The organism is Bacillus sp. L_1B0_5 (assembly GCF_000836715.1).
GTDB lineage: Bacteria > Bacillota > Bacilli > Bacillales > Bacillaceae_G > Bacillus_A > Bacillus_A thuringiensis_S.
The window spans coordinates 1-42825 of the sequence record NZ_JXIS01000097.1 but is presented as its reverse complement, the minus strand read 5'-3'; the positions used below and the strand labels follow the sequence as shown (position 1 = coordinate 42825).

The window sequence follows — 42825 nt, the reverse complement described above, 5'->3', positions numbered from 1 at the left end:
TACCACTATTCGGGTTCACTTCAATTTCAGAGAGGTTTTTTCTTTATCCATCTTTTCTAAATATGTTAATGCATCATCCAGCGTATCCACTGGTACAATTTTCATTTTTGTTTTAATATCCTTTGCAGTCTCAAGCGCATCTTTATAGTTCGATTTCTCCGCACCTTTTTCATTTGGCGCAAAGAACACTTCAGCCCCGGCATCGCTAGCAGCCACCACTTTTTGATTTATACCACCAATCGGACCAACTTCTCCTTTTTCATTTATCGTACCTGTTCCAGCTATTTCATGTCCTTTTGTTAAGTCTTCTTCCACAAGTTGATTATATATTTCTAATGTGAACATTAAACCTGCGGATGGTCCACCAATTTCATGAGAATTAATTTTCACTTTCGGATCGACTACTAATTCTCTCTCCGTAACGATAGAAACACCTATACCCACACGTCCATTTCCATTAGGAATCGTCTTTACATTTAAATTTTCTTTCAATTGTTTTCCATTTCTCATGTACTCAATATTTACAGCATCACTTTCTTTTTTCCCAGTCATATATTCAATAAATTGCTCCGTTTTTTCAAATGTTTTTCCGTCAACAGCTATAATAACATCACCAAGCTTAAGCTTTCCTTCTGACGGCATTCCCTTTGCCACACCAGCAACTAATACACCTTTATTTTCAAAAGAAACGGAGCGATTCGCACGTTTATATGCATTATAAATTGCTGCATTTTGTGAATCTTTCATCGCATAATTTTGGCGAAATTGATATTCTTCATCACTCTCACCTTTTTGCAATATTTCTTCCGCTTTTGAAATATGTGTATATTTATTAAACTGTGCCGCTATTAAATTCACCACATTTGCTGGTCCCATTGAAACCGTAACAAGCATAAAATCACCAGATTCTTTCGTTCCACCCTCAACTTGAACGTAAGGCTCTAATTTGGCAGCCATTCCTGGTTTTGTTACATAATACGGTAAACGCACATAAACAAGTAACATCGCCAATATAACCCCTATTAAGATTGCATATATAAACCGAAAACGCTTAAACATTATGTTTCTCCTTCCACTGCTCAATTAATAAATAAATATTTGAAATATGTTTTTCCGCTTCTACTTCTCCAACTCGAATAATGTCTTCAATGTTTGTAAAAGCACGTGAACTAAATTGCTCTACAGCTGGTCGCATCATTAAATCCGATGCAATTTGCCGATTCATTACAAGCTCATGCTGCATAATTTCAATACTTTGCATGATTACGTCATAAATGGACGTAACATCGCCATTCACCTTAATTGGAGACACATCAACAGCGATAACAATATCGGCCCCTAATTCTTTCACAACCGATACCGGGATGCGATCAATAACTCCACCATCCACTAATAATCGTCCATCTATTTTTTCTGGTACAAACACTCCAGGAACAGATATACTAGCCCTCACCGCATCTGCAACTGGCCCACTTGTAAAGACCACTTTTTCCCCCTTCAATATGTCAGTAGCCACAACAGCCGTCGGGATATCTAACTCTTCTAAATTTTTATTATATGTAAACATTTTAATCATATCTTTGACACGTTTTCCAGCAATAAATCCCATTTTTGGTACGGTGAAATCTAAATAATACTTCCGCTTAAAAACAGATGCCAATTTATACAATCTTTCAACGTTACTACTTGCCGCATAAAACGTACCTATTAGCGCCCCCATACTACTTCCTGCAATCATATGAATGGGGATACCCGCTTCCCTTAAAACCTTTATTACACCGATATGAGCAAACCCTTTCGCTCCCCCAGACCCAAGTGCTAAACCAATCTTTGGTTCTTTCATTTTTCTCACCCTTTAATTTTTTTCATTCCTTTTTCATACTTATGGTCTAAATTCACTACGTATCCACGTATACTGAAATGAACGTTTTTTGGGACAAAGGGGGATTTACTTACATGTATGAAAAATGGAAAACCGCTTTCCTTACCATATCAACGCTATTTTTAACCTTTTCTCTTGTACTCCACCCCCAAGCCGCTTTGCAAGCTTCTATTCGCGGGTTAAATATATGGTGGGAAGTTGTATTCCCTTCACTACTACCGTTTTTCATCATTGCAGAACTTCTAATTAGTATCGGTGTTGTAAAATTTATTGGCGTTATATTAGAACCACTCATGCGCCCACTTTTTCGCGTTCCAGGGATAGGTGGATTCGTTTGGGCGATGGGAATGGCTTCAGGTTTCCCTGCAGGCGCCAAATTAAGCGCTAGGCTACGAAAAAGCAATCTTTTAACTCAGATTGAAGCGGAACGCCTCGTTTCTTTCACAAATTCTTCTAATCCACTTTTTATTTTCGGTGCTGTGTCTATCGGTTTTTTTAATAATCCGAAATTAGGGATTATATTAGCGGCTGCCCATTATTTAAGTAACTTTGCTGTCGGATTAATTATGCGTTTTTACGGCCATAATACCGCTTACAAAAATAATAAACACACTACAAAAAAACGACCCTTTCAAAACCCTTTTTTAATTCTTCACGAGACACGCTTACAAGAAAAAAGACCAATCGGAAAATTACTTGGGGATGCTATTGTTTCTTCTATTCAAACATTACTTATGATTGGCGGATTTATTATTTTATTCTCTGTGTTAAATAAAATGATTACTGTATTCCACATTACAGCAACTCTTTCTTTTATTATGCAACATATTTTATCATTCTTCCAACTAAGTACAGATTTTAGTATGCCTATATTATCAGGTATTTTCGAAATGACACTCGGAAGCCAAATGATTAGTCAAATAAATGAAACACCCCTCTTACAACAAGCTATGGTAACAAGCTTCATTTTAGCATTTAGCGGTCTTTCTATTCAGGCACAGGTTGCTAGCATATTAGCTGAAACAGACATCCGATTTAAACCCTATTTTTTCGCACGAATTATTCAAAGTATTCTTGCCCCTATTTTTACATTTATATTTTGGACACCATTTTATGAGAAAGTGAGTTCTTTCTCACCTATGCAAAAAGATATTCCTGTATTTTTATCCAAGCATCCTTCTATACTACATGAAATTTGGACATCTTTTATACATTACGGACCAATTTTTACATTATTTTGTCTATATTTATATGTTATTTTATTATTTTTTCGCACGTATAAAGAAAAACCCCGTTCACTTTAACGGGGTTTGAAACTTTTCTTTTAAAGCACGCTCTACAATAGGAGGCACAAGATCTACTACACTTCCTCCATATCTCGCAACTTCTTTCACAATACTCGAGCTTAAAAATGAATATTGGTTGTTCGTCATAATAAAGAAGGTTTCAATGTTTTCATCTAATTTTCGATTCATAGAAGTGATTTGCATCTCGTATTCAAAATCAGATACCGCTCGTAAACCACGTAATATCGCGTTTGCATTACGCATTTTTGCATACTCCACCAATAATCCACTATGTGAATCTACTTTCACATTCGGGATATCCTTTGTTGCTTCACGAATTAATTCTAAGCGCTCTTCGACTGAAAAGAACGGTTTTTTTGATGAATTGTTTAAAACAACTACATATACCTCATCAAATACTTTTGCTCCCCTTTTAATAATATCCAGATGCCCTAGGGTAATTGGATCAAAACTTCCTGAAGAAATAGCTATACTTGTCATTCCGTCCCCTCACCTTCATACTTATAAATCGATATCGCTGTAATACCATAATTCTCAGCCCGCACTTTGGCAAGCCCCCCTATGGAATCAGGTAAAACTACATCATTACCATGCTCTGCCATAATTAATCCATCACTATGTAGCAATCCATGTTGATCCATTACACTAATTAAAGATACAATTTTTTGCTCTTTATATGGTGGATCTATTAATATAAGATCGAATGACATTTCACGTTTTATAAGCGCCTTTACTGCACGTTCCGCATCATTTCGATATACTTCAGCTTGCTCCTGTATTCTACAACTTTCTAAATTTTGATGAATTACTTTTATCGCTTTACTATCCCGATCAACAAAAATTGCTTTATCGATCCCTCTGCTCAAAGCCTCAATTCCCAGACCACCACTACCCCCAAATAAATCAAGGGCGATACCACCATCAAAATAAGGACCTATCATATTAAAAATAGATTCTTTTACTTTATCTGTCGTTGGACGTGTTGTATTACCAGGAACTGCTTTAAGTGGGTGTCCTTTACATTTTCCTGAAACTACTCTCATCTGTTGTCACTACCTTTATTTCAATCTATCGAGCGATTATAGAAAGCCATTCTCACTTCGGTAACCGTTAACAAACCACATTCACTTAACTATAGGAAAACTCGGCATCAAATAACCACTCATTATTTTTATGTATTCATCTCATCATTCACTAATATGAATCCAATATGTATATTAGTTCCACTTTATCTTTTTTATCCTATCATAAAATAAAAAAAAGAAAAATAAGAAGCCCTACATAAAATTTAATTTCATTATGTATATCTTCATTTAGATTGGACATAAATAATTATAACAACATCACCTTCGATGTTGTTGCCAACCGCGGAGAAGACTTACGTTTCCCCATAAGTTCTTCCTCCGGTTTCTCCTCTCCCTTTGCCTTCTTACTAGTACATGCTAGTATAAGAAGGGCCCTGCTATGCAGGGTTTTTTTTTCTTTGTGTGCTTTTCATTTAAAAAGTGAAATGGTACAGTAAAAGAAAGAGGAGGAAAAAATATGATTCAACGCTTTATAGAACTCGGAGAAGGCTACTCTGATTTATATGAATTACTTGAAATTGCCAAAACAAATCAAGAACGTATAGCACATATGTTACAATTTGAAACGATAAAAAACGATAAAAAAGTGTGTTCGCTTGTTGTAATATTAAAACCAACTACTACTGGTGATTTCCAACCATTATACATATGTCGTGAAGGCATTCCTGTATTTGAAAATAAAAAAAGTAAACGTGTCGTTTTATTTGAAGAAACGGCAGCGCAACTCGGGAAAAAAGTGGCTACCTTTACTGTAAAGCCATCTACAACTTTCCCAGAAAAAGAACTATTTTTTAATCATTTAATTGGTATTTTACGAATGAACAATTTCATTCCTCCGATGAAATAACACTTTATTTCAAATGAAAAATCCCCCACTAAATTTAGCAGGGGATTTTTTCTATTAGCTATAATCGTATTCTTTTGCTCGATCAGGACGGGAATTTTCAAATTCCGTTTTTAAATACGGGCGATACGACTGTTCTATCTTTTTCACAAAAGGAAGTTTGTTCAACTTATGCATCATATGCTCAATTTGTTCCATGTCACAATATACTACAGCATATTTTAATCGTTTTGATATGTAATGTATGTTACCATATTTCCTTAAAATCTTGGCATGTTTCAATGAATGTAAATAAACAATCATACTTTGTCGTTGCCCGAACATAATCTTCTCCATCTTCTCCTTTTAAAAACATATATTTTATATTCTATGAAAACCAATCAGAAATTTATAACATTACAGGACAAACTCTGTATACGTTTTCTTCCAACTTCTAAAAAACGGGGTACATCACCCCGTTTTTTTACAACCACAACCTCCGCCAGTACCACAACCTCCACCACAGCCACCAGCATCAAAGAATGGATTTCCTGTTGGCACCTTAATGGAAGAAGACACTTCCGAACCGATTGCTACACTAACTTCGTCTAATAACTTCTGCAAAGCAGTTTCTGCTCTTTTAAAAGCTGCAACCTTATCATGTAAGTCCACAGAACGCTTTAATTCTCTCATTTTCATCGACACGGTAGTATAGTCAGGATGGTATTTTCCAAAACGCTGTACTTCCTCATACCGTTCTTTCATCGCTGTAAATTGCTGAATTAACGTCTGAAGTTCCATATCTTCATGTAATTCTCTATAATACTTACGATAATCTTCTGCTATATCTGAACAGATAATCGCTTTTGCAAGCTGCTCTGCCTTATCTAATATTAATACGCTTTCTAGCGTCGCTACAATCATGAGAGACACCTCCGAGTATCCATCATACCACATTTAGATTAGAACTACTAATTGAAGTGACTTACTCAAAAGAAAGATATAATGAAACTATTTTCACACTATATCCGTACACACTTATACATTAATATGTTCCGCTATATTATATTTAAGAACATCCCATTTCCCACTATTTTGTTTCACATAACTAATACACGCATTTTTTAATGGTGTCTTAAATGTAATTTCATCTGGTTCAATGGCATGTAAAATCGCTTTTATCGCGTGTGAGTGAGCAACAATAATAATACGTTTGCCAAAATGAGTTGTTGCAACATCTTCTAAAGCAGCAAAACAACGAGCTACAATCTCTTCATCTTGCTCCATACCTTCTACTTTACCCTCAGCAATCAACTCTCTAACAGCCGCAACTGGCTTCCCTGAAGCTTCTCCAAAATTCCGTTCAACAAATCGCTCATCTAATAAAATCGATTGTAATCCAGCTGCCTTTGCGATTTCATTAGCCGTTTCTTGCGCTCTAATTAACGGGCTACTTATAATAATATCCCACGTTTCTTCTTGTAAAGCAGCTGCACTTTGACTCGCTTGCTTCTTACCAACTTCATTAAGCGGAATATCTTCTCGCCCCTGAATAATTTCTTGAAAGTTCCAATCAGTTTGTCCATGTCGTACTAAACAAATTTCCGTCATGCTGCAACTCCTTTTTAAATAATCAACCTCTATTGTAACAAAAGTTCTGCATGACGGACATATTTTTCACTTCCAATTAGGTTGCATTTTGTTGCTTCATATACTGAAACATATCAATCATGATCGAAGCAACGGCCAATTGATTTTGAAATTTTTCCACTTTATCTGGTATTGTTTTTTTGAAATGTTGCATCGCCGCTAACTCAAAAGCCTCTTTTTCTTCAGGATTTCGCGTTAATTTTCTATACCAGTACGGTTGCTCTCTAATATAGCGAGATAAATCCTCATCAGCCTTTATAAACTCCATAATTTCTGCTCTCATCATCTTTCCCCCTAATCCTTTTGAAAGAAAAACGGGTTATTTTCTGAAGTACTTTGTTCTTGCTGCGTACGGTTACCTTGAAATTGCTGAATAACTTGTTGCACGCTCCCAATAGCACTCGTCACATTGGCTAAATGGTTCTGCATTTGTTCCACGTCCAACTTTTTAAAAAAAGAAAGCATTTGCCCCATCACATCAGCAGTTTTTTCCTCTTCAGTTCGATTATCTTTTTCTTTCTTATTTTCTTTTACCGAAGAAAACGCAGGCGCTCCATCGGGTCTATAAGTTGCCCATATTGGATCTTCTTCACCAAGTAAGTACCATTCTTCATAAAATTGTTGCCAAGTTTTGTGACCACTTCTAACCTCATGAACCATTTTAGGGTGATGGTTTACAAATTCTTTAAACTGTTGAACCGATGGATGTAACGGTCCTTTTGTTGTTGGCATAATCCTCACCTCTCCATGTATATCTACTATATAGTAAGAAAAAAAAGGCGCATGGTTCGCCTATTTTTAGACGATTCATGCACCTTTTTTTCTGCTATTTGCATACGGTCAGATTCCCACCTACAATTCAGTGAATACGAAGTAACTAATTAGGTGATGTAACACCCCACCGCTTACAGTTTCGCTTTATTTTCGAATAAAATTTTGTGTATAAAATTTATCGTATACACCAACACCTAATCCTGTAAATTGTTCATTTAATAAATTCTTTCTATGCCCCTCACTATTTAACCAGCCTTGCACTGCCGCAATTCCATCACTATGTTGCGCCGCTATGTTCTCACCAGCAAGTTGAAATCCTACTTTCCCGCGCTGTAAACGATCTCCTAGCGTACCTAATGTAGGTGAGTCATGAGAAAAATAATTATTGTCTTTCATATCTTTACTGTGACCAACAGCAACATCTGCTGTTTCCTGATCCCATGTTAATAATGGTAATTTATGACGACTTCGAATGATATTTGTTAAATCAAAAATTTGTTGCATATTCCCATTTTCTACTTGTTTTATCTTTTCTGGAGTCAATGGTTGTTCCGCTATTAATTCACCTGAATAAACGAGCTGATACGGTCTTTGATGTAATAAAGTTTCATCATCCATATAACGAACACCAACAAGCTCATGTGTAAATTGATCAAAATACAATTGCGCCCATCCATCTTCTACAGGTATTAACGGTTGTTCCATGACTTCAGTATCAGATAGTTCAAATTGATAACTATTTTTCCCTCTTTTTAATGAAATTTCATGCGAAAGCGGACTTTTTTTATATACTTCTTCATATTTTTCATTTATATAATAAGGCGGAACCTTAACTTGTTCACCAGCAGCATACGCCGTTACAACTTTACGTTCAGAAACTCCAAATTGAACATACTGAGTTAAATCCTGATTGTATACCCACCATTCATATCCGTATGCAGATGGCTCAATTCGAGAGGGTTCTCCCCACTTCGCTAATAAATTTTCAGAGTCTTCACCAATCATATTTAAAACAGTGTCTGAGGAGTCTTCCTTAATTTGCTTTTTCTTTTTCACAATTTTATTTTCTTGCTTTGATTGAGATGGCGTTAATATATATTGTGAAACGAGTAATTTCCCGTATAAATCAACAGCTAAAATTAAAATTGTAATCATTACGATACGCAATAATTTCTTCAAACGATATACCTCCTGAACAAAACATAAAATTGAGATATACACAAATCATTTTCTTTCTTTTTGTGTGTACCGTACTCTTTTCACTATATCATATTTTTGTGAAAAAAGTCTGGATTATCCCTTTTCTCTCAATATGAATTGCACTTTCTTATTATTCATACTATTATAAAAATAATGGTGTAACATTAAAAAAGGAGGTATTATATGCAATTTACAAATACGAAATTTAATGGATCCGTCGTTGAATTAACTCTTTTAACTGAAATCATGGAAAACAACCACTTCGTACTTGCTGGACAGTGGGATTATGAACGGGTTACATACGATTATAAATTTGAAATATTAAAAGATGTTTATTATTTACGAGTGCAAGGAGTTGCTGTTGAAGGTGATATCGGCAGCAGACACGCTGAAGTAAAACTACTCCCTCCCTTATTAGGAAAACATTATTATCCTCATGGCGTTGAATATGGTGATGATGAGACTTTCCCAACGAACGTACTTCAAAAAAGCGAACAACTCCTACAAAATGTCGAAAAAGAGTTAAAAGAATTTCAAATTATTGATTAACAAAAACAAGCGCATCAATATGATGCGCTTGTTTTATTTCTCTTCCCTAAGAATGAATCGTTTTTTTTACTGGATATCCATAAATAGATCCATCTTTTACTTTAATCTCATCCTCCCAAGGAACCTTATATTTACCTTCAGCTAAATCTTTTACAAACGTATATGGATTTTCTTTCACCCCACCAGGAGTTGCTACATATCCCCTTGACCCTAGATTATATATATTATTTTCTAATCCCCATCCTAATCTAGCCTGATCTGCTAGTTCCGGATATACTTCAGCAGTCACAATCTCCCAAGGATTTCGATGCCCCTGTACTAAAGTAGTCCCATCAAAATTACATACTTGTCCTTCACCAAAGTAATAAAATACACCATCATAACCCGCTAAGTTTACCGACAATGTATACATTAAATTTTGCCATGCATTTGAACGATTGGTTAGCATCCATTGTTCACTAACTTGTGTGCTATATCCAGAAATACGGATCAAGACATTTGCTCCTTTATAGGCCGCTTCACGAGCTACTTCAGGGAACATGCCATCATGACAAATACAAACAGCTAATTTACTTCCTCCAGGTCCATCACAAACAGGTAAGCCTAAATCTCCAGCTTTCCAAGGCTCGACTGGCACCCAAGGATTTAGCTTACGATACTTCAAAATCATTTCACCTTGTGGATCAATAATAACTGCTGTATTATACGGTTCTCCACCATCAGGATTTTTTTCCATTATTGAAAAAACACCATATACTTTAGATTCTTTGCATGCCTCAGCAAATAAGTCGGTTTCTGGCCCAGGCACTGTACATAAAAATTCTTCTGTAGTCCATTTTTTTGTATTGAGCCCTTGTGTGCTATATTCAGGAAATACTATCAATTCTAATCCAGGGTAACCTGATTTAGTCGAATGAATTGTTTTTATGATTTGTTGAATTTGTTTATCAATGTCTGCACGTGACTCTACTACTGGTACTGGATATTGAATTAACGCTGTCAAAAAACCACTAATCGGCTTTACCATACTTCCACTACTACCCATTTAAATTCCCCCTTAAAATAGTCTATGTTTATTAAAGAAAACACTATAAAGTGAAACTTTAATCAGCGGGGTGTCCATCCCTCACTGATTATTAACCTTCACCAATCAGGCTTTTACGGACAGCCCGACTCCCGCAAATAGCAGGAGAAAGTTGTAAATCTCTAAAAAACTTGCACTACATATGGAAATATTACGTCTTAAAGCTAGTAGTAAATTTTATATCCACTTTTAGTACATGCCTACACTAAGTTAACATAAAAGGTCAGAAAATTCAATCTTTTATACTCATTATAATTTAAAAGAAAAAAGTGCATGAGATCTCCCATACACTTCTTCTACTTAGTCTGCAAATAAGGTGGTAATTGCTGCAACTGCTCCTTATCCTTTTCACGCTCTCTACGTGCCCATCTAAAGAATACATAGCCTATAATTGTACCGTACACTATTTCCTGGACAATTTTCATTATGATACCACCAGTTTGTTGGTCTTGTACTACTGGCATCCAGTGTAAAAATTCTGGTCCAGTTATATTTAAATCTGATAAAGTGCCCGCCGGTACACATAGTTCCATTGCTTTCATCCAAGCGGCTGGATCCGTATACGTTGCGAATAACGGAGCCGTCGCAAAAATTATTAACGCACAAGCTGGCGTTAATAATATACCGTTAGCAAACATGTAACCAAGTTTCTTTATATCACTTAACGTTTGATATTCTGGTAACGGATTTAGCATCGGCCACCACATCATGATTGCTGTAAAAAACAATATAGTGAGACAAATAGGATGAGCAATTTGACTTTGTTTTACCGTATCAAAAACAACTGGTAAATGATAAAAAGAAAACAGGCCGTTAAATACAAACAATGCAATAAGTGGTTTAGCAAATACCTTTAATATAATTTGAACGAACTTAAAAGAAGTAATGTAACGATATAACCAAATTGGTATACCAAGCAACAGTAACGGTGGAACTGCAATATACATGACTGCCATTTCAAACATATGAGCACTAAATATAATATGGCCAATTAAATCAATAGGCCCTCCCTTTACAAAATACAAAAGAACAATACCAGTCGTAAAATAAATAATTTGCTTCTTACTTACCTTCGTCGCATTTTCAAATCTCATTCTATAAGGCCCAATAATTAAGAAGTACCCAATAAGAATCGAAAGCATAAATAATAAAAAAATTGGACTCCATAAAGCCTGAAAACCAAATATCCATAAGTTACTCATTGTCACACCTACCTTCTTAAGGTTATTCCATAATATGAAGAGGGAGCTGTGACAACACAAGCTCCCTTATTTTTCACTTTTCAAACCCACACGATTGTCATAAAAGCTAAAATTGTAATTAACCCTATTAGCAGACCAGAGTAAAGAAAGAAACTTGCCGCTTCATGTCCTTTATGACTCATATGCATAAAATAATACAATTGAAAAATCACTTGTACCACTGCTAATAGTAAAATAAATGGCACCGAGAAAGTCGGACTAAAAGTTTTTGGATACGCCACTGCTACAAATGCAACTAATGTTAAAAAAATCATTAATGCAAACGTAATAACTTGATGCTTCATTTCCTCCGCACTTTTTCTCTTCCGATAAACAAGATCAACTTTAGGATTATTCGTTTGCTTTATCGCCATTGTTTATCCCACCATTCCCATTAAATATACTACAGTGAAAATAAACACCCAAACTACGTCAATAAAGTGCCAATAAATCGATGCAACATAAAACTTCGGTGCATTGTATAAATTTAGACCTCTCTTCGCATTTCTAAAGATTAATGTTAAAATCCAACACAATCCAAACAATACGTGGAGTCCATGTGTACCAACAAGAGCATAAAACGCAGAGCCAAACGCACTACTTCTCATAGTATGCTTAAATTCATGTGTATAATGATAAAACTCATATATCTCAAACCCTAAAAAACCTAAACCTAGCAATACAGTTACTAGTAACCAAAGTTGCATTTTCTTAAAGTTAAAGTTTTTCATATGGTACATCGCATATACACTCGTTAAGCTACTCGTTAATAAAAGCATCGTCATAATGAAAACGAGCGGCATTTGGAACATCTCTTGAGATGTTGGTCCACCATTTGTAGAATTCTTTAGCGCTAAATATGTGCCAAACAAGGAAGCGAACAACACTGTTTCGCCTCCAAGAAATAACCAAAAGCCGACAAACTTATTTTTCCCCTCAAGGGTTGCTTTTTCAGGCTCTGCTGGAAATGTTTCATTCGTTAATTTTTCATCTACATGCATTATGCCTTGCCCCCCTTATCCTCTAAATCTTCCTTATGAATATGATATCCATGATCATCGATTACTGAACGTAGGAACATTGTGCCAAATGTAATGATTAAACCAATAATTGCTACTAATAACCAGAACTTATCTTTTCCGCCCTGCATATACATTGCACCAAATGCCGCTATAAACAATCCGAAAGAAATGACAAATGGTGAAAACGAAGGATTTGGCATATGAATATCACCAACTGGTTCCGCTGCTGTCATCTCTTTATTACCTTCACGTTTTTCAATCCAAAACGGATCTAATCCGCGAACAAATGGTAGTTGTTTAAAGTTATATTCTGGTGTCGGTGCTGGCATCGTCCATTCTAATGTACGTGCATCCCACGGATCACGACCAGCTTTTTCTTTTGATACTGTCGTTTTAATTACATTGAATAGAAGAACAATCGTCCCAAGAGCCATAAACACCGCTCCGATAGAACTAATCATATTCCCCATTTCCAACCCTTGCCCTTCAAGATATGTGTAGTAACGGCGTGGCATACCAATCAAGCCAAGGAAATGCTGAATAAAGAACGTTAAATGGAAACCGATAAAGAATAGCCAAAACGTTATCTTTCCTAATGTTTCATTTAATACTTTATTAAACATCAGTGGCCAATAATAATGAGCTCCTGCAAGTAAACCAAATACAACACCGCCAACGATTACATAATGAAAATGTGCTACTACGAAATAGTTATCATGAAATTGATAATCAGCTGGTGCAGATGCTAGCATAACCCCTGTAACTCCACCCATGACGAATGATGGAATGAAAGCTACTGCCCACATCATCGATGTTGTAAAACGAATATTTCCGCCCCACATTGTAAAGAGCCAGTTGAATATTTTGATACCAGTCGGAACCGCAATCGCCATTGTTGCAACTGAGAAAATAGCATTAGCAACTGGACCAAGTCCAACAGTAAACATATGATGCGCCCATACCATAAATCCTAAAAATCCAATTAATACAGTCGCAAACACCATCGATGAATAACCAAACAATCGTTTTTTCGAAAATGTCGCGAAGATTTCTGAGAATATTCCGAAAGCTGGGAGTATAAGAATGTATACTTCTGGATGACCGAAAATCCAGAATAAATGCTCCCATATAATTGTATTCCCGCCCAATGCTGGATTAAAGAAACTTGTTCCAAATAAACGATCTAACATTAAAAGTCCTAATCCTACAGTTAACGGTGGAAAAGCGAATAATATAAGCGAAGATGTTACAAATGTCGTCCATGTAAACATCGGCATACGCATATACGTCATTCCTGGCGCACGCATATTAATAATGGTTACAAGGAAGTTAATACCTCCAATTAATGTACCAATACCTGAGATTTGCAAACCGAGTACATAGAAATCAACACCATGACCTTTAGAGGCTAAAGCTAAAGATGCATAAGATGTCCATCCTGCATCAGGTGCTCCACCTAAAAACCAACTTAAATTTAAAAATACTCCACCAAAGAAAAATAACCAAAATCCGAGTGAATTCAAAAACGGGAACGCTACATCACGTGCACCAATTTGAAGTGGTACAGCGGCGTTCATAAATGCAAACACGAGTGGCATAGCTGCGAGGAAAATCATTGTTGTACCGTGCATCGTCAATACTTGATTATAAGCATCCCCAACAAGAAAAGCGTTGTTAGGAATCGCTAATTGAAGGCGAATAAATAGAGCTTCTATTCCGCCTATTACAAAAAACAATCCACCTGCAATTAAATAGAGAATGGCAATCTTTTTATGGTCTACTGTCGTTAAATAATCCCATATGACAGCACCCATCCCCTGTTTTTTTGCTACAGAACTCACGTTTTCAACCTCCCCTTCGCGAATAATCCCTCTTTACTTTTCAACTTTTAACGTTTGTAAGTATGCATTTAATGCATCAATTTGATCATCCGTTAAGTTGCCATATTTGCCAGTCATTTTGTTTCCTGGCTTCATATTTTCAGGATCTTTCAGCCATTTTTTTAAGTTTTCTTCATTGTTTTCGGCAATACCGGCAACCATATCGCGATCCGCAAAGTTTGCTAAGTTTGGTGCGATACGAGCGGAAGGTGGTCTACTATCATTAGATCCAACTGCGTGACAACCAATACAGCTTTTATTAAATATTTCTTGGCCCTCTTGCGCCTTTGTTGAAGCTACTTCTTTCTTCCCATCAATCTTCTTCATATCAGCAAGCCAATTTTTGTACTCGCTTTCATCTAAAGCTTTCACTTTAAATTGCATTAAAGAATGTGATGGGCCGCAAAATTCTGTACAAAAACCATTATAAGTGCCCGATTTATCTGCCTTTAACCACATTTTGTTCACATTGTCTGTATTTGTATCCATTTTCCCAGCTAAAGATGGAACCCAAAATGAGTGTTTAATATCGGCACCCTTCAAATTTAAATACACTTTCTTACCTGTGGGGATGACTAAATCTTGCGAAGTTACTATCTTTTCTGATTTATAAGAAAATTCCCACCAATAAAGATTCGCTGTTACATCAACAACGATAGTATCTTTATCAATATTCTTTTTCTCCATCGCACTTACATCAGCAAGTTTGAATGTATATGTAACCGTTGGAACAGCTAAGATTAGTAAAAGAATAATCGGAATAACTGTCCATATAATTTCTAGCTTGTGATTTCCTTCAACTTGCTCTGGAATATAATCTTCCTGACCTTTCTTTTGTCGGAAACGCACAATTACATACAAGAAAATAATAGTAACTACTAGTACTACTCCTACCATGATTGCACTCGCCAGTAGAAGTAAATCATATTGCATTTTTGCTACTTCTCCTTGCGGAATTAAAGTAGATTGAAAGGCTTTACCGCATCCCCCTAACAGTAAAGCCAGCAGTGAAACGAACGAAAGCAGTCGCCACTGTTTCTTCATACAAACAACCCCCACTTTCCTTGTGAATTAGATTGTACTTTATAGTTAAGTAAAGTAAATCTCAACGTAAAGAAATCCAATTATGTCGTTGTCTTAGAAGAATGTAACTACAATCATTGATACAAATAAGATTGTTAAATAATTTAGGGAATAAACAAACATTTGCACGGACCATTTTATGTCATCTTTCTTACGGAAGCCATAAAATCCTAAAGCGATCCATCCGATGTTAAGCAGTGTTGCAATTACCATAAATGTTATCCCTAGTCCACTCATATAAAATGGTAGTGGTAATAAACATACTGTCCAAATCATAATTTGGCGTTTCGTAATTTCAAATCCATGAACTACAGGAAGCATTGGAATTCCTGCATTTCGATATTCATCAACACGTTTCATCGCTAATGCAAGGAAATGTGGGATTTGCCAAATAAACATAATTAAAAATAACATCCAAGCAATTGGATGACCTAAAGATGGATCGATTGCTGCCCATCCAATTAAAGGTGGAACTGCTCCAGATATACTACCTACAACAGTATTTAGTGTATACTTTCTCTTTGTCCATAAAGTATATAGGACAACATATGTGAAAGCACCAATAAATCCCATTAAAACTGCCATTGGTGTTGTTAATAATAAGAATACAAATCCAAGAAGTAATATAACTAGTCCAAATGTAAGTGCAAATCCTGGTTTATACTTTCCAGTAACCGTTGGACGAGTCTTTGTTCTTTCCATTAACGGATCGATGTCTCTATCGATGTAGTTATTTAAACAACATACCCCCGCCATAATTAATCCAGAACCAACGATTGTAAAAAATAGCTTATCCAGATTGTCCATCACACTTAATCCATTAAAGTGTAACGCCAACCAAAATCCTGTAAATACAGTAAGTGTATTTGAGTTTACAATCCCCATTTTAACGAGTGCTGATAAATCTTGTAACCGAGTTGTTTCCGGTACACTTGTAACAGCGGACTCATCATGCAGCTCACTTGTTGCATGGTTCATCACTCTAACCCCCTCTTAAAACTTTCATCTTTCTTTTTGCGCCTATTTCAAATGAAATAATTCGCTTCTATATAGCAATATTATTACAGTAGAAACATTGTTAACCCATTCTACTACTAATCTACGCCCATACTCCAATATATTAAATCATATTTCCCGAACATTTTGTGAAGAAAACATGAACTTTTTGTGTCGAATATAAAAAACTTCATTCTGACTTGTCCTTATCATAACATGATGTTACATTCTATAATAAACTATTTTCTCCTATTTAACACGTATTCTCCCCATTTCTTTTCAAAATAGCCTATTTTTCACCTAATTTTTTCCTTACGAACCCTGTTTTCACACCTATTTTCTCTCCCTTGTCTTCCCCCTCCATTTCTTTGCTATTTTATTATTTTTTATATATCATAGGAACTAGCGCGTTTTATTCTATACATAATGGAATGAAAATATTTCGCAATAACTTCATAGCAGAAAGATGGTGAAAGAGATTGCAACGCTTTATTAAATGGTTAGCAGTCATTACAAGCCTTGATTTATTAATAGTTTTATTAGGAGGCGCTTTAGTTACAAAAACAGGTTCTGGTCAAGGGTGTGGTAAATCATGGCCACTTTGTAACGGTGAATTTGTTCCATCTAATTTATCAATGGAAACTATTATTGAACTTAGCCACCGATTAACATCAGGATCAGCTGGAATTCTTGTCACTCTCCTTTGTATTTTATCCTGGAAATATTATAAACATGTGCGTGAAACAAAAACGTTAGCAATTTTATCCTTCGTATTTTTAGTTGCACAAGCATTAATGGGAGCAGCAGCAGTTGTTTGGGGACAAATGCCAGCTGTACTTGCTATCCATTTCGGTATTTCCTTAATTTCATTCGCTTCTGTCATTTTATTAACGTGTCTTATCTTTGAAATTGACCAAAAATTTGATGCACGTTCACTTATTATGGACAAAAAAATGAAATTTCATATTTATGGTGTAACAATTTACAGTTATATCGTCGTCTACACAGGCGCTTTAGTACGTCACGAACGAGCTAGCTTAGCCTGTCCAGACTTTCCTTTATGTAGCAAAAACAGACCTATGCCAACTCAACTACATGAGTGGGTTCAAATGGGCCATAGAGTTGCAGCAATGTTAATTTTCGCTTGGATACTTTACGCGATGATTCTCGCTATTCGTCATTACAAACAGCAACCTGTAGTATATTGGGGATGGATCATTTCATTTATCCTTGTTACACTTCAAGCTGTAGTAGGAATTTTAGTTGTATTTACAAACGCTAGTTTAGCAATGGCATTGTTACATTCTCTATTCATTTCTTGCTTGTTTGCCGTACTATGCTATTTAGTTATGTTAGGAACAAGAAGTAAAGTGAATGCAAAAGAAGCCGAATCAACTTCTAAACAAACAAAATAATTTAAAACTAAAATCCCTTGCCAATTCGGCAAGGGATTTTTTGCAATAAAGAAAAGAGCTGTATTTACACAGCTCTTTTTTTATTTTAGTGATCTAATTCAATAAGTAAATCACCCGTTTGAATTGCATCACCATCGTTAACATATACTTTCTTCACTTTACCATTGAACGGCGCTTGAACTGTCGTTTCCATTTTCATCGCTTCTGTAATTGCCATAGAATCGCCTTTTTTCACTTCATCGCCTTCTTTTACAACTACTTTAATTACCGTTCCTGGCATTGTTGCACTAATGTGATTTGGATTTTCACGGTTTCCTTTCACACGTTGTGCAACTGTTGCTTTCACACTCTCGTCTTTCACGATAATTTCACGTGGTTGACCATTAAATTCCAAGTAAAGGACACGATTTCCATCCGGCTGTGGTTCTCCAATTGATACAAGTTTAACCATCAATGTCTTACCTTGTTCAATTTCCACATCAATTTCTTCACCTAGTCTCATACCATAGAAGAATGTCGGTGTATCAAGTACAGATACATTTCCATAAAGCTCAGCAACTTTTTCATAGTCCATAAATACTTTTGGATATAATGCATATGCAACTACATCAAAAATTGTTACTTCGCGTCCAAGTTTATGGAATAATTCTTCTTTTAACGCGTCGAAATCTACTGGCTCTAGTAGTTCACCTGGTCTTACTGTTAACGGCTCTTTCCCTTTTAAAATAATCTTTTGCAATTCTTTCGGGAAACCACCGTACGGTTGACCTAAATCACCAGCGAACATTTCAACAACAGATCCAGGGAAGTCCAAAGCATGTCCACGCTCTAAAACATCTTGTTCTGTCAGATGGTTTTGAACCATAAATAATGCCATATCGCCAACAACTTTTGATGACGGTGTTACTTTTACAATATCTCCAAACATGTCATTCACACGACGGTACATTACTTTCACTTCATCAAAGCGATCTCCTAAACCAACCGCCTTCGCTTGTTGCTGAAGATTACTATACTGTCCACCTGGCATTTCATGCATATATACCTCTGTGTGAGGTGCATTCATACCACTTTCAAACGGTGCATAGTATTTGCGTACATCTTCCCAATAATGAGATAGCTTTTCTAAAGAATCGATATTAACATCTGGTTGTCTTTCATTTCCACCTAGTGCATAGAATAATGTGTTCGCACTCGGTTGTGACGTTTGACCAGCCATAGAACTCACTGCTACATCGACAATATCAACACCTGCTTCAATTGCCTTCGTATACGTTAATATACCATTTCCACTCGTATCGTGCGTATGCAGGTGAATCGGAATCGATACCGTCTCTTTTAATGCTGAAACTAAATCATATGCTGCGTTTGGTTTTAGTAAGCCAGCCATATCTTTAATACCTAAAATGTGAGCTCCCGATGCTTCCAACTCTTTTGCTAAGTTTTTATAATAATTCAAATCATATTTACTACGTAATGGATCATGAATATCTCCTGTGTAGCACATTGTTGCTTCTGCAATTTTACCAGTATCTCGTACAGCATCAATTGCAACTCTCATACCTTCTACCCAGTTTAAACTATCAAAAATACGGAACACATCAATGCCTGCTTGAGCAGAACACTCCACAAATTTTTGAATTAAATTATCTGGATAGTTTTTGTAGCCAACTGCGTTTGACGAACGTAGTAACATTTGGAATAAAACGTTCGGCATTTTTTCACGAAGATCTAGTAATCGTTCCCATGGATCTTCTTTTAAGAAACGATACGCGACATCAAACGTTGCACCGCCCCACATTTCAGCTGAGAATAGGTTTGGTAACATTCTCGCTGTTGGCTCTGCAATTTGATGTAAATCTTTTGTACGAATACGAGTTGCAAGTAATGACTGATGTGCATCACGGAATGTTGTATCCGTTAAAAGTACACGGTTTTGATCCTGTACCCATTTTACTAATCCATCTGCTCCACGCTCGTCCAAAATTTGTTTCGTTCCATTTTGGATTGGCTCTGAATGTTTTAAACATGGAATACGAGCATCTGGGAATATTGGCTTTTCTTTTTTCCCTACTCCTGGGAAGCCATTTACTGTTACTGAACCAATATAATTTAACATTTTCGTTCCGCGGTCTTTACGTTTCGGGAACAAGAATAGTTCAGGTGACACATCAATAAACGAAGTATCATATTCTCCTGATAAGAAGTTTTTATGTTTTACTACATTCTCTAGGAATGGAATATTTGTTTTAATACCACGAATACGGAATTCTTTTAAGTTACGTTCCATTTTTGCAGCAGCTTGCTCAAAAGTAAGTGCCCAAGTTGTAACTTTTACAAGTAAAGAATCGTAGTATGGTGTAATAACTGCACCTTGGAAGCTATTTCCTGTATCAAGACGCACACCAAAACCACCGCCTGATCGATACGCCATAATTTTTCCTGTATCCGGCATAAAATTATTTAGTGGGTCTTCAGTTGTTACACGAGATTGGATTGCAAATCCATGCACAACTACTTCCTCTTGCTTCGGAACACCTACTATTTTACTATGTAATGCATGTCCATCAGCTATTAAAATTTGTGATTGAACGATATCGACTCCTGTAATCATCTCTGTAATCGTATGTTCTACTTGAACACGTGGATTTACTTCAATAAAGTAAAACTCATCATCTTTTACAAGGAATTCTACTGTTCCTGCATTTAAATAGTTTACATTTTTCGTTAACTTCACAGCAGCATCACAAATACGCTGACGCAGATCATCTGAAAGTGATACACTCGGTGCTATTTCTACAACTTTTTGATGACGACGTTGTACAGAACAGTCACGCTCGTATAAATGGACAACATTGCCTTCTTCATCTGCTAAAATTTGTACTTCTATATGTTTAGGTTTTTCAACGAATTTTTCGACGTAAACTTCATCATTACCAAAGGCTGCTTTCGCTTCTGATTTCGCTCGATTATATGATTCTCCTAATTCCTCACTAGTACGCACAATACGCATACCACGACCGCCACCACCAAGAGATGCTTTAATAATAATCGGGTAATCATACTTTTCAGCAAATTTTTCGACTTCTTCTAATGAATTTACTGGACCGTCACTACCAGGTATAACTGGAATTTGTGCTAGCTGCGCTTGTGTTCTTGCTTTCACTTTATCTCCAAACATATCTAAATGCTTGCTTTTCGGACCGATAAAGATAATCCCTTCTTCTTCACAACGTTTCGCGAATTGAATATTTTCTGACAAGAAACCATATCCAGGGTGGATTGCATCTACATGATTACTTTTTGCAATCTCAATAATGCCTTCAATATCTAGATAAGCATCAATTGGTTTTTTTCCTTCCCCAACTAAATAGGACTCATCGGCTTTATAGCGATGATAAGAACCACTATCCTCTTTAGAATAGATTGCAACTGTTTTTAATCCAAGTTCCGAACAAGCTCGAAACACACGAATTGCAATCTCTCCACGGTTAGCTACCAATACTTTTTGAATACGTTGCAGCTTTGTCATGATTTTCCCCCTCTACTTTCCTACCACTCTAGAGATAAAATATATACACACCTTAAAAAGCGTGAAGTTCTTCACTTTCCACATTATATTATACCTAGAAAGCTTCACTTTATTTTTATCCATCATACCTTATTTTTTAACAAATGATAAGTTTTCTGTACAATTTGTTTCACAAAAATAGTATAGCATACCTCTTCCTTTTCTAACAACTTAATTGTATATCACATTTAACCAAATGTGATATATCTTTTAACTGAAAAAGAAATTAATACATCATATTTAAAACTACTTGAAAATAAAAAACACATCATGCTCTAAAGCACGATGTGTTTTTTATTTTACAACTACAAGATGTGGTCCATTTTGTTCTCTTTCTTTTATTACACCATTCTGTTGTTTTTCTTCTCGTTTTACATGACTAGCAATATTAAGTAGTATTCCCATCGCAAGTAGATTAGCTATTAAGGAACTCCCGCCATAACTAATAAACGGTAAAGGTACTCCCGTAAGCGGTATTAATCCAGACATACCACCAACATTAACAAAAGTTTGCACTCCCATTAAACTTGCAATTCCGATTGCAATTAAACTTCCAAACGGATCTTTACATTTTTGAGCAATCCTGAATGAACGAATAATAATAAGTAGCAAGCAAATTAAAATAATAGCTACACCAATAAAACCTAACTCTTCAGATATAATAGCCATAATAAAATCTGTTTGCGGTTCTGGTAAATATCCATATTTTTGCACACTATTTCCTAATCCCCGACCATTTAACCCTCCTGAAGCAATTCCAATAAAAGAATTTACCAATTGGAATCCATCATTCTGAGGATCATTGAATGGATCAAGGAAAACTGAAAAACGTGCCTTTTGGTAACCACTTAATTTATAATTAGCCAGAAAATATAGCGCCGGAATCCATACTATAGAAGTTAAAACAATTCGTTTAATCCATAAGTTAATCCGTACCCCTGAACAAAGAAACATAATCCCGACTGTTCCTGCAATTAACAAATCGGTACCTAAATCATTTTGCTTTAAAATTAAAAACATTGCCATTCCAACAAAACCAAGTGTAAGTCCCGATCCTTTAAAAACAGGTGTATTTGTCTCTTGTCTTCTTGCAAAAAAGCGAGCTAATATAATAATAATTGATAATTTAACAAATTCAGCCGGCTGTATACCTAATATCCAACCTTTTGCACCATTTATTTCCTTACCAAAAATCAAGGCTGCTGCTAGTAAAGCAATACTTCCTAGCCCCATTGCCGATAAAATTATTCGTTTCCTCCAAAACTTATAAGGTAATGAAGCCACAATTGCTAACAATACCGTTCCAATAGCTAAAGTTATTAATTGTTTTTTAAAAAAGTAATTTGCTGGCCAGTTATGCCTCGAAATCGCAACAATGGAACTCGAACTATATACCATTATAACTCCCAGCACACATAAGATAACAAGAGGAAGTAACAATGAATAATCCATTGATTTCCATACTTTTTTCATTTCATTTCCTCTTTCTGTTTCAATTTAATTATTGTTGTATTCCATATGTACATTGATTCTTCCTGCTTTATTATACAAATAAAAAGCTCAAACTAATTTAGTTTGAGCCCCCTTATTTGAACCCGTTATTGTTGTTTGTTTGTAAACGCTTCATGAAGTGCAGATAACTCACGTTCGAGCTCACCTAACATTGCTTTCCCTTGTTCTTCTGCAATAAGACCAAGGCGAACTGCAAAATCGACCTCGCGGGATAGTCCAAACATTTGTGTGTCTAACACTTCTTCATATAATGGACATTGCGGCATTGTAAGATGGTCCATTTGCACCTTAATAAGTCTTAAAATCTTCTCTGCATCCGCTTGTAGAAGGGCTAGTGCCTTTTCCTGATGATTTGCTACTGTCTCAGACGCCAAATTGATTCCCTCCGTTTCCGTCCTACTCTCCTCTATCCTATCTATTAATATTAGCGATAGTTTTAATAAATTGCAATAGAAACATTTTTTGTGACAATAGTGTCTAATGCTATTATACTGAAAAGTGGGAGTATAACACAAATGGGGGAACAACAATGAGCGAAATTTTATTTATTAACGGAAAAGTACGTTTTCCAATCACTATTGATCCAACTGTTTGGATCTTTGATGATCGAAAAGTAGATTTGACAACTTACTTTGATGAAACTAGAGAAAACACGTCTGAACTAGAAACTTATTTAAAAAACACTTCAGAGCATTGGGATCGTGAAATTCGTGATGGTGCTGCCTTCCCGCCAATACAACAAAGTGTAAAGAAATATAAAAAAGAACAGCTGATTACTGGAACATTTGGTATACCATTTCATCCATTCCTTGCTAACGCTGAAATTTTAGAAGACGCTACGCAAGTTGAAATTGAAACGGTAGATCATACAATGACACTTCCATTAGAAACTGTCAAAAATGCTATACTAGGCTTTTCAAAAGAAGGAAAACCATTAAAAGAAGATGGGCCTGTTCATCTCTATTTCAATGATGGATCTAATCAACAAAATCCAATCCGTAACATCCGTCAATTTACAATTATTTAAAGAAAAGGAGTGAGCTTAAGCTCACTCCTTTTTACAATAAATCTGCTGCTAGTTGAGCTAAATTAGATCGCTCCCCTTTAACAAACTTCACATGACCACTAATACGCTGTTCTTTAAACTTCTCTACAACATACGTTAAGCCATTATTATATTCATCTAAATATGGGTGATCAATTTGCTGAGGATCTCCCATCAATACAATCTTACTCTTTTCCCCTACCCTAGTTAGTATCGTTTTTACTTCATGCTTTGTTAAATTTTGTGCTTCGTCAATGATAATGAACTGATCTGGAATACTTCTCCCGCGTATATAAGTAAGGGCTTCTACTTCAATCGAACCCATTCCAGCTAAAATAGCATCTAACTCTCCTGGCTTTTTTGTATTAAATAAATACTCTAGGTTATCAAAAATTGGCTGCATCCATGGTCTTAACTTTTCTTCTTTTTCTCCTGGTAAATAACCGATATCTTTTCCGACTGGAACAATTGGCCTTGCAACGAGTAATTTTTTATATAACCCTAAGTCTTCCGTTTGCATGAGTCCCGAAGCTAACGCAAGTAACGTTTTTCCTGTGCCGGCTTTCCCCGTTAACGTTACAAGCGGAATATCTTCACGAAGCAACAATTCTAACCCCATAATTTGCTGCACGTTTCGCGGTCGTATCCCCCACACTTGTTCATTGTGAAAAATAAGTTTCTTTACCTTCTTACCTAAGTGATCCACAATGCCAAGCGCAGAACTAGAGCCCCCTAATGCATCTTTCATTACTACAAATTGATTTGGGTAAAAAGGGTGATTCGCAATTTCAGATAGAGGCAATTCACCTTTCTCATAAAAATAATCCAATTGTTCTTTTGATATATATCCTTCTAAAAAGCCAGAATATATATTTTCTACTTCAATTACGCGATCACTTAAATAATCTTCAGCCTTCAAACCAATTGCATCAGCTTTTACCCTTACGAGTACATCTTTACTTACTAAAATAACAGACTTCCCGTCCTCTTTTTCCTGTTCTTCTAAAGATAGATTTTTTGCTACAGCTAAAATTCGATTATCATTTGTTTTTTCTACAAAAATATCTTGTAGTTGCACAAATGAACGATGGTTTAATTCAATACGAAATGTTCCGCCATTTTCTAGCGGGATACTTTCATGCAGCTTTCCTATTTCACGAAATTTATCTATTAACTTAGATACATAACGAGCATTTCGTCCTACTTCATCCATATAACGTTTTTTCGAATCAACCTCTTCTAATACAACTGCTGGAATCACTACTTCATTGGTTTCAAATGAAAAAATAGATAAAGGATCCTGCAAAAGTACATTCGTATCTAACACATAAATTTTATCCAACCTGTTACCCCCTGACTCCACTTTTAAATTTGTAGAACAAGGGTTTCATCCATAAAATATGGACGAACCATTGTTATAATTATATGTACCGTGTAAACGAGGTAGAATCGAAAATCATAGTCATTAAACCTTTTATTTATTCTTTATTCATTTCTGTTCAATATATTACTTTTTATTATAATTATTAACGTTAAATCACAATAACCGATTACAAAAGTGAATAAACGAATTTCTTATTTAGCACATTTATAATTCTCTTATTCCTACTAGCACTTCGTTATCCAACTTTTTCGCCGCCCGAAGATCGTATGTTTTTTCATATGTTGGTTCAATTGCAAGTTTCGCTCCATAAAACATAACATCACGTACTTCTTGCACATTAACTTCTATTACAGTTAATTTCAAAGAAATACCTTCCATTCTATCTGTCAAAATTTCACCTGCACCACTTATGGAAAATACGGATTCATTCGCCATTATAGTCAATACTACCCCTGTATTATGCCTTATATTTTCCACAATACGTGACCGTTGATCTACTGCAAATCGAATACTAGTTTTGCTCACTGCATACACCCAAGAAATAGCACTTACGTTAGGAACTTGTTTTTCAAAATCTGTCGTTGCTATCATCACAATACACTCTTTACGCAACGTTTGTACTAAACCCTCTGTTAAAGTAGGCTCTACTACATTCGCCATATTTTCACCTCCAAACATACTTGGTATATCCTTATCATAACTTATTTTTCGAATTGCGAAAATATTATTTTTTCCCACTATTATTCAAAAACATTATACTTCCATGATATACTTATACTGATAGAATTCGTATTGAGGTGACGAAATGAGAGTCAAATGTATGATTTGTGATAAAAAAGATATGTTAGATGATGAAAATCCTATGGCAAAAAAACTGCGTAATCGCCCTATTCATACATATATGTGCATGGAATGTTCGGAACGAATTGCAGAGCGTACAATGGAACGTCATGCAAGTGGTAATTTCCGATTATATCGTGATAAAAAAGTCGAAGACGATTGGTAAAATGTAAATAAGTCCTTACTCATATAGATAAGGACTTATTTATATTTTTCTGGCTCACGGTTCATCTGATCCAAGAAACAATCAATGGCTTCTAGCGGAAACCTTGCAGATTTCCTTTCCCCATTCATTTCATATGTAATTAAATACATTTCCTCGTTCTTTTTAACTTCCACATCTTTTAATTTATGTTCTTCATATATCATATTTTGAAATAACAAATATGTTTCTTTTGCAGCACTATCATCCGGACGTGCTTCCGCAACTGTTTTAATTGTTAACCAATTATATAGTACATCTTGTACTGAACGCATAAAACTTCGCCCCCTCACCCTGCTTTTTGTTGTTTCGCTTGACGTAATCGTAACCTATAAATTCCAAGTACAATTGCCGCTACAACAAGTCCCTCTCCAACAGGTAAAAAAACTGCAAAGAAAGTTAACACTGTACATCCAATCGCTAACGATATATATATCACTATATTTTTTATTATTGATAGTTTTCTTGCAAAACCTAAATTATACACAAGTGCACTTAATATAATAATGATGCCATACAGTAACCACATCCCTAATTCTGGATTTTCATCAACTTTACATAATTTCGCAAAAAAAGACATTCTTTCTAACACTATTTATCCCCCCTTCTCATAAAAAAACAAAATTTCTTTATGTACTTAATACAAGAGTAACCCGCGAAAAAAATACTGTCCACTAAAAAGAGTAAATATTCTAAAAATAAACATAAAAAAAACAGCTACCTTAATTTAAGGTAGCTGTTTTTTTTTACGCTTCTACAGATTTCTTTTTCTTAGCAGCTCTTTCACGTTCGCTCTTATCAAGAATCTTTTTACGTAAACGAATTGATTCTGGAGTTACTTCACAGAACTCGTCATCGTTTAAGTACTCTAATGACTCTTCTAGAGTCATTAAGCGTGGTTTTTTCATTGTTGAAGTTTGATCTTTCGTTGCAGAACGAATGTTAGTTTGTTGTTTCATTTTCACAACGTTAACTGTTAAGTCGTTCTCACGAGTATGTTCTCCTACAATCATACCAGCATATACTTCTGTACCTGGTTCAACGAAGATTACACCACGGTCTTCAACTTGCATAATACCGTATTGTGATGCTTTTCCTGTTTCAAGTGAAACTAGAACACCTTGGCGACGTCCACCCACTTGTCCAGCATGTACTGGTTGGTAGCAATCGAATGTATGATTTAAAATACCGTAACCACGAGTTAATGTTAGGAATTCTGTTGTGTAACCAATTAAACCACGTGCCGGAACCATGAAAGTAAGGCGAACTTGACCGTTTCCGTTATTCACCATGTCTAACATTTCACCTTTACGTGCACCCATTGATTCCATAATAGAACCAGTGTATTCTTCAGGAACATCAATTTGTACGCGCTCTACAGGTTCACATCTTACGCCATCGACATCTTTAATAATTACTTCAGGCTTAGATACTTGTAGTTCATAACCTTCACGACGCATGTTTTCAATTAAGATAGATAAATGCAGTTCCCCGCGTCCAGATACGATCCATGCATCAGGAGAATCTGTATTATCTACACGTAAACTTACATCTGTTTCTAATTGTGAACGAAGACGCTCTTCAATTTTACGAGATGTAATGAATTTACCTTCACGACCTGCAAATGGGCTGTTATTTACAAGGAATGTCATTTGTAGCGTTGGCTCATCAATACGTAATAATGGTAAAGCCTCTTCATGCTCAACCGGACATACCGTTTCACCTACGTTAATGTCTTCCATACCTGAAACAGCTACTAAATCTCCAGCTTTTGCTTCTTCAATTTCTTGACGTTTTAATCCAATGTAACCGAATAATTTCGTTACGCGGAATTGTTTTACACTTCCGTCAACTTTCATTAAAGCAACTTGTTGTCCAACCTTCATTGTACCGCGGAATACGCGTCCAACTCCAATACGTCCAACGTAGTCGTTGTAATCCAGAAGTGCTACTTGGAATTGAAGTGGCTCTTCGCTGTTATCAACTGGTGCTGGAATATGTTCGATAATTGTATCGAATAATGATTTCATATTCTCTTCTTGATTTGCTGGATTTGAATCTAAGCTTGCTGTTCCGTTCATTGCTGATGCAAATACAACTGGGAACTCTAATTGATCTTCGTTTGCACCAAGTTCGATGAATAAGTCAACTACTTCATCAACTACTTCATCAGGGCGAGCGAAGTCACGGTCAATTTTGTTTACAACAACGATTGGAGTTAAGTTTTGCTCAAGAGCTTTCTTTAAAACGAATCGTGTTTGTGGCATACAACCTTCATATGCATCAACAACAAGTAGAACACCATCAACCATTTTCATGATACGTTCTACTTCTCCACCGAAGTCAGCGTGACCTGGTGTATCTAAAATGTTAATTCTTTTATCTTCATAGTGAATCGCTGTATTCTTCGCTAAAATTGTAATACCGCGTTCTCTTTCTAGATCATTTGAATCCATTGCGCGTTCTTCAATATGTTCATTCGCACGGAATGTCCCCGCTTGACGTAATAACTGGTCAACAAGTGTTGTTTTACCATGGTCAACGTGGGCAATAATTGCTATATTACGTAAATCTTGTCGTTTTTTCAACATGTCCAACTCCTAATGTCTTTTTAATCCTTCTCTATTATAAGAGCGAAGGGGATACAATAGCAATTAAAATAAAAGCAAGAATGAAAATATAGTTGTATTCTTACTTTTGTGAAAGTAAAATGAGATTGGAGGGTGAAGAAATGGAACACATTCAATATCGCTTTTTATTAACCGCAATTATCGGTGTTATTTTCTTAATCGGTATCGGCATTATGATTGCTGAAAATAGTCCAATCGGTATTATTATTTGCATTATCGGTACATTTGTTGCAGTTGGATACGGTTTTGTAACAAAAAGAAAAATGCGCAAATCACAATAACGCTAAAAAGTAAGAAGCTTATACACAGCCTCTTACTTTTTTTGTTGCTCTCATATAAATGATAACACTTCTTCATACACTCCTGGTTTTGCAACTAACACACTGCTCTTCTCTATGATAGAAAGTGGCGCTCCAGCGAATGTCGTTACCTTACCTCCAACTTCTTCTACAATTATCTGTCCTCCGCCAAAATCCCATGGTGATAATCTGGGCGTTACATATGCATCTATTCTTCCTGTTGCAACATATACCATCTCTAACGCTGCACAGCCATATGATCTCGTGCCCCTTGCTTTCTTAACAAGTGCCATCATACTTTCCATATTAAGCAATGGATTATCTGTAAGCCATATCGCATTTAAAGCTACAATACTTTGCTCTACAGTCCCTTTTTCCAATGGAGGAATTGATATATCATTACAAAAAGCTCCAGACCCCTTGACTGCATGATATAGTTCATCATGTACTGGATCATAAATAAGTCCAATCTTTCCGATACCGTTCTCATAAATCCCAATTGAAATTGCAAAATTTCTTTTTTGATGAACAAAGTTCATCGTGCCGTCAATTGGATCAATTAACCAAACAACCCCGTCAGAAGACGTTATCTCGTCTCCATAACCCTCTTCTCCTAAAATATTATGATTCGGGAATGTTTCTTTAATTTTCCCAATTAAAAACTGTTCTATCTCTCGGTCCATATTTGTAACTAAGTCAGCTGCATTGGATTTTGTTTCTATAATAAGTGCTTTTTTCATGGATGCCATTAAATGCTCTCCTGCATCCCGAATCCACCGTTTGGCGTGTGCATCGATGTCTTTCCATACTTCTTGCATGTTTAAACACTCCGATCTATACTGTTCACAGAAAAAACGAACCCTTTATAAGGTTCGCACCAACTAATTTTTTATACATATACTATTATTACGCTTCTAAACGAATCATTTCAAGTCTTAACACTTCTAACTTTTGTACACACTCTTCTTTTTTCTGTTTATCATCTTCCATCATCGCATCATATAAAGTTGCTAATTCATAATCTAGCTCCAAACGTAGCACCGGTATTCTCTTTTCGGCATCTGTTCTCTTTAACGCATTAATCACCTGTCTCATATTATTTGCCTCCTCCCAATATTCGTCTGCCCTCGGACTAGAATTAATTCAATTTTCTGATTTTTTGTTTTATACTATACTATGTTGGATAAATCATCTATGCAACAAAATTATATTTTTTTATTTAAATTTTTTTGTGCTGTTTTTTTTATGAATAGTACAAGCTATGCTAAAATAAAAGCAAAATAGGAGTTGGAGGAACAATCATGACAATACAAACATTCAAGTCAACTGATTTTGATGTCTTTACAGTTGATGGTCTCGAAGAACGAATGAGTGCAATTAAAACGAACATTCATCCTAAGCTAGAAGCTTTAGGGGAACAATTTGCAGAATACTTATCCCAACACACTGATGAGAACTTTTTTTATCATGTTGCAAAACACGCACGCCGCAAAGTCAATCCACCAAACGATACTTGGGTTGCTTTTTCAACAAATAAACGAGGATATAAAATGCTACCGCATTTCCAAATCGGCTTATGGGGTACTCATGCCTTCATATACTTTGGTTTAATCTATGAGTGTCCACAAAAAGTTGAGACGGCTCATGCCTTCTTAGAACATTTAAATGATTTAAAAACAAATATTCCAAATGACTTCGTTTGGTCCATTGACCATACTAAACCAAGTGTGAAATTACATAAGACACTTGAAACTGAAGACTTACAAAAGATGATTGAACGACTAGCTACTGTAAAAAAAGCAGAATTATTAGTTGGTATTCATATATCACCAGAGGAGTTTTCAGCAATGACCAACGAACAATTCCTTGCTAAGATTGAATCTACGATGCAATCACTCCTTCCTTTATATGCACTTTGTAATCGATAGTAGAAAACGGACAATTTATATTGTCCGTTTTTAGTTGTTATCACATTATATCACTTCAGTTTTTATTTTTCAAAATATTTTTTACATTTTTACAAGCTTTTGTTCTTCGACTTCCTTTGCCCTTTGAATAGCACGATATATAGAGTATCCACTTACTTCTTGAAACTCTTTATCAATTTTCTTTTCTTCTGCTTTCGATGGAACAATCTCTTTAAAACGACGATATAAACCCATTAATTCTTCTCTTATAATTCCTTTTTCATAAGCTTTCTCAATCGCTTCATAAAACTTCACAATTATAACCATTTCCTCATTTGACCAATCATAATCTAACGGATATTGATATTCCATTTCGCACCTCATTTATCATTTCTTCTTGTTTCAATATAGCCACTCTGCATTATACACTATTTATTCATTTTAATGGAATTGTCTTCCTCTATTCATTAGTTGAGGCTAACTATTAAACATACTCACCTTAAAAATATTTTTTTCTATACATCTATAATTATTGGTGATATAATGCTTTTGTTTTATAGAAAATAAAGTGAAGCTACCATCTCAAAAACGATTTTTTGAATGGCAGAAAAACAAGCCTTATTCTAAAAAAGGACTTACTTTTTTAGAGCAGGATTATATAAAACAAATTATACTAAATATTACGAAGAAGAAGGGGTGTATAGATTGTCCCAATACGAAACACCATTGTTTACCGCTTTAGTTGAGCACAGTAAGCGAAATCCAATTCAATTCCATATTCCTGGTCATAAAAAAGGACAGGGCATGGATCCTACATTTCGCGAATTTATTGGGCATAATGCATTAGCAATTGATTTAATTAATATTGCGCCACTCGATGATTTACATCATCCAAAAGGTATGATTAAAGAAGCACAGGATTTAGCAGCCGCTGCATTCGGTGCAGATCATACTTTCTTTTCTATTCAAGGTACAAGTGGCGCTATTATGACAATGGTGATGAGCGTTTGCGGTCCTGGTGACAAAATCCTAGTACCACGAAACGTGCATAAATCAGTAATGTCAGCTATTATTTTCTCAGGTGCAAAACCGATTTTCATGCATCCTGAAATCGATCCGAAACTCGGTATTTCTCATGGAATCACAATTCAATCTGTCAAAAAAGCACTTGAAGAGCACTCAGATGCAAAGGGCTTACTTGTTATTAACCCAACGTACTTTGGATTTGCTGCAGACTTAGAACAGATTGTACAATTAGCACATTCTTATGACATCCCTGTACTAGTCGACGAGGCTCATGGTGTTCATATTCATTTTCACGATGAATTGCCGATGTCAGCGATGCAAGCTGGTGCAGACATGGCAGCAACAAGTGTTCACAAATTAGGAGGCTCTTTAACTCAAAGTTCTATTCTTAATGTGAAAGAAGGCTTGGTGAATGTAAAACATGTCCAATCTATTATTAGCATGCTTACAACTACATCAACTTCTTACATCTTGTTAGCATCACTTGATGTTGCGAGAAAACGTCTTGCTACAGAAGGAACAGCACTCATAGAACAAACAATACAATTAGCTGAACATGTTCGTGATGCTATAAATTCTATTGAGCATCTTTACTGTCCTGGAAAAGAAATGTTAGGTACAGATGCTACCTTTAACTATGATCCTACAAAGATAATTGTATCTGTAAAAGATTTAGGTATTACCGGCCACCAAGCTGAAGTATGGCTTAGAGAGCAATATAACATTGAAGTAGAACTCTCAGATTTATACAACATACTATGTCTTATCACTTTGGGAGACACAGAAAGTGATACAAATACACTTATTGCAGCATTACAAGATTTAGCAGCAACATTTAGAAATAGGGCAGATAAAGGTGTTCAAGTACAAGTAGAGATTCCAGAAATTCCAGTGCTAGCACTTTCTCCTCGAGATGCTTTTTATTCGGAAACAGAAGTCATTCCATTTGAAAATGCATCGGGTCGTATTATAGCTGATTTTGTTATGGTTTATCCGCCAGGGATTCCAATCTTTACTCCGGGGGAAATTATTACACAAGAAAACTTAGAGTATATTCGTAAAAACTTAGAAGCAGGTTTACCTGTACAAGGTCCTGAAGATATGACATTACAAACATTACGTGTTATTAAAGAGTACAAGCCTATCAGTTGATAGGCTTTTTTTTCACCTTTTTTCCTTTTCTTCATACGATACTAAAGAATGTAACGTATAGGTGGGGATACTATTATGATTGTAATAGGCCGTTCTATTGTACATCCTTATATTACAAATGAATATGAGCCATTTGCAGCAGAGAAACAACAAATTTTATCAATAATGGCAGGAAATCAAGAAGTTTATTCCTTCCGAACAGCTGATGAACTCAGCTTTGATCTCAATTTACGAGTTAATATTATTATCTCTGCACTAGAACTTTTTCAAAGTGGATTTCAGTTTCGCACATTTCAACAATCCTTTTGCAACCCCCAGTATTGGAAAAGAACATCCCTTGGAGGATTCGAGCTTCTTCCAAACATACCACCTTCCATTGCCATACAAGATATTTTCAAAAACGGAAAACTATATGGAACTGAATGTGCAACCGCTATGATCATTATTTTTTATAAAGCTTTATTATCATTGTATGAGGAAGAAACTTTCAATCGTCTATTTGCAAACCTTTTACTTTATACATGGGACTATGATCAAGATCTAAGGCTCATAACAAAAAACGGTGGCGATCTTGTTCCAGGTGACCTCGTTTACTTTAAAAACCCACAAGTGAATCCAGCTACGATTGAGTGGCAAGGAGAAAACACAATCTATTTAGGAAATTTCTTTTTTTACGGACATGGCGTAGGTGTAAAAACAAAAGAAGAAATTATTTATTCATTAAATGAACGACGTGTCCCTTACGCTTTTATTTCAGCTTTCTTGACCGATACTATTACCCGTATAGATAGCCGTATAATGAGCCAATACGCTTCTTCTAGTACACCACAGACATCCATAAGCTTTATTCCAATTAGAGATGATGCAATCGTTGCAACAGTTGGCCATACAACTACAATTTATTAAAAAAGCGCCTACACATGTAGGCGCTTTTTCTTATTATTAAGCTTTTGTATGTTCTTTATGGTCACATTCGCAATGAGATCCACATTTCCCGTATAGTACTGTTGATTTTTCATCTTCAAAATGTCCAATTGTTCCTTCACATACTTGGCATACGATTGTTCCCATTTTCATTTCCCCCTGAGTTTTAATAGTAATCTATTTATTTATCATTAAGCTTTCGCATTATCTTTTCTAGCACAGTCACAATTTGTTCCACATTTTCCGTAAAGTACTGTCGTTTTCTCATCTTCAAAATGTCCGATTGTTCCTTCACATACTTGGCATACGATTGTTCCCATTTTTCATTTCCCCCTAAGTTTATGGTCCTAAAAACTTTTAGCTGTCCATTTCCTATCAATTATTGGGCTTTTGTATGCTCTGTGTGATCACATCCGCAAGATCCACATTTCCCGTAAAGTACCGTTACTTTCTCATCTTCGAAGTGTGCAATTGTACCTTCACAATCTTGACATACGATTGTTCCCATTTTTCATTTCCCCCTAAGTTTATAATCCCAAAAACTTTTTTGTAACCGCTTAACTTTCTGTCTTTATTTTAATATGTTATACTTTTTACGTCAATAGGTTTTTAGTATAACACATTAAATATTTTAAATTTTAATTAGTATGCGATATTCAAATAAAAAACAGCCATATTTATAAGTACGACTGTTTCACATTAATTATTCTTCATATTCCGCATGTAAAGAAGTTGAAGGAACTAGAAATTTGAAAAACTGAGCTAACTCCTTCGCTTCCTCTTCTGATCCTAATTTAAAAATCTCCTGTATATATTGAACATTCTCTACATCATCTCGTCCGAGTAAAGTAGACCTTCCTGTTTGCATACAAACAATGAGCGGTTTTCCAAAAAACATATTTGTATAAATAACACCAAAATCATAACGTGTATCATGTGTCATAAATCCTAAAAATCGTACCTTCACACTTTCATGCTCATCATACAATTTTTCAAACATTGGTTTCCACCTTTCTACATCACGTTTCATTACTAGTATATTAAACAAAACATGTAATACTCCTTTTAATTGTCAAAAAATTCAGTAGGATGTAGAATGATAGTATTCTACTAAGTTAGGGGGAACTTATATGCAACACGCCTTTATTACGCTTGTACCTAAATCCAATCAACAATCTGTTTCAATAGATGATATAAAACAACTTTTTCATTATTATAAAACAGTTACTTCTAAAACTGGTGCCCAAATTAATTTCACATATACAAATACCGCTTTTCCTTATGAAATTTTAGATACATCTACAACAACATTAAAACTTCAATCCAATCACGATCGGTATGACTCAATTTATATTGGTGTTGGTATAGAAAATGAACAATCTTTCATCCAAGTTTCTTTACCACCTAATGCAACATATGGTGACAAAGGGAAAGCAAATGAATTTTGCCGTTTTTTAGCGAAGAAATTAGAAGGAGAGTTACAATTATTTAATGGAAGAACAATGTATTTTTATAAACGTTAATTTAAAAAATAAATAATACGATTAAAAATAGTATACAATTCGAACATGTAAGAAATAACGCTTGCTTTCTTACGTGTAATACAAAATATGCTATTACATAGGCTAAATACAGGAACACGAAAAAAAGAATAACTTTATAATGAAACTTATCACCATTCGATAATGTTAATACAGTGGAAAAGCCACTCCATAGTAGTAAATGATAAAATATAACATGTAATATTTTCATGGAACCTTCTCCTTTGACATGCTCTATTTTATTAATATATGGGGTTAAGTTTGAATCAATTACATATTATAGGATGATATATATTACCTTTGAAGTAAGTTACGCCTAAATCATTTGTTAAAGTATTATATATTCATTCGACAAGTACGTTTAAAGACCTTGCAAGTCATTTGATGAAAATAAAAATAGCCCCTCTCTTATAATAAGAGAGGGGCTATTTACATTACTTAAATTATTTTACAATGTGAATTGGCATTCCAAGAGCAACTTCAGCTGCTTCCATTGTGATTTCACCTAATGTTGGGTGAGCATGGATTGTTTGAGCGATATCTTCAGCTGTCATTCCAGCTTCGATAGCTAAACCAATTTCAGAGATAATATCAGAAGCACCTGCACCTGCAACTTGAGCACCTACAAGAAGACCATCTTCTTTACGTGTTACAAGTTGTAGGAAACCGTCAGTGCTGTTTAATGATAATGCACGACCGTTAGCAGCGAATGGGAACTTAGATACAGTTACAGTCATTCCAGCTTCTTCAGCTTGTTTTTTAGTGTAACCAACAGATGCTAATTCTGGATCAGTGAAGCACACTGCAGGAATTCCGATGTAATCGATAGCTGATGCATGGCCACTAATTGCTTCTACAGCTACTTTACCTTCGTAAGAAGCTTTGTGAGCTAATGGTGGTCCAGGAACGATATCACCGATTGCATAGATGTTTGGTACATTTGTACGACATTGCTCATCGATTTCGATGATGCCGCGGTCAGTCATTTTAACTCCAACTTGCTCAAGACCGATTTCTTGAGTGTTTGGACGACGACCTACAGTTACTAATACGTAATCTGCTTCTACAGTTTGGATTTCACCTTTAACTTCAAAGCTAACTTTTACGCCAGTTTCTGTTTCTTCAACGCCTTTAGCCATAGCTTTTGTATGGATATTTACGTTACCTTTTTTCTGTAGAGCACGTTTAACAACAGAGCTCATAGCTTTTTCGAAACCAGCTAAGATTTCGTCGCCAGCTTCTACTACAGTAACTTCTGTACCGAAGTTAGCATATGCAGTACCTAATTCCATACCGATGTAACCGCCGCCGATTACAACAAGTTTTTTAGGAATTTCAGGTAAGCTTAAAGCACCTGTAGAGTTGATAACACGTTTAGAGTATTTGAATCCTGGAATTTCGATTGGTGTAGAACCAGTTGCAAGAACAGCATTTTTAAACGTATAAGTTTGAGCTGCATCTTCAGTCATAACGCGTAATGTATTAGCATCTACGAAGTAAGCTTCACCGCGAATGATTTCAACTTTGTTACCTTTAAGAAGGCCTTCAACACCGCCAGTTAATTTCTTAACTACGCCGTTTTTCCATTCTTGAACTTTTGTAAAGTCAACTTTTACGTTCTCTGCAGTGATACCCATGTCATCAGAATGCATTGCATTCTCATAACGATGACCTGCATTGATTAACGCTTTTGAAGGAATACATCCAACGTTTAAGCATACGCCACCAAGGTTAGCTTTTTCAATGATTGCTACCTTTTGACCTAATTGTGCTGCACGAATTGCCGCAACGTATCCACCAGGACCTGCACCAACAACGACTGTATCTAATTCAATTGGGAAATCTCCTACTACCATTGTTATTACGCCTCCATTACTAATAATTGTGGGTCATTCAATAGACGTTTAATTTGGTTTAACGCTTTTTGAGCAGTTGCGCCGTCAATTAAACGATGGTCAAAGCTTAGAGATAATGCTAATACTGGAGCTGCTACGATCTCACCATTTTTCACAACTGGTTTTTCAGCGATACGGCCGATACCAAGGATTGCTACTTCTGGGTGATTGATAACTGGAGTGAACCATTGTCCACCTGCAGAACCAATGTTTGTAATTGTGCAAGAAGCACCTTTCATTTCAGTTGGAGCTAGACGACCTTCACGTGCTTTACCAGCAAGATCATTGATCTCGTTAGAAATAGTGAAGATAGACTTGCGATCTGTATCTTTAACAACTGGTACTAATAGACCTTTGTCTGTATCAGCTGCGATACCGATGTTGAAGTAATGCTTATGAACTACTTCTTGAGATGCATCGTCTAAAGAAGTGTTTAACATTGGGTATTCACGTAATGCAGATGTTAAAGCTTTAACAACGTATGGAAGGTAAGTTAATTTAATACCTTTGTCAGCTGCTACTGCTTTGAACTTCTTACGGTGAGCAACAAGCTCAGTTACATCAACTTCATCCATTAATGTTACGTGAGGAGCTGTATGCTTAGAGTTAACCATTGCTTTCGCAATCGCTTTACGGATACCACTCATTTTCTCACGAGTTTCTGGATATTCACCAGCTGGAATTGGTTGTGCTTTTGGTGCTTCTTCTTTCGCTGCTGCTGGAGTAGCTTCTACTGCTGCTGGAGCCTCAGTTGCTGCTACAGTTTGTCCACCATTTGCAAATGCATCGATGTCAGCTTTTACGATACGGCCATTCTTACCAGTACCAGCTACTTTATGAATGTCTACACCTTTTTCACGAGCGTATTTACGAACAGATGGCATAGCGATTACGCGCTCATTTACTACTTCTGCAGTTGCTGCTGGAGTAGCTTCCGCTGCTGGAGCTTCTACTGCTGCTTCTTCAGCTTTTGGAGCTTCATCATGATCGTCACCTTTAAATTTAAGGTTTTCGTATCCAGGAGCATCAAATTTAATTAATGTATCTCCTACGATTGCAACTGTTCCTTCTTCTACAAGTACTTCAAGTACTTTACCTTTAACAGGAGAAGGGATTTCTACTACTGCTTTATCATTTTGTACTTCAAGAAGTACATCGTCTTCATTTACTTCATCGCCTGGTTTAATAAACCATTTTACGATTTCACCTTCGTGGATACCTTCACCGATATCTGGTAGTTTAAATTCAAATGCCACGGAATTCAGCCCCCTGATTCATTTCATTATTATGGAATATGTACAAAAGAAACCAGCATGTGCTGATTTCTTTTGCACATGAAAAACTAAAAATTAGAAGTTCATTACTTTGTTTACAGCTTCAACAATATCCTTGTGGTTTGGTAACCATACGCTCTCTGCTTGAGAGAATGGGAATACTGTATCAGCAGCTGCAACACGTACAACTGGAGCTTCTAAGTTTAAGATTGCACGGTCGTTAATTTCCGCTACAACGTTAGCTGCAATACCAGCTTGTTTTTGAGCTTCTTGAACTACAACTACGCGACCTGTTTTTTCAACAGAAGCGATGATTGTTTCGATATCTAATGGTTGAACTGTACGTAAGTCAACAACCTCTAAAGAGATACCTTCTTTTTCAAGTTCTTCAGCAGCTTTTAATGCAGCGTGAACCATAGCACCGTAAGCGATAACAGATACATCTGTACCTTCACGTTTGATATCAGCTTTACCTAAATCAATTGTGTATTCGCCTTCTGGTACATCTTGACGGAATGAACGGTACAATTTCATATGCTCTAAGTAGATAACTGGATCGTTGTCACGAATCGCAGAGATTAAAAGACCTTTAGCATCGTATGGAGTAGATGGAATAACAACTTTTAGACCAGGTTGTTGAGCCACTAATCCTTCTAAGCTATCAGCATGTAGTTCAGGAGTATGAACACCACCACCGAATGGAGAACGAACTGTTACTGGAGCAGTCCAACGTCCACCAGAACGGTAACGCATACGAGCCAATTGACCAGAAATTGAATCCATTACTTCAAAAACGAAACCGAAGAATTGGATTTCTGGAACTGGACGGAATCCTTCAAGTGCAAGACCAACTGCAAGTCCACCAATACCAGACTCTGCAAGTGGAGTATCCATTACACGATCTTCACCAAATTCAGCTTGTAAACCTTCAGTAGCACGGAATACACCGCCGTTTACACCAACGTCTTCACCAAATACAAGTACGTTAGGATCATTTTTCATTTCAACGCGTAAAGCATCAGTGATTGCTTGAATCATTGTCATTTGAGCCATGGCTTACTTCGACTCCTTTTCTTTGTAGATTTCATATTGTTCAGCTAAGTTGTAAGGCATTTTTTCGTACATGATTTCCATTAAATCAGTTACTTTTTGTTTTGGAGCTTGGTCAGCCTTAGCAATTGCTTGTTTGATATCTTCTTTTGCTTCTTCGATTACTGTCTCTTCAACTTCTTGAGACCATAGGCCTTTAGCTTCTAAGAACTTACGGAAGCGTACGATTGGGTCTTTTTGTTCCCATTCGTTTTCGATATCTTTTGTACGGTAACGAGTTGGGTCATCACCAGCCATTGTATGTGGACCGTAACGGAATGTTAAAGTCTCGATTAAAGTAGGACCTTCGCCATTTACTGCGCGCTCACGAGCGAAAGCAGTTGCTGCGTATACAGCTAATGGATCCATACCGTCTACTTGAATTCCGTAAATACCTGCTGCTACTGCTTTTTGTGCTACAGTTTTAGCTGCAGATTGCTTTTCTACTGGAGTAGAAATTGCATAACGGTTGTTTTGAACAACGAAGATTGCTGGAGCTTTGAATGCACCTGCAAAGTTCATACCTTCGTAGAAGTCACCTTGTGAAGCACCACCGTCACCAGTGTAAGTAATTGCAACAGATTTTTTACCACGTAGTTTCATACCTAACGCAACACCAGCAGTTTGGATGATTTGCGCACCGATAATGATTTGTGGAGCTAATGCATTTACATTCTCAGGCATTTGGTTACCCATGAAGTGTCCACGAGAGAATAAGAATGCTTGGTATAATGGTAATCCGTGCCATACTAATTGTGGTACATCACGGTATCCTGGTAAGATGAAGTCTTCTGCTTCAAGTGCGAAATGACTCGCTAATTGAGAAGCTTCTTGTCCAGCTGTAGGTGCGTAGAAACCTAAACGTCCTTGACGGTTTAAAGAAATAGAACGTTGATCTAATACGCGAGTATACACCATACGACGCATTAATTCTTTTAATTGATCATCCGATAATTCAGGCATAGCTGCTTCATTCACAACTTCACCGTTTTCATTTAAAATTTGTAATGTTTCAAATTGAGCTGCGATAGCTTTCATTTGCTCATCAACATTAAATAGGGTCTTTTTTGTTTTAGTACCCATTCCGTTCACCTCTTCCTCTCTTGAACCATATTCTGAAACGCTTTCACTGGCTATTTTCCAGTTTAAAAAGCGCAACGATGTAAACCAACATGTTTGTCTGTCGGTTGAGAATAATTTTGTGTACCTAACAATCTGTACTAATGTTTTTTCAGAAACATATTAATACAATCTTGATCACGTTTTTTAGTTTACAACTATTCTAATTACGATGTCAATTACTTTGAATACGTTTTTTTATAAATAATATGCAGGTTTCTACTACACAAACGTGTTTTTATTTTTTACATCTGTATTAGTAAGCATTGACCTACTGTTATATTATTCCCTTTTTCACTTATTTTTTCTCTTAGAATAATATGTAAACGATTTAATTCTCTTTAGTTTTTCTCTCTTCGTAACAAAAATATACAAACTACTCTTCCTTTTTTAGGTAAATACCTATACATTCCTCCCCTCTCTTCCATACATTATAGTAACCGCAGTATTAGCGGGAAATGATAAAGGAGGTCATCTCATGTACGGATACTCATATTGCTATCCAACTTGTTCATATCCTTCCTACGGTTATGGCGGTTCTTGTGGCGGGTCTGGACGCGGCTTCGCCTTAATCGTTGTGTTGTTTATTCTTTTAATTATCGTTGGTGCTGCTTGCATTCGCTAATGTAAAACGAAACAACTATGGAAAGAAAAAGACGGCTTTGCCGTCTTTTTTTGTTTATCACATACATAACTACTCTATAATAGAACGATTTCCAAAATGCCTTCCCTTTCTTGCCGATGACTTTTTCCATCTCCTTTGGTAGACTAAAGAGGAAAGGAGAGATTACATATGCTTACAATGAAAGATGTTATTCGCGAAGGAGATCCTATTTTGCGCAACGTTGCAGAAGAGGTGTCATTACCGGCAAGCGAAGAAGATACAACTACCTTAAAAGAAATGATTGAATTTGTAATAAATAGCCAAGATCCTGAAATGGCTGAAAAATATAGTTTACGCCCTGGAATCGGATTAGCGGCTCCGCAAATCGGTGTTTCAAAAAAAATGATTGCAGTTCATGTAACCGATGCGGACGGTACATTATATAGCCATGCATTATTCAATCCAAAAATCATTAGCCATTCTGTTGAACGTACATATTTACAGGGTGGTGAAGGCTGTCTATCTGTAGACCGCGAAGTACCTGGTTATGTTCCTCGTTATACAAGAATTACAGTAAAAGCAACTTCTATTAACGGAGAAGAAGTAAAATTACGTTTAAAAGGTTTACCAGCAATCGTATTCCAACACGAGATTGACCATTTAAATGGCGTTATGTTCTATGACCATATCAATAAAGAAAATCCTTTTGCCGCTCCTGATGATTCCAAACCTCTAGAGCGATAATGATAAAGTGAAACTTTAATCAGCGGGGGGTGTTCATCCCCAATGATTATTAGTTGAACCAATCGGGCTTTTACGG

Annotated in this window: 50 protein-coding genes; 13 read left to right on the top strand and 37 right to left on the bottom strand. The window is 36.0% G+C overall.

Annotated features, from left to right (window positions below; all coding sequences use genetic code 11):
- Positions 1-15: 15 nt before the first annotated feature.
- On the bottom strand, positions 16-1059 hold the full coding sequence (locus tag RT27_RS25410; RefSeq protein ID WP_043937982.1) for a SepM family pheromone-processing serine protease: 1044 nt from the start codon (positions 1057-1059) through the stop codon (positions 16-18).
- Positions 1052-1843, bottom strand: coding sequence for a patatin-like phospholipase family protein (locus tag RT27_RS25405; protein ID WP_000662588.1), 792 nt, complete (start codon positions 1841-1843; stop codon positions 1052-1054). Before RT27_RS25405 ends, RT27_RS25410 begins: the two co-directional genes overlap by 8 nt.
- Before the next feature lie 113 nt (positions 1844-1956).
- Between RT27_RS25405 and ylbJ the strand changes: the two genes are divergently transcribed.
- Positions 1957-3186, top strand: a complete 1230-nt coding sequence (ylbJ, locus tag RT27_RS25400) for a sporulation integral membrane protein YlbJ (protein WP_016080466.1) — start codon at positions 1957-1959, stop codon at positions 3184-3186.
- Here ylbJ and coaD read toward each other — a convergent pair.
- Positions 3178-3669 (bottom strand): pantetheine-phosphate adenylyltransferase, encoded by a 492-nt coding sequence (gene coaD / locus RT27_RS25395; RefSeq protein ID WP_000200601.1) that lies wholly within the window; start codon positions 3667-3669, stop codon positions 3178-3180. The two genes, ylbJ and coaD, sit on opposite strands and share 9 nt — an antisense overlap.
- The gene (gene rsmD / locus RT27_RS25390; protein ID WP_016080465.1) at positions 3666-4232 is read right to left on the bottom strand and encodes a 16S rRNA (guanine(966)-N(2))-methyltransferase RsmD; all 567 of its coding nucleotides are present in this window, start codon (positions 4230-4232) and stop codon (positions 3666-3668) included. Before rsmD ends, coaD begins: the two co-directional genes overlap by 4 nt.
- Before the next feature lie 499 nt (positions 4233-4731).
- Here rsmD and RT27_RS25385 point away from each other — a divergent pair, with 499 nt between their 5' ends.
- On the top strand, positions 4732-5121 hold the full coding sequence (locus RT27_RS25385) for a hypothetical protein (protein ID WP_029443143.1): 390 nt from the start codon (positions 4732-4734) through the stop codon (positions 5119-5121).
- A gap of 54 nt (positions 5122-5175) precedes the next feature.
- Here RT27_RS25385 and RT27_RS25380 read toward each other — a convergent pair whose 3' ends face one another.
- The 6 genes from RT27_RS25380 to RT27_RS25355 all read right to left on the bottom strand — a co-directional run bounded on the left by RT27_RS25380 (position 5176) and on the right by RT27_RS25355 (position 8700).
- Positions 5176-5442 (bottom strand): YlbG family protein, encoded by a 267-nt coding sequence (locus tag RT27_RS25380; RefSeq protein ID WP_002082261.1) that lies wholly within the window; start codon positions 5440-5442, stop codon positions 5176-5178.
- Between the two features lie 126 nt (positions 5443-5568).
- Complete coding sequence (locus RT27_RS25375) at positions 5569-6021, bottom strand: YlbF family regulator (RefSeq protein ID WP_000634366.1); 453 nt, start codon at positions 6019-6021, stop codon at positions 5569-5571.
- A 114-nt stretch (positions 6022-6135) separates the two neighbouring features.
- The gene (locus RT27_RS25370) at positions 6136-6708 is read right to left on the bottom strand and encodes a histidine phosphatase family protein (RefSeq protein WP_029443144.1); all 573 of its coding nucleotides are present in this window, start codon (positions 6706-6708) and stop codon (positions 6136-6138) included.
- Positions 6709-6784: 76 nt separating this feature from the next.
- Positions 6785-7030 (bottom strand): YlbE-like family protein, encoded by a 246-nt coding sequence (locus tag RT27_RS25365; protein ID WP_001200990.1) that lies wholly within the window; start codon positions 7028-7030, stop codon positions 6785-6787.
- An 11-nt stretch (positions 7031-7041) separates the two neighbouring features.
- The gene (locus tag RT27_RS25360; protein ID WP_001143346.1) at positions 7042-7479 is read right to left on the bottom strand and encodes a YlbD family protein; all 438 of its coding nucleotides are present in this window, start codon (positions 7477-7479) and stop codon (positions 7042-7044) included.
- 186 nt (positions 7480-7665) lie between these two features.
- Positions 7666-8700 (bottom strand): CAP domain-containing protein, encoded by a 1035-nt coding sequence (locus RT27_RS25355; RefSeq protein ID WP_029443145.1) that lies wholly within the window; start codon positions 8698-8700, stop codon positions 7666-7668.
- 204 nt (positions 8701-8904) lie between these two features.
- Between RT27_RS25355 and RT27_RS25350 the strand changes: the two genes are divergently transcribed.
- On the top strand, positions 8905-9270 hold the full coding sequence (locus RT27_RS25350; RefSeq protein WP_016080460.1) for a YugN family protein: 366 nt from the start codon (positions 8905-8907) through the stop codon (positions 9268-9270).
- 46 nt (positions 9271-9316) lie between these two features.
- Here RT27_RS25350 and RT27_RS25345 read toward each other — a convergent pair whose 3' ends face one another.
- The 7 genes from RT27_RS25345 to ctaB form a co-directional block, all read right to left on the bottom strand.
- The gene (locus RT27_RS25345) at positions 9317-10315 is read right to left on the bottom strand and encodes a formamidase (protein ID WP_000535802.1); all 999 of its coding nucleotides are present in this window, start codon (positions 10313-10315) and stop codon (positions 9317-9319) included.
- Between the two features lie 335 nt (positions 10316-10650).
- Positions 10651-11556, bottom strand: a complete 906-nt coding sequence (gene ctaG, locus RT27_RS25340) for a cytochrome c oxidase assembly factor CtaG (protein ID WP_016080459.1) — start codon at positions 11554-11556, stop codon at positions 10651-10653.
- 80 nt (positions 11557-11636) lie between these two features.
- Positions 11637-11969: a cytochrome c oxidase subunit IVB gene (gene ctaF / locus RT27_RS25335; protein ID WP_016080458.1), complete on the bottom strand. Its 333-nt coding sequence runs from the start codon at positions 11967-11969 to the stop codon at positions 11637-11639.
- Positions 11970-11972: 3 nt separating this feature from the next.
- A complete protein-coding gene (gene ctaE, locus RT27_RS25330; protein ID WP_000557861.1) occupies positions 11973-12596 on the bottom strand; it encodes a cytochrome c oxidase subunit III in 624 nt (207 codons plus the stop codon).
- The gene (gene ctaD, locus RT27_RS25325) at positions 12596-14431 is read right to left on the bottom strand and encodes a cytochrome c oxidase subunit I (RefSeq protein WP_173927820.1); all 1836 of its coding nucleotides are present in this window, start codon (positions 14429-14431) and stop codon (positions 12596-12598) included. Before ctaD ends, ctaE begins: the two co-directional genes overlap by 1 nt.
- A gap of 60 nt (positions 14432-14491) precedes the next feature.
- Positions 14492-15541, bottom strand: a complete 1050-nt coding sequence (gene coxB / locus RT27_RS25320; RefSeq protein WP_000745273.1) for a cytochrome c oxidase subunit II — start codon at positions 15539-15541, stop codon at positions 14492-14494.
- Positions 15542-15634: 93 nt separating this feature from the next.
- Positions 15635-16558, bottom strand: a complete 924-nt coding sequence (gene ctaB, locus RT27_RS25315) for a protoheme IX farnesyltransferase (protein ID WP_001015060.1) — start codon at positions 16556-16558, stop codon at positions 15635-15637.
- A 497-nt stretch (positions 16559-17055) separates the two neighbouring features.
- On the opposite strand from ctaB, the gene ctaA reads away from it, so the two are divergent.
- On the top strand, positions 17056-17991 hold the full coding sequence (gene ctaA / locus RT27_RS25310; RefSeq protein ID WP_016080456.1) for a heme A synthase: 936 nt from the start codon (positions 17056-17058) through the stop codon (positions 17989-17991).
- 85 nt (positions 17992-18076) lie between these two features.
- On the opposite strand, the gene pyc is transcribed toward ctaA, so the two are convergent.
- The 3 genes from pyc to RT27_RS25295 all read right to left on the bottom strand — a co-directional run bounded on the left by pyc (position 18077) and on the right by RT27_RS25295 (position 23448).
- The gene (gene pyc, locus RT27_RS25305) at positions 18077-21523 is read right to left on the bottom strand and encodes a pyruvate carboxylase (RefSeq protein ID WP_043937980.1); all 3447 of its coding nucleotides are present in this window, start codon (positions 21521-21523) and stop codon (positions 18077-18079) included.
- Between the two features lie 333 nt (positions 21524-21856).
- Entirely contained in the window at positions 21857-23035 is a 1179-nt protein-coding gene (locus RT27_RS25300; RefSeq protein ID WP_016080454.1) for an FtsW/RodA/SpoVE family cell cycle protein, read from the bottom strand.
- Positions 23036-23160: 125 nt separating this feature from the next.
- Positions 23161-23448, bottom strand: a complete 288-nt coding sequence (locus RT27_RS25295; protein WP_000135694.1) for a YlaN family protein — start codon at positions 23446-23448, stop codon at positions 23161-23163.
- A gap of 155 nt (positions 23449-23603) precedes the next feature.
- Between RT27_RS25295 and RT27_RS25290 the strand changes: the two genes are divergently transcribed.
- Positions 23604-24101: a hypothetical protein gene (locus RT27_RS25290; RefSeq protein ID WP_043937979.1), complete on the top strand. Its 498-nt coding sequence runs from the start codon at positions 23604-23606 to the stop codon at positions 24099-24101.
- 31 nt (positions 24102-24132) lie between these two features.
- On the opposite strand, the gene RT27_RS25285 is transcribed toward RT27_RS25290, so the two are convergent.
- The gene (locus RT27_RS25285; RefSeq protein WP_000358083.1) at positions 24133-25461 is read right to left on the bottom strand and encodes a PhoH family protein; all 1329 of its coding nucleotides are present in this window, start codon (positions 25459-25461) and stop codon (positions 24133-24135) included.
- Positions 25462-25707: 246 nt separating this feature from the next.
- Entirely contained in the window at positions 25708-26163 is a 456-nt protein-coding gene (locus RT27_RS25280) for a pyridoxamine 5'-phosphate oxidase family protein (RefSeq protein ID WP_000024600.1), read from the bottom strand.
- Positions 26164-26308: 145 nt separating this feature from the next.
- Here RT27_RS25280 and RT27_RS25275 point away from each other — a divergent pair, with 145 nt between their 5' ends.
- Positions 26309-26509, top strand: a complete 201-nt coding sequence (locus RT27_RS25275) for a YlaI family protein (protein WP_001995040.1) — start codon at positions 26309-26311, stop codon at positions 26507-26509.
- Between the two features lie 35 nt (positions 26510-26544).
- On the opposite strand, the gene RT27_RS25270 is transcribed toward RT27_RS25275, so the two are convergent.
- The 3 genes from RT27_RS25270 to typA all read right to left on the bottom strand — a co-directional run bounded on the left by RT27_RS25270 (position 26545) and on the right by typA (position 29136).
- Complete coding sequence (locus RT27_RS25270; RefSeq protein ID WP_043937977.1) at positions 26545-26820, bottom strand: hypothetical protein; 276 nt, start codon at positions 26818-26820, stop codon at positions 26545-26547.
- 14 nt (positions 26821-26834) lie between these two features.
- A complete protein-coding gene (locus tag RT27_RS25265; protein ID WP_016080452.1) occupies positions 26835-27137 on the bottom strand; it encodes a YlaH-like family protein in 303 nt (100 codons plus the stop codon).
- Positions 27138-27291: 154 nt separating this feature from the next.
- Positions 27292-29136 (bottom strand): translational GTPase TypA, encoded by a 1845-nt coding sequence (typA, locus tag RT27_RS25260; RefSeq protein ID WP_016080451.1) that lies wholly within the window; start codon positions 29134-29136, stop codon positions 27292-27294.
- A 140-nt stretch (positions 29137-29276) separates the two neighbouring features.
- On the opposite strand from typA, the gene RT27_RS25255 reads away from it, so the two are divergent.
- Entirely contained in the window at positions 29277-29456 is a 180-nt protein-coding gene (locus tag RT27_RS25255; RefSeq protein ID WP_000400123.1) for a DUF5325 family protein, read from the top strand.
- Between the two features lie 50 nt (positions 29457-29506).
- Here RT27_RS25255 and RT27_RS25250 read toward each other — a convergent pair whose 3' ends face one another.
- Together RT27_RS25250 and RT27_RS25245 are read right to left on the bottom strand one after the other, a co-directional pair.
- Positions 29507-30292, bottom strand: coding sequence for an inositol monophosphatase family protein (locus RT27_RS25250; RefSeq protein ID WP_016080450.1), 786 nt, complete (start codon positions 30290-30292; stop codon positions 29507-29509).
- 88 nt (positions 30293-30380) lie between these two features.
- Positions 30381-30569, bottom strand: a complete 189-nt coding sequence (locus RT27_RS25245; protein WP_001250164.1) for a hypothetical protein — start codon at positions 30567-30569, stop codon at positions 30381-30383.
- 206 nt (positions 30570-30775) lie between these two features.
- Between RT27_RS25245 and RT27_RS25240 the strand changes: the two genes are divergently transcribed.
- Positions 30776-31402, top strand: a complete 627-nt coding sequence (locus RT27_RS25240; RefSeq protein ID WP_000155318.1) for a DUF1054 domain-containing protein — start codon at positions 30776-30778, stop codon at positions 31400-31402.
- Between the two features lie 81 nt (positions 31403-31483).
- On the opposite strand, the gene RT27_RS25235 is transcribed toward RT27_RS25240, so the two are convergent.
- A complete protein-coding gene (locus tag RT27_RS25235) occupies positions 31484-31753 on the bottom strand; it encodes a UPF0223 family protein (RefSeq protein ID WP_000456546.1) in 270 nt (89 codons plus the stop codon).
- A gap of 333 nt (positions 31754-32086) precedes the next feature.
- Between RT27_RS25235 and speA the strand changes: the two genes are divergently transcribed.
- Together speA and RT27_RS25225 are read left to right on the top strand one after the other, a co-directional pair.
- Complete coding sequence (gene speA / locus RT27_RS25230; RefSeq protein ID WP_016080448.1) at positions 32087-33559, top strand: arginine decarboxylase; 1473 nt, start codon at positions 32087-32089, stop codon at positions 33557-33559.
- A 75-nt stretch (positions 33560-33634) separates the two neighbouring features.
- Positions 33635-34465 (top strand): protein-glutamine gamma-glutamyltransferase, encoded by an 831-nt coding sequence (locus RT27_RS25225; protein WP_000635337.1) that lies wholly within the window; start codon positions 33635-33637, stop codon positions 34463-34465.
- 36 nt (positions 34466-34501) lie between these two features.
- On the opposite strand, the gene RT27_RS25220 is transcribed toward RT27_RS25225, so the two are convergent.
- From RT27_RS25220 to RT27_RS25205, 4 genes are all read right to left on the bottom strand, one after another.
- Entirely contained in the window at positions 34502-34630 is a 129-nt protein-coding gene (locus RT27_RS25220) for a GapA-binding peptide SR1P (RefSeq protein WP_000536796.1), read from the bottom strand.
- 44 nt (positions 34631-34674) lie between these two features.
- Complete coding sequence (locus RT27_RS25215; RefSeq protein ID WP_000536803.1) at positions 34675-34803, bottom strand: GapA-binding peptide SR1P; 129 nt, start codon at positions 34801-34803, stop codon at positions 34675-34677.
- A 59-nt stretch (positions 34804-34862) separates the two neighbouring features.
- Entirely contained in the window at positions 34863-34991 is a 129-nt protein-coding gene (locus RT27_RS25210; protein WP_000536778.1) for a GapA-binding peptide SR1P, read from the bottom strand.
- Between the two features lie 195 nt (positions 34992-35186).
- A complete protein-coding gene (locus RT27_RS25205) occupies positions 35187-35483 on the bottom strand; it encodes a DUF3055 domain-containing protein (protein WP_000462038.1) in 297 nt (98 codons plus the stop codon).
- A 130-nt stretch (positions 35484-35613) separates the two neighbouring features.
- Between RT27_RS25205 and RT27_RS25200 the strand changes: the two genes are divergently transcribed.
- Positions 35614-36006: a DUF1885 family protein gene (locus tag RT27_RS25200; RefSeq protein ID WP_029443150.1), complete on the top strand. Its 393-nt coding sequence runs from the start codon at positions 35614-35616 to the stop codon at positions 36004-36006.
- Between the two features lies 1 nt (position 36007).
- Here RT27_RS25200 and RT27_RS25195 read toward each other — a convergent pair whose 3' ends face one another.
- The 5 genes from RT27_RS25195 to pdhA form a co-directional block, all read right to left on the bottom strand.
- Positions 36008-36235, bottom strand: a complete 228-nt coding sequence (locus tag RT27_RS25195) for a hypothetical protein (RefSeq protein WP_000697470.1) — start codon at positions 36233-36235, stop codon at positions 36008-36010.
- Between the two features lie 232 nt (positions 36236-36467).
- Complete coding sequence (lpdA, locus tag RT27_RS25190) at positions 36468-37880, bottom strand: dihydrolipoyl dehydrogenase (protein ID WP_000260104.1); 1413 nt, start codon at positions 37878-37880, stop codon at positions 36468-36470.
- Positions 37881-37885: 5 nt separating this feature from the next.
- Positions 37886-39175 (bottom strand): pyruvate dehydrogenase complex dihydrolipoyllysine-residue acetyltransferase, encoded by a 1290-nt coding sequence (gene pdhC / locus RT27_RS25185; RefSeq protein WP_000863420.1) that lies wholly within the window; start codon positions 39173-39175, stop codon positions 37886-37888.
- Between the two features lie 93 nt (positions 39176-39268).
- On the bottom strand, positions 39269-40246 hold the full coding sequence (gene pdhB / locus RT27_RS25180) for a pyruvate dehydrogenase complex E1 component subunit beta (protein ID WP_000068163.1): 978 nt from the start codon (positions 40244-40246) through the stop codon (positions 39269-39271).
- A 3-nt stretch (positions 40247-40249) separates the two neighbouring features.
- Positions 40250-41365 carry a pyruvate dehydrogenase E1 component subunit alpha gene (pdhA, locus tag RT27_RS25175; protein WP_000536895.1) on the bottom strand — a complete coding sequence of 372 codons (1116 nt, stop codon included), beginning with the start codon at positions 41363-41365 and terminating at the stop codon, positions 40250-40252.
- 514 nt (positions 41366-41879) lie between these two features.
- Between pdhA and RT27_RS25170 the strand changes: the two genes are divergently transcribed.
- The gene (locus RT27_RS25170) at positions 41880-42026 is read left to right on the top strand and encodes a YjcZ family sporulation protein (protein WP_000274562.1); all 147 of its coding nucleotides are present in this window, start codon (positions 41880-41882) and stop codon (positions 42024-42026) included.
- A 168-nt stretch (positions 42027-42194) separates the two neighbouring features.
- Positions 42195-42749: a peptide deformylase gene (def, locus tag RT27_RS25165; RefSeq protein ID WP_000957048.1), complete on the top strand. Its 555-nt coding sequence runs from the start codon at positions 42195-42197 to the stop codon at positions 42747-42749.
- The last annotated feature ends 76 nt before the right edge of the window (positions 42750-42825 follow it).

Excerpts from the sequence above, each read along its gene's own strand:
- RT27_RS25410 (WP_043937982.1), bottom strand. The coding sequence starts at position 1,059 with ATGTTTAAGCGTTTTCGGTTTATATATGCAATCTTAATAGGGGTTATA.
- RT27_RS25405 (WP_000662588.1), bottom strand. The coding sequence starts at position 1,843 with ATGAAAGAACCAAAGATTGGTTTAGCACTTGGGTCTGGGGGAGCGAAA.
- ylbJ (WP_016080466.1), top strand. The coding sequence starts at position 1,957 with ATGTATGAAAAATGGAAAACCGCTTTCCTTACCATATCAACGCTATTT.
- coaD (WP_000200601.1), bottom strand. The coding sequence starts at position 3,669 with ATGACAAGTATAGCTATTTCTTCAGGAAGTTTTGATCCAATTACCCTA.
- rsmD (WP_016080465.1), bottom strand. The coding sequence starts at position 4,232 with ATGAGAGTAGTTTCAGGAAAATGTAAAGGACACCCACTTAAAGCAGTT.
- RT27_RS25385 (WP_029443143.1), top strand. The coding sequence starts at position 4,732 with ATGATTCAACGCTTTATAGAACTCGGAGAAGGCTACTCTGATTTATAT.
- RT27_RS25380 (WP_002082261.1), bottom strand. The coding sequence starts at position 5,442 with ATGTTCGGGCAACGACAAAGTATGATTGTTTATTTACATTCATTGAAA.
- RT27_RS25375 (WP_000634366.1), bottom strand. The coding sequence starts at position 6,021 with ATGATTGTAGCGACGCTAGAAAGCGTATTAATATTAGATAAGGCAGAG.
- RT27_RS25370 (WP_029443144.1), bottom strand. The coding sequence starts at position 6,708 with ATGACGGAAATTTGTTTAGTACGACATGGACAAACTGATTGGAACTTT.
- RT27_RS25365 (WP_001200990.1), bottom strand. The coding sequence starts at position 7,030 with ATGAGAGCAGAAATTATGGAGTTTATAAAGGCTGATGAGGATTTATCT.
- RT27_RS25360 (WP_001143346.1), bottom strand. The coding sequence starts at position 7,479 with ATGCCAACAACAAAAGGACCGTTACATCCATCGGTTCAACAGTTTAAA.
- RT27_RS25350 (WP_016080460.1), top strand. The coding sequence starts at position 8,905 with ATGCAATTTACAAATACGAAATTTAATGGATCCGTCGTTGAATTAACT.
- RT27_RS25345 (WP_000535802.1), bottom strand. The coding sequence starts at position 10,315 with ATGGGTAGTAGTGGAAGTATGGTAAAGCCGATTAGTGGTTTTTTGACA.
- ctaG (WP_016080459.1), bottom strand. The coding sequence starts at position 11,556 with ATGAGTAACTTATGGATATTTGGTTTTCAGGCTTTATGGAGTCCAATT.
- ctaF (WP_016080458.1), bottom strand. The coding sequence starts at position 11,969 with ATGGCGATAAAGCAAACGAATAATCCTAAAGTTGATCTTGTTTATCGG.
- ctaE (WP_000557861.1), bottom strand. The coding sequence starts at position 12,596 with ATGCATGTAGATGAAAAATTAACGAATGAAACATTTCCAGCAGAGCCT.
- ctaD (WP_173927820.1), bottom strand. The coding sequence starts at position 14,431 with ATGGGTGCTGTCATATGGGATTATTTAACGACAGTAGACCATAAAAAG.
- coxB (WP_000745273.1), bottom strand. The coding sequence starts at position 15,541 with ATGAAGAAACAGTGGCGACTGCTTTCGTTCGTTTCACTGCTGGCTTTA.
- ctaB (WP_001015060.1), bottom strand. The coding sequence starts at position 16,558 with ATGAACCATGCAACAAGTGAGCTGCATGATGAGTCCGCTGTTACAAGT.
- pyc (WP_043937980.1), bottom strand. The coding sequence starts at position 21,523 with ATGACAAAGCTGCAACGTATTCAAAAAGTATTGGTAGCTAACCGTGGA.
- RT27_RS25300 (WP_016080454.1), bottom strand. The coding sequence starts at position 23,035 with ATGAAAAAAGTATGGAAATCAATGGATTATTCATTGTTACTTCCTCTT.
- RT27_RS25290 (WP_043937979.1), top strand. The coding sequence starts at position 23,604 with ATGAGCGAAATTTTATTTATTAACGGAAAAGTACGTTTTCCAATCACT.
- RT27_RS25280 (WP_000024600.1), bottom strand. The coding sequence starts at position 26,163 with ATGGCGAATGTAGTAGAGCCTACTTTAACAGAGGGTTTAGTACAAACG.
- RT27_RS25275 (WP_001995040.1), top strand. The coding sequence starts at position 26,309 with ATGAGAGTCAAATGTATGATTTGTGATAAAAAAGATATGTTAGATGAT.
- RT27_RS25270 (WP_043937977.1), bottom strand. The coding sequence starts at position 26,820 with ATGCGTTCAGTACAAGATGTACTATATAATTGGTTAACAATTAAAACA.
- typA (WP_016080451.1), bottom strand. The coding sequence starts at position 29,136 with ATGTTGAAAAAACGACAAGATTTACGTAATATAGCAATTATTGCCCAC.
- RT27_RS25255 (WP_000400123.1), top strand. The coding sequence starts at position 29,277 with ATGGAACACATTCAATATCGCTTTTTATTAACCGCAATTATCGGTGTT.
- RT27_RS25250 (WP_016080450.1), bottom strand. The coding sequence starts at position 30,292 with ATGCAAGAAGTATGGAAAGACATCGATGCACACGCCAAACGGTGGATT.
- RT27_RS25245 (WP_001250164.1), bottom strand. The coding sequence starts at position 30,569 with ATGAGACAGGTGATTAATGCGTTAAAGAGAACAGATGCCGAAAAGAGA.
- RT27_RS25240 (WP_000155318.1), top strand. The coding sequence starts at position 30,776 with ATGACAATACAAACATTCAAGTCAACTGATTTTGATGTCTTTACAGTT.
- RT27_RS25235 (WP_000456546.1), bottom strand. The coding sequence starts at position 31,753 with ATGGAATATCAATATCCGTTAGATTATGATTGGTCAAATGAGGAAATG.
- RT27_RS25225 (WP_000635337.1), top strand. The coding sequence starts at position 33,635 with ATGATTGTAATAGGCCGTTCTATTGTACATCCTTATATTACAAATGAA.
- RT27_RS25220 (WP_000536796.1), bottom strand. The coding sequence starts at position 34,630 with ATGGGAACAATCGTATGCCAAGTATGTGAAGGAACAATTGGACATTTT.
- RT27_RS25215 (WP_000536803.1), bottom strand. The coding sequence starts at position 34,803 with ATGGGAACAATCGTATGCCAAGTATGTGAAGGAACAATCGGACATTTT.
- RT27_RS25210 (WP_000536778.1), bottom strand. The coding sequence starts at position 34,991 with ATGGGAACAATCGTATGTCAAGATTGTGAAGGTACAATTGCACACTTC.
- RT27_RS25205 (WP_000462038.1), bottom strand. The coding sequence starts at position 35,483 with ATGTTTGAAAAATTGTATGATGAGCATGAAAGTGTGAAGGTACGATTT.
- RT27_RS25200 (WP_029443150.1), top strand. The coding sequence starts at position 35,614 with ATGCAACACGCCTTTATTACGCTTGTACCTAAATCCAATCAACAATCT.
- RT27_RS25195 (WP_000697470.1), bottom strand. The coding sequence starts at position 36,235 with ATGAAAATATTACATGTTATATTTTATCATTTACTACTATGGAGTGGC.
- lpdA (WP_000260104.1), bottom strand. The coding sequence starts at position 37,880 with ATGGTAGTAGGAGATTTCCCAATTGAATTAGATACAGTCGTTGTTGGT.
- pdhB (WP_000068163.1), bottom strand. The coding sequence starts at position 40,246 with ATGGCTCAAATGACAATGATTCAAGCAATCACTGATGCTTTACGCGTT.
- pdhA (WP_000536895.1), bottom strand. The coding sequence starts at position 41,365 with ATGGGTACTAAAACAAAAAAGACCCTATTTAATGTTGATGAGCAAATG.
- RT27_RS25170 (WP_000274562.1), top strand. The coding sequence starts at position 41,880 with ATGTACGGATACTCATATTGCTATCCAACTTGTTCATATCCTTCCTAC.
- def (WP_000957048.1), top strand. The coding sequence starts at position 42,195 with ATGCTTACAATGAAAGATGTTATTCGCGAAGGAGATCCTATTTTGCGC.